The organism is Lentzea sp. NPDC020367 (genome assembly GCF_044387305.1).
Taxonomy (GTDB): domain Bacteria; phylum Actinomycetota; class Actinomycetes; order Mycobacteriales; family Pseudonocardiaceae; genus Lentzea.
Map to the genome: position 1 here is coordinate 32,600 of NZ_JBIRVV010000022.1, position 57,671 is coordinate 90,270.

Genomic DNA, 57,671 nt, shown 5'->3' on the forward strand with positions numbered 1-57,671 from the left:
GATTGATTTTGAGGGTGGTCCGTTTTATGTGAACGGGGTGTTGCGGCGGTGGGAGGGTGGTGAGGTGCCGCGGCGTGCGGGCGTGAGCTCGTTCGGGTTCGGGGGCACCAATGCTCACGTGGTGGTGGAAGAGCCACCACCGTCAGCCCCGAAAGCACGTTCTGAACACGCGGACGAACTGCTCATGATCTCCGCGCGCACACCGGCGGCCCTGGCGAAAGTCCGCGAGCGGCTGGCCGATCATCTCGAGCGGCATCTCGATCTCGACCTCGCTGATGTGGCGCACACCCTGCGTTCCGGTCGCAAGCACTTCGCCTACCGGCAGGCACTGGTGTGTCCTGATGTGGCCGCCGTCGCACGAACGCTGCGATCTGGGACGGCGAAGCCTGACCGGGCCATCGACAGCCCTTCGGTGGGTTTTCTGTTCCCCGGCCAGGGATCGCAGCGTGCCGGCATGGCGGTGGGGTGGTACGACCGGATACCCGCTTTCCGGAAGGCAGTCGATGAATGCGTGGGCCTGCTGGAGCCGAGACTCGGCCGTGATGTCGGGCGGTGCCTGCTCTCCACGGATGCCCGCGTGGCAGAGGAGTTGCAGCGGACCGACTTGGCTCAACCGGCGTTGTTCGTCGTCGAGTACGCCCTGGCGTGTGCATTGGCCGAGTGGGGGATCCGGCCCGAAGCGATGATCGGGCACAGCGTCGGTGAGTACGTCGCGGCCTGTCTGGCAGGCGTGCTCTCGCTGGCCGACGCACTTCATCTGGTCAGTCAGCGCGGCAGCCTGATGCAGGGCACCGCACATGGAGCGATGCTGTCGGTGGACGCGCCGCACGAGGTGCTGCGCCGCTTCGAGTCCGCGGACGTCGCGATCGCTGCCGTGAACACGACGGCATCAGGTGTTCTGTCCGGACCCGACGCGTCCATCGAGCGTGTGGAGTCCGCGCTCGACGCGGAGGGTGTATCCCACCGTCGGTTGAAGACCGCGCACGCGTTCCACTCACCGGCGATGGACGAGGTTCTGGACCGGTTCCGCGAGGTGGTGCGGACGGTCGAGCTGAACGAGCCGCAAACGCCGTACGTCTCGACGCTCACTGGAACCTGGGTCCGGGGAGAGGACGTGTGCGACCCGGAATACTGGGTCCGGCAGCTCCGCGAGACCGTGAACTTCGACGCCGGACTGCGCACGCTGCTCGACAAACCTCACCGGGTGCTGCTCGAGGTGGGACCGGGACAGAGCCTCACAACCCTGGCCAGGCACCACGACACGCGGGCCGACCAACCGGTGATCGCGACAGGCACGCGGCCCGGTGACGAACGAGGAACGTTCGCGGGGTTGCTCGACGCCGTCGGCCGGCTGTGGGCAGCGGGGGTCCGGGTCGACTGGCGGACCGTCGTGCCACCTGGCTCGCACCGGCGGTTGCCTTTGCCCACCTACCCCTTCGAGCGCGAGCGGTACTGGATCGAGGCCGCGCCCGACTCGCCGAAGGCCGTCCGTGGTGTGCGCCAGTACGTGCCGGGCTGGCGACGCTCGGTCCCGCTGGAGCTTGGGGCCTGGCCGCAAAGCTCAGAGCGATCACGGGCATGGCTGGTGTTCGCGGACGAAAACGGTATCGCGGCGAGGGTCGCGAGTCGGCTGCGTGGTCGGGGTGACGTGGTCACGATCGTCGTGGCCGGTGACGGCTTCCACGCGGACAGCGGTGACCGCCACGTGGTGCGTCCTGGCGACCGCGGCGACTACCGGCGGTTGCTCGACCACCTCGCCGCCGTCGGTCGGTGGCCCACCGACGTGCTCCACCTCTGGAGTCTTCACCACCAGGAGCCGGGGGGACCCGACGAACGACTGGACAGTGCACTCACGACGGGGCTGCACAGTGTTCTGGCGCTCGGAAGTGCGCTTGTGGATCGTGGAGACCTGTCGGAGTTGTCTGTGGTGTTCGCGGTGTCCGGCACGCAGTCCGTGACCGGTGACGAGTCGATTCGGCCTGAGCGAGCCACCGTGCTCGGACCCTGCAAGGTGATCCCGCAAGAGATCCCCGAGGTGTCCTGCCGTGTGGTCGACGTCGACTTGCCCCGTGATGAAGGCGGCCTGGACCGACTGGCAGCGCGGTTGGAGGAGGAAGCACGAACCGCACGCCCGGAACCGCTGGTGGCGTACCGAGGGACGACCCGTTGGGTGCAGACGTTCGAGCCGGTGGACATCGACGACGTGCCGAGTGGCCTGCGCGACCGCGGCGTCTACCTGATCACTGGTGGATTCGGCCGGATCGGTCTCGCCATCGGACGGCACCTGGCCGCCACTGCCCATGCACGGCTGGTGATCGTTGGTCGCACCGTCGTGCCGGACCGAGCCGAGTGGCCTGCTTGGCTCGCCGGTCACGCGGCCGATGACCAGGTGTCTGTGCGAATTCGTTCCGTCGAGGAGCTCGAGCGCTCGGGCGCCGAGGTGCTCGTGCTCGCCGCGGACGTCACGGATGCGGAGGCGATCCGTTCCGTTGTGGACACCGCACATCGGGTGTTCGGCGCGCTGGACGGGGTCATCCACGCGGCGGGTGGAACCGACGCCGCTGTGCTGTGCCCGATCGCGGACCTGGACGTGGAACGCTGCGAGGAGATCCTCAGCCCGAGGGTCGTCGCGCCGATGGCGTTCGCGGCGGCGCTGGCGGAGTATCCGCCTGCGGACTTCGTCGTTTTGCAGTCGTCGCTCGCCACGGTGCTCGGCGGTCCAGGCCTCGCCGCCTACGCCGCAGCGAACTCCTTCTTGGACGCTTGGGCGCTTGAGCAGAACGGGCGTGAACGTCCACAGTGGACGAGCATCGGCTGGGACGTGTGGCGCACTGGTGGCGCCGGCGAACACGTGCTCGATGGCCTGCGCGGGGCGGAGATCTTCGCGGCCGTCGCGGGGCTTCGCGGTGCACCGCAGCTCCTCGTCTCGGACGGCGACATTGAGATCAAGGCGCGGGAATCCCTGAGCCGCGTGCGAAAGAAAGAGGACGCTCCTCTGCACACACGGCCTGAGCTCGCACAGGCCTGCGTCCTGCCGGATTCGGAGCTCGAGCACACGGTGGCACGGGTGTGGCAGGAGCTCCTGCGCATCGAACCGGTCGGTGTGCACGACAACTTCTTCGAGCTGGGCGGGGACTCGATCCTCGCGACGCAACTCGTGGTGCGGTTGCGTTCCGCGATCGGTCGTGAGCTTCCGCTGCAGGCCTTGTTCGAGTCGCCGACGGTGCACAGCCTCGTCGCGGCACTGGAGGAAGCGGACAGGTCCGCGGAGCAGCCGGGCGCACCCGTGCTCGTGGCGTTGTCGCGGGAAGCCCGCCGAGCCAGGAAGTCCGATCTGACCGACGTCACACCCAGGCGCGCGTCGTCGGGGAGGAAAGGCTGACATGTACGACATCCGTTTGATCAACATGCCGTTCGCGAATCTGCACATTCCGTCGCTGGGGTTGACGCAGCTTCGCTCCGTCGTGCGCCAGCAGCACGCAGGTCGCGCGGATGTCCACGTCCACTATCTGAACCACGACTTCGCGCACTTCTTCACCATGAAGATGTACCGGGACATCAGCGCGCTCGGCGAGCATCAGAACTCCGGCATCGGAGACTGGCTCTTCCGGCAGGCAGCGTTTCCGGAAGAACCGGACAACTTCGACGAGTTCTTCCAGCGCTACTACCCGGCCAGCACCAAGGAGATCACCGAGTTCCGCGTCTACGTCGCGGAGAAGCGCGCCGGCCTTGTCGCGTTCCTCGATGAGCTCGTCGACAAGTACGACCTGGCAAGCGCGGACATGGTGGGCCTCACGTCGATGTTCGCGCAGAGCGTCGCCTGCTTCGCGCTCGCCCAGCGGATCAAGGAACGCAACCCCGCAACGGTGATCGTGATCGGTGGTGCGAACTGCGAGACGCCGATGGGCGAGCAGATGGTCAGGGGCGTGCCGCAGGTCGACTTCGTCTTCTCCGGCCCTGCCCTGCGCAGTTTCCCTGAACTGGTGGGCTGCCTGCTCGACGGAGACGACGTCCGGGTACATCGGATCAACGGCGTGTTCTCCCGCCGCAACGTCGACAAGGTGATGCGCGCGAAGGCCGCAGTTGGTGCCAGCAAGGTTCACCAGCTGATGCCGCCCGGCGCGATACTCCCGATGGGGCAGGAGCTGAACGTCAACGCGAACGTTGAGCTGGACTACGACTCGTTCCTGCAGGACGTCGAGTTGAACTTCCCGGACGGCGGAGTCGAGGCCGTTCTGCCCTTCGAGACCTCACGCGGGTGCTGGTGGGGCGAACGCGCCCACTGCACGTTCTGCGGCCTCAACAGCCTGTCGATGAACTTCCGCAGCATGGCGTCGGAGAACGCGCTCTCGCTGTTGCGATCGCTCTTCGAACGCTACGGCGACAAGTACAAGCAGTACATCTGCGTGGACAACATCATGCCCCGTGAGTACGTGACCGAAGTCTTCGCGAACCTTGAAGCTCCGGAGGGCGCCACGATCTTCTACGAGGTCAAGGCGGACTTCGAGGACCACGAGATCGCCGCGCTCGCGAAGGCCGGCGTCACCTTGGTGCAGCCGGGAATCGAGAGCCTGGCGACCTCGACGCTGAAGCTCATGAAGAAGGGCGTCAGCTCCTTCCGCAACGTGAGGTTCCTGCAGAGTTGCCTGCGGCACGACGTGTACCCGACGTGGAACCTCCTCGTCGGTTTCCCCAACGAGGACCCGGCGGTCTACCCGAAGTACGTCAAGGACCTGCCGCTGCTGACCCACCTCCCACCGCCCACCGGCGTCTACCCGGTCCGCTTCGACAGGTACAGCCCCTACTTCAACGAGGCGGATCAGTACGGCCTCGACCTGGAACCGCTGGACTTCTACAACTTCACGTATCCGTTCGAGGCAGATTCACTGCGCGACCTGGCCTACTACTTCGTGGACCGCAACTACGAGGCCGAGTACTTCTCCAACATGGTCGGCTGGCTCGACAAGGTCCGCCGGCTGGTGCTCGGCTGGCAGATGCGCTGGCACGGCAAGCACCACACCGTGCGCCCGCAGTTGCACCTGACCGAGGACGAGAACGGCTTGCTGGTGTTCGACTCGAGGTCCGGCACCGCGGCCGAGCGTCGGATCTCCGAAGCCGATCGGGATCTGCTGCTCGAACTGCTCGAACCGAAACGGCCGGATCGCCTGAAGTCGAGCGGCTCAGCCGATCCCGCCGAGCAGCTGGCGCGCTTCCGCCGGTACGGGTGGATCTTCCAGGACGGACCGCGCGTCTTGAGCGTCGTGATGCCCGAGCCTCCGCCCACGCCGAAGCACATCACGTCACCGGTGGCCGACTTCAACTTCGACGTGGACGTGAACGACCTCACGGTTGTGGTCGACCCGATGGTGGGTGTCGGCGAACTGGAGGAGGACGGCCGCCCCGCACTGGTCGCCGTCTCGAGGAGCGAGCGCAGGGTCAGCCGCACGAAACTCATGAGCAAGGCGGGGGAGACCAGCCGATGACAATCACGGACAACGTGACCGACGTCGACGGCGACGTCTGGGTCTTCCCGACCTCGTTCGCCCAGCGTCGTGTCTGGTTCGTCGAGCAACTGGTGGACGGCGCGCCGATCCACAATCTGCCAGTGCTGCTTCGTCTTGACGGGGCATTGGACGCCGACGCGGTGCAAGGGGCCCTCAACGACGTTGTGTGCAGGCACGAGGCGTTGCGGACGTCGTTCGTGGCGGTTGACGGTGAACCAGCGCAGGCGATCTCGGACGAGATGGCACTCGCCCTGCACCGGGTCGATCTCCGCGCTCTGCCGTCTGCCGAGCGGGAGTCGGCTGCGCTGCGACATGCCGAGGCCGAACGTGACAAGCCCTTCGACCTGACCGACCCGCCGTTGATCAGGGCGACGTTGTACACGATGGACGACACGGGCTGGATCCTGTCGCTCGTCCTGCATCACATCATCACCGACGGCTGGTCGATGGGTGTGCTGGTGCAGGAGGTGGCCGCTGCCTATCGCCAACGCGTCGAGGGCGGCGCGGCACTGTTGCGCCCACTGGACATCCAGTACGCCGACTTCGCGCACTGGCAGCGCCAGCGGATGCGGGACGATCACCTGGAGGAGCAGCTGACGTACTGGCGCGGCCGTCTCGGGGGAGACCTGCCAGTGCTCGAGCTCCCGGCCGACCGGCCACGTCCGTCGGTGCGGTCCACGGCTGGCACTCGCCACCACTTCACTCTGCCCGCAGAGCTGACGCAGCGGCTGAAGGAGTTGAGCGCTCGTTCGGGAGCGACGTTGTTCATGACGCTGCTCACCGCGTTCAAAGCGCTGCTGCACCACAGCACGGGGCAGACCGATCTGGTCATCGGCACCGCGGTGGCGAACAGGAGCCGTGTTGAGCTCGAACCTCTTATCGGGTACTTCGTCAACACCCTGGTGTTGCGCACGTTCGCGGGCGGTAACCCCCCGCTGCGCACCCTGCTCGACCGGGTGCGGGAAACGACAGTTGGGGCTTTCGCGCACCAGGAGCTGCCGTTCGAGCTGCTGGTCGAGGACCTCCGTCCCAACCGGAGCCTGAGTCACACACCGCTGTTCCAGATCATGTTCGAGTTCGGCAATGCCCCAATGCCCGCGATGGAGCTTCCCGGTCTCTCACTGCTGCCCATGCGCCAAGACCGAGCCGTGGCGGAGTTCGACCTGTCGCTCTCGGTGGAGGAGAAGGACGGCGAACTGCGGGGTGTGCTGGAGTACTGCGTGGATCTGTTCGACGCGGCCACGATGGAACGGTTCGGCGAGTGCTATGCCGAGTTCCTGACCGCGTTCGCCGACGATCCCGAACAGCCGCTTGGCAATCTCAGCCTCGTCGCCGATCAGGACGAGCGGCTGATCGCCGCAGCGACTGGAGCGGCACACGAAGTGACGGCGGGGGGTCTGCTGACCGACACCCTCAGAAGGGGAACCGAGGAGTTCGTTGACCGCGTCGCGGTGGTGTGCGGGGAGGAACACCTGACCCACGGTGCGCTGGCATCCGCCGCGGATTCCCTGGCCGCGGTCCTGAGGGACCGGGGAGTGGGACCGGAGACGCTGGTGGCCGTCTACTTGGAACGGTCGGTGGCGCAGGTCGTGGCACTTCGTGCGGTGCTGGAGTCCGGCGCCGCGTTCGTGCCCTTGGACACCGGTGAGCCGGCGGAGCGAATCGCGAGGATCCTGACGGACTCCCAACCTGCGGTGGTGCTGACCGAGAAGCGGTTGTTGCTGGCAGTGCCGGACGGACCCTGGGCGGTGCTGTGCCTGGACGAGGATCCGCCATTGGCAGAGGCTGGCATCGAGGGGCCGAAACCACGGCCCGCGAACGCCGCGTACGGCATCTACACCTCCGGGTCGACCGGTGCGCCGAAATGCGCGGTGGTGAGTCACGGTTCCGCCGCGGGATACGTCGAAGCAGTTCGCGAGCGACTCCGCCTGCGACACACGGACCGGTTCCTGCAGTTCGCCCCGCTCGGCTTCGACGTGATGCTCGAAGAGATCCTCCCGACGTTGGCGAGCGGCGGAGCGGTGGTGCTGCCGCGCAGCGAGATGTTCTTGTCCTACCAGGAGCTCACCAGCGCGGTGACGGCCGCCGGCGTAACGGCGATGGAACTCCCCACCGCGTACTGGCACGAATGGGTGCGGGACCTCGTGGAGTCCGGGACGCAGCTGCCGAGCACGTTGCGGCTCGTCATCATCGGCGGAGAACGAGTTCTCCCGCAGCGGCTGGTGCAGTGGCAGGAGTTCGGCATCCCGCTGGTGCACGTCTTCGGGCTCACCGAGACCACGGTCACGTCGACGATGTTCGACGCCGACTACGCGGTGGAGAAGGGCCTGACCGAGAACCTTCCGCTCGGCGCACCGTTGCCCAACAACAGCCTGCTCGTGTTGAACGCTTATCTCGCACCGGTTCCACCGGGCACTCCGGGCGAACTGTACGTGGCAGGCCCGGCGGTCGGGCGCGGATACCTCAACCTCTCCGCGTTGACGGCGGCGCGGTTCGTCGCAGATCCCTTCAGCTCGGTCCCGGGATCGCGGATGTACCGCACGGGCGACCGTGTTCGTCTCGGCCGTGACGGAAACCTCCACTTCCTCGGCCGGGTCGATGAACAGGTCAAGATCCGCGGCTTCCGGGTGGAACCGGGCGAGATCGAGAACGCGCTGCGGCAGCACGAGGGGGTGACCGACGCGGCCGTCACGGTCTGCTCGGCGGCAGGAGCTGCCGCCACACTGGTCGCACACGTGGTGGGGGTGCGGGAGAATCCGCCGGCCGCTGCCGAGATCCGGGGCTTCCTGCGAGGCCTCCTTCCCGAGCACATGGTGCCCAGCGTCGTCGACCTCGTCGCCGAATTGCCATTGACGCAGAACGGGAAGATCGATGACGCCGCACTCCACCGCCGAGCCGTCCGCCTCATGACGCGGAGCGCGGCCGGTACCTCCGAGGCGCCGCGCAGCGCGATCGAGGAACAGATCGCTGAGATCTGGCAGGAACTTCTGGGTGTGGATCACGTACCGCGCGACCAGAATTTCTTCGATCTCGGTGGGCACTCGCTGATGGCCGCGCGGCTGCAAAGCCGCCTGCGCCGGGTGCTGGACAAAGAGGTCTCCATGATCGAGCTGTTCAAGCGTCCCACGGTCGCCACACAGGCCGCGATGTTCGACGAACCGGAGGCTCAGCCGTCTGGTGACGAACCCGCTCGTGCGGTGGGCAGGCGGCAGTCTGCGGGACGGCAGAACGACAGCAGACAACGCAGGCAGGCAGCGCGTGCGGCGAGGGAGAGCGACCGTGGCTGAAGCAGAGACCGAAGACTCGCAGCACGCCGGAATCGCCATCATCGGCATGGCGGGCAGGTTCCCCGGCGCACGTGACGTCGAGGAGTTCTGGCAGAACCTCTGCGACGGAGTGGAGTCGATCTCGTTCTTCGACCGGAAAGAGCTGGCGAAGTCCTCCGTGGACGCCGGTATCTCGGCATCGCCAGGTTATGTGGCCGCTGCTGGCGTGCTCGAAGACGTCGGCTCGTTCGACGCGGCGTTCTTCGGTTTCTCGCCGAGAGAAGCCGAGCTGCTCGATCCGCAGCACCGGCTGTTCCTCGAGACGGCGTGGCACGCGATGGAGTCGGCAGGGCACGCACCAGGCCCGGATGCGGGCGTCGTCGGCGTGTACGCGGGTACCGAGATGAGCAGCTATCTGCTGCAGAACCTATTGGCGAACGTGGACGACGGATCAGGCGTGGTCGGCCACTACGACGTGATGATCGGCAACACCAAGGACTTCATGCCGCTGAGGGTCTCCTATCACCTCAACCTGCACGGGCCGAGCGTCTGTGTGCAGACGGCCTGTTCCACCTCCCTCGTAGCGGTGCACACCGCGTGCCAGGCTCTTCTCAGCGGTGATTGCGACATGGCGCTCGCGGGCGGTGCGACAGTGCTTGTGCCGCAGCAGCGCGGATATGTGTCGGCGGAGGGCGGCATCCTGTCACCGGACGGCCATTGCCGGCCATTCGACGCGGCTGCGCGGGGAACGGTGCCGGGCAACGGCGTGGGCGTGGTTGTGCTCAAGAGACTCAAGGACGCGCTGGCGGACGGAGACACCGTTCGCGCGGTGATCAGAGGCTCCGCTGTCAACAACGACGGGTCGCGCAAGCCGGGCTTCACCGCGCCGAGCGTCGACGCCCAGGCCGCCGTGATCGCAGAAGCCCTCGCGGTGGCGGGTGTGGATGCGGGTTCGGTGGGTTATGTGGAGGCGCATGGGACGGGGACTCGGTTGGGTGATCCGATCGAGGTTGCGGCGTTGACTCGTGCGTTTCGGGAGAGTGCGGGTGGTGTGGGTTTTTGTGCTCTGGGTTCGGTGAAGTCGAATGTGGGGCATTTGGATGCGGCTGCTGGTGTGGCTGGGTTGATGAAGGCTGTGTTGGTGGTGGAGCGGGGGTTGGTGCCGCCGAGTCTGCATTTTTCTGAGCCGAATCCGGAGATTGATTTTGAGGGTGGTCCGTTTTATGTGAACGGGGTGTTGCGGCGGTGGGAGGGTGGTGAGGTGCCGCGGCGTGCGGGCGTGAGCTCGTTCGGCATCGGGGGCACCAACGCCCACGTGGTGATCGAAGAACCACCGGCGCTCGCTCGCTCCGTTCGTTCCGCCGCACCGCAGCTCTTGCAGCTTTCGGCCAAGACCGCCGCCGCACTGGCAGAGGCGACCGGTGCCCTCGCCGATCATCTGGAGCGGCATCCCGACCTCGTACTCGCAGACGTGGCTCACACGCTCCGCGTGGGGCGCAGGCACTTCGCCCACAAGTCTGCAGTAGTGGCAGTGAACGCCGAAGAAACTGTCGCGGCACTGCGAGCGGCATCGCCGCGTAGAGATCCGGTGAGGCAGACCCGTCCGGTGATCGGCTTCCTCTTTCCAGGACAGGGCAGCCAGTACGTCGGGATGGCTCAAGACCTGTACCGCGAGCACTCCGCGTTCGCGGTAGCCCTGGACAAGTGTGCCGAGATCGTCACGCAGTGCGCGGGCGTGGACCTGCTCGCCGCTCTTCACCCTGAGGCTCCGGACGATGACGCAGCGCCTCGCCTGCGCCGGACGGAGCTCACCCAGCCTGCTCTGTTCGCGGTCGAGTACGCGTTGGCGAGGCTTTGGTCGTCCTGGGGAGTGCGTCCTGACGCGATGCTGGGGCACAGCGTGGGGGAGTACGTGGCGGCCTGCCTGGCCGGTGTTTTCAGCCTCGAGGACGCACTGCGGCTCGTCACCGCCAGAGGCCGCCTGATGCAGGCCCTCCCAGAAGGCTCCATGCTGTCGGTCGCATTGCCCGAGGCCCGGCTGCGTCACCTGCTCGGCAGCGAGATCGGCCTCGCGGCGGTCAACGGACCGAGCCAGTGCGTGTTGTCGGGGCCCAGCGAGGCCATCGCCGAACTGCGACGCATTCTCGACGGCAACGGTGTCGCCGTCCGCGAGTTGGTGACCTCGCACGCCTTCCATTCGGCCGCGATGGATCCGGTGCTGGCGGAGTTCGAGTCGTTGGTGGCCAGGATCGGCCTCGCCGAGCCCGAGAGGCCGTACATCTCGAACGTCACCGGGACCTGGGTTACGCCGGCGGAAGCGACTTCACCGCAGTACTGGACGCGTCATCTCCGCGAGACCGTGCGGTTCGACGACGGCTTGCAGACGTTGTGGTCGAAGTGCGACATCGCCCTGGAGGTCGGCCCTGGCGACACCCTCGCCGCACTGGCCCGCTCCAACCCAGCGAAACCCGCCGCGGCACAGGTGCTCACCAGCCTTCGGCGCGAGCGGGAAGCCGGGCACAACAGCCGCCACCTGCTCGCCTCCGCGGGCAGCCTGTGGACCAACGGCTTGCCGGTGAACGTGGCCGTGCCGGGTACGACAGCGGAGACGCGAAGGGTGCCGCTGCCCACCTATCCGTTCCAGCGCCAGGAGTACTGGGTCGACCGCGTGTCGTCAGCGAGGAACGCAGGCGGTGCACTCTCGACCGATGGTCCCGAGGGGTGGTTCTCGTGTCCAGTGTGGAGTCAGGCACCTCGGCTGCGGCCGGCACACCGCGAACCCGCGAGTTGGCTGCTGCTCGCCGACGATTTCGGTGTGGCGGACGGACTGGCCGATCTGCTGGTCGCGGACGGCCACCACGTGACCGTCGCCGGTCCGGCTCGGCAGCACACGGTGGAGCCGACGACGGGCGATGGACTGTCCGCGTTGCTGGCCGGCTTGGCGGCACGTGGCCGGACTCCCTCGGAGATCGTCCACCTCTGGACTGTGCGCGGCCAGGGCGGATCTGACGCGAACACCGAGTTGGCACTTGGCTTCCACAGTCTGGTCGAGCTGGCACGTGCGTGGAACGAGCACGGGCAGGAAGACCCCCTGCGGATCACCGTTGTGTCGACCGACATGCACGCGGTGACGGGCGAGGAGGCGACCGTGCCCGCGCGGGCGACGGTGCTCGGACCGTGCCGGGTGGTGCCTCTGGAGTATCCCGCTGTCCGCTGCGCGACCGTCGACGTCGGCTCTGCGCCCCGGAAGGGCGAGGTAGGGTCGGTCGTCGCGATGTTGCACGCGGAGCTCACCGCTGAGCACAGTGACGAAACCGTGGCATACCGCGGGAAACGGCGGTGGGTTCGGCAGCTCGATCAACGTCCCGTACCGGCACCAGCGGCACCGCCGTTCCGACAGGGTGGCATCTACCTCATCACTGGTGGCCTCGGCGGCATGGGTCTCGCCATCGCGGAGTACCTCGTGCACGAGTGCGCGGCGAAACTGGTCCTGGTCGGCAGGCGCGGGCTGCCTGAGGCAGGCGGTACGAAGGAAGACCAGGACGTGCGCCGGCGGGTCGAAACTCTGGGACGGGACGTCCTCGTGTTCGCGGCCGACGTAACGGATCGCGTTCGTATGAGTGAAGTCGTCGAGGTGGCGAGGACCAGGTTCGGCCCTATCAACGGTGTCGTCCACGCGGCCGGTGTCCCAGGCAGCGGACTGATCCAGTACGCGGACCGGACGAGGACGGAGGAGGTGCTCGCCCCCAAGGTGAAGGGGACATCCGTGCTGTGGAGTCTCCTGGCCTCCGAAGACCTCGACTTCTTCGCGCTGATGTCCTCGCACAGCTCGCTGGTAGGCGATGTCGGCCAAGCCGACTACTCCGCCGCGAACGCCTACCTCGACGCGTGGTCCCAGGCCGGACTTGCCGAGAACGTCGTGTCGATCAACTGGGACACCTGGCGTGAAGCCGGTATGGCGGTGCGGCAAGTGACCGGAGTCGACGGGGATCTGGTGCGGGAGCTGCTGGAGCAGCAGGAGATTGGCCTCTCCTCGCGTGATGGTGTCGATGCGTTCGCTCGTGCGCTTGCCAGTGGCGAACCCCAGGTGGTCGTTGCCACGGCGGGACTGGGAGGCCAGAAGGCAACATCGCTCCTCGCGGAACGCGCCGCAACTGCGCATCCGCGGCCGGACTTGAGCAGTTCGTACGTGGCCCCGAGCACCCCGATTCAGAAGGGGATCGCGGGGCTCTGGCAGGACCTGCTCGGCATTGACCAGGTTGGTGTGCGGGACGACTTCTTCGAGCTCGGCGGTCACTCGCTGCTAGCTACCCAGCTGGTTTCCCGGGTGCGTGACGAGCTCGATGTGATGGTGCCACTGCACGTCTTTCTCGAGTCGCGGACCGTCGAGGAGCTGGCGGAGTACGTCGAGACGGTTCTGTGGGCGGGTACCGCGGAAAGCGCCGTCGCCGGCGAGGAGAGGGAGGAAGGCGAACTGTGACGGCGATCCAGGTGCTGGCCGAACTGCGACGGCTCGGTGTGCTGCTGTGGGTGGACGAAGGACGGCTTCGGTACAGCGCTCCCAAGGGAGTGATGTCGGAAGCAGTGATGGCGCGGCTGCGTGAGCACCGGACGGAGATCGTGGAGGTGCTGGGGGGAGCGGGCCGCGGTGGGGTCAGGCAGCAGATCCAACCCGTGGACCGCGGCGCGGGGCCACTGCCGCTGTCCTTCGCACAGGAACGGATGTGGTTCCTGAACGAGCTCGATCGTGATCTCGAACGGGACAACAACCCGTACGTCGAGACTGCGGCGTACGAGATCTTCGGGCCGCTGGATCTCGTCGTGCTCGAGCGAGCGGTCAACGAGATCGTCCGGCGGCACGAGGTTTTGCGCACGACCTTCCCCACCCTGGACGGTAAGCCCCATCAGCGAATTCGTCCCGGCCTGTTCGTTCCCCTGCCTCTTGAGCATTGCGCCGGACAGAAGTCCGGGACGCGGGTGGAGCGCGTCCGGGCGGTCGTGGCGCAGGAGAAGCGCAGGCCCCTTGATCTGGCCACCGGGCCGTTGCTGTGGATGAGGCTGCTGCGCTTCGGCACCACTGAGCACGTCCTGGTGCTGACCATGCACCACATCGTCGGAGACGCGTGGTCGCGCGAGGTGTTCACCCGAGAGCTGGTTCTGCTCTACGAGGCCTTCGCGGAGGGCAAGCCGTCGCCGCTGCCTGACCTGTCCGTCCAGTACGCGGACTTCGCGAGTTGGCAACGCAAGCATCTGACCGGTGACGTGCTGGACCGGCAGCTGGAGTACTGGAAGCAGACCCTGTTCGGCGCTGCGGTGCTGGAGTTCCCCCGCGATCACCCTCAGGGCGCGACTCCAGTCCACACGAGTGCGGAAGTGTTCTTCCGCATCGACGAAAACCTGACAGCGAGGGTGCGGGAGCTGAGCCGCCGGGAGGGAGTGACGGTCTTCACGACCTTGCTCACGGCGTTCACCGTCCTGCTGCACCGTTACACCGGTCAGCACGACATCGTGGTGGGCACCGAGGTCGCCAACAGGAACACGCCGGACGTCGAGCCCCTCATCGGCATGTTCGTCAACCAGATCGTGCTGCGCACGCAACTGCCCGCGAACCCGACGTTCCGTGACGTGCTCCGGCTCGTGTGGCAGGAGACTACCGAAGCGCAGCTGAACCAGGACCTGCCGTTCGAGAAGCTCGTCGAGGAGCTGCGGCCGGAACGCAACCTCGGTCACCAGCCGCTGTTCCAGGTCAACTTCAGTCTCGACAACGTGCGCGGGGACCTGCCCACGATCGTCGACCTGCGAATTCGCCGCATGAACCTCGAGTACGAAGTCGTGTTCGACCTGTCGCTGTTCCTCACCGAGGGAAGCGACGTCATCGACGGTCCACTCGTCTACAACAGCGCGTTGTTCGCGCAGGACCGGATGACCCGCCTGCTGGACCAGTTCCGCGCGGTGCTCGAGGAGGTCACGGCGCAACCGGACGGTCACCTGTCCAGCCTGCGGGTGTTGCCGGCAGGCGAACTCACGCAGGTGCTCGACGAGTGGAACGACACAGGTGCGGCTGATGAGGCCGATGAGCCGGTGCACGTGCTGTTCGAGCACCGTGCGGATCTCGTCCCCGATCGCACCGCGGTGGTCTTCAACGGCACGCACGTGAGCTATCGGTGCCTCGACGAGCTCGCGAACCACCTCGCGCACAGGTTGCGCACCCAAGGCGTCGTGAGTGAGTCGCTGGTCGGCATCCTGCTGAAACCGTCGATCGAGCGAGTGATCAGTGCGCTCGCCATCGTCAAGGCGGGCGGGTCGATCGTGTTCGTCGATCCGACCTACCCCGCAGACCGGATCGACCTCATGCTCAGTTCCGCGAACCTGAGTGCGCTGCTGACTACAGAGGATCTGCGCGGTCTCGTCCCCCGCAGCGTCGACGACGTCATCGTTCTGGACGCGGACGGCGGCGGCGCGGCAGAACGGCGCATCGACCGCCCGGATGTTCCGGTGTGGACGGATCAGGTCCTCTACGCGATCTACACGTCCGGATCCACGGGCGTGCCGAAGCGGATCGGCGTCACGCACCGGATGTTCCGGAACATGATGGTGTGGCAGGAGGATGAGCGAGGCCTGCGGGGTGAGTCGCGCACGTTGCAGTTCAGCACGTTCGGTTTCTGCGTGTCGTTCCAGGAGATCTTCACGACGCTCGCCGAGGGCGGCACGCTGGTGATGGCGCCGAGCGAGGTCCGTACCAACGCGGAGCAGCTAATCACGTTGCTGCACAGGGAATCCGTGCAACGGCTATTCCTTCCCTTCGGTGCGCTCAAGCTCTTCGCGCAGGTTGCGGTGCACAACGACGACTTCCCCACGGGATTGAAGGCGATCGCGACGGCGGGCGAACCGCTGCAGATCACCGAGCACCTCCGCGACCTGTTCGACCGCCTTCCGGATTGCCCGCTGCACAACCAGTACGGAGCGTCCGAGACGCACATCGTGACCGCTCACACGCTGGCGGGAGCTGCGGCGTCATGGCCGGCCAACGCGCCGATCGGCAGGCCCAACCGCAACAACAAGGTGTATCTGCTGGATCGCTACCTGCGGCCGGTCCCGATCGGCGCGACAGGCGAGCTGTACGTTGGCGGCGCCGCTGTTCCTCGCGGCTACCTGGACGAGCCGGTGATGACCGCGGGCAAGATGGTCGCCGATCCCTTCGTGCCCGGTGCCCGGATGTACCGCACGGGTGACCTGGCGCGCTGGGGGTCCGACGGGACGATCAAGCACCTCGGCAGGCGCGACCATCAGATCAAGGTTCAGGGGTTCCGGGTCGAGCTCGGCGAGATCGCGTCCGTGCTGCGACGGCATCCGCTGGTGCGTGACGTCGCGGTGAATCCGGTCGACGACGGTGCCGGCGACCGGCGAATCGTCGCCTACATCGTGCCCGCGGAGGAGCACGACGCGACCGTCGACCTCCTGTGGGCTCATTGCCGGAAGCACCTGCCTCGGCACGCCGTTCCTTCCGGGTACGTGCTGCTGGGGGAGTTGCCGCTCAACGCGAACGGCAAGCTCGACTTCCCTGCGCTGCCTGAGCCGGGGCCTGCACGGCGGTTCTCCGAGCGCGAGTACCTGGCACCGCGCAACGAGCTCGAACAGGAGATCGCCGATGTGTGGACCGAGGTGCTCGGGGTGGCTCGGATCGGTGTGCACGACAACTTCTTCGACCTGGGCGGGCACTCGATGGCCGCGACGCAGGTCGTGTTCCGCGTCAGTGAGCGGTTCCGCGTCGACGTGCCGCTGCGGGCGATGTTCGACGAACCGACCGTCGAGTCACTGGCGCGGCGTGTGGTGCAGGAACAGGCGGTGTCGTTCGACCAGGACGAGGTCGCCCGCGAGCTCGCAGCTCTGGAAGGAAGCCAGTGAGCGACATCGCGAACAGGATCGGTGAGCTGACGCCCGCGCAACTCGCAGCTCTGCACGCACGACTGCGAGATCGGGCGTCCACCCGGCCGGAGCAGGACGCGATTCCCCGTCTTGAGGAACGCTCGGCACCGCTGTCCTTCGCGCAGGAACGTCTGTGGTTCATGGACCGCATGTCGCCGGGCAACGTCGCGTACAACTTGACCGAGGCGATCCAGCTCACGGGGGAGCTGGACGCCGGGGCGCTTGAGCAGGCCTTCGCCGCTGTCGTCGAGTCGCAGCAGGCGCTGCGCACCGTGTTCCGCGAGCAGGACGGTCGTGGCGTGCAGATCGTCGAACCGACCACCTCGTGGTCGATGCGCTTTCTCGATCTCGCGGACCGGCCCGAGTCCGAGCACGGCGAGGCCGTGCGGTCACTCGTCGCGAACGAAGAGGAGCATCCGTTCGACCTGGAGCACGGGCCGCTGCTTCGCACTCTCGTGGTCAAGCTCGGTGAGCGAGCGCACGTACTCATCCTCACCTTGCACCACATCATCGCCGACGGATGGTCGTTCGGCGTCCTGATCGAAGGTCTGTCCACCGCCTACAACGGTCTCGTCGCCGGAGAAGCCGTGCCGCTGCCGGATCCCGCGATCCAGTACGCGGACTTCGCGGCGTGGCAGCGCGACCGGTTGACCGGCCCCCGCCTGGACGCGCTTCGAGAGCACTGGCGCGACCGCCTCGCCGGTGTGCCGAACACCCTGGAACTGCGGGGCGCGCGTCCACGACCGGCCAGGCAGTCGTTTCGCGGCGATCACCAAGACTTCGTGGTGCCCAACGAGGTCGCAGACGAACTGCGGAAGCTGTCACGAGCGTCCAACACGACGATGTTCATGACACTCACCGCTGTGTTCGCCGTTCTGCTGGCCCACCACAGCGACCAGCGCGACTTCGCCATCGGCACCGACATCGCGAACCGGACACGGCGAGAGACGAACGGACTCGTCGGACTGTTCGTCAATCAGCTCGTGCTGCGAGCCGACCTGTCAGGCGATCCGTCGTTCGCCGACGTGCTGGCGCAGGTCAGGCGGACCACCTTGGACGCGTTCGACCATCAGGACCTGCCGTTCCAGGCTCTCGTCGCCGATCTGGCACCTCGTCGAAGCCTCGATCGCAACCCGCTCTTCCAGGTGCTTCTCGTGCTGCAGGAGCCGGTGCTCGACAGGACGCGGTTGCAAGGCATCGCGGTAAGGCCCGTGACTCTCGCGGCGGGAACGCGGTCGACGGCGTTCGATCTGAGCGTGCACCTGACCGAGACGAGGCAGGGGCTCGAAGGAGCGCTGAGGTACAGCACCGATCTGTTCCCGGAACAGATGATCCGTGAGCTCGCCGCCGACTTCACCTTCCTGCTCGGCGAGGTTGCGCTGCGCCAGGGCGCGACCCTCGGCGCGTTGAGCGCGGCACTTCACTCCGCGCGAGCCGCGAGGTTGAGCGAACGGACCGTGGAGGCGCGCGCGGCTGCAGGCCGGATCCTGCGATCGGTGAAGCGCAAGGCGATGGGCGACAGCGAAGGAGAAAGGTCATGACACAGCAGCCCCTACGTGGCCGCAGGCTCGGTGAGCTCCCGGCGCTGAAGCGCAGGACGATCGACGTCCGCGACGAGGACCTAGTTGCCTTCGGCTCGATGTGGGCAGGAGCGGCGCCTGTCGTGGCGCGCCCGGCTCGTACCTCGGTCGATCTGGCGGCGTGGGCGAGGGAACACTTGACCGAGGTCGAGGAAAATCTCGGGCGGGCCGGCGGAATCCTGTTCCGCGGGTTCGGGATCGAGCAGGCTGCCGAGTTCGAGGAGGCCGTCCAGGCGCTGGCCGGTGCCCCGTTGGCCTATCAGGACCGTTCGTCGCCGCGCAGTCAGGTTGCCGGACACGTGTACACGTCGACGGATCATCCGGCCGATCAGTCGATCTTCTTGCACAACGAACAGTCGTACAGCAGCGACTGGCCGGAACGCATCGCATTCTGTTGCGCACTGCCCGCCGAGTCCGGCGGCCGCACGCCGGTTGCGGACACGCGCGTGGTGCACGGCCTGCTGGACGGGGAGATCACGGACAAGTTCGCCCGGCTCGGAGTTCGATATGTGCGGAACTTTGGTGACGGCCTCGGATTGAGCTGGTCCACGGCGTTCCAGACCAACGACAAGGCGGTGGTCGAGGACGCGTGCAGGGCACGAGGGATGAGCTGGGAATGGCGCTCGGGTGGCAGGCTGCGCACCTGGCACGCCCGGCCAGCGATGCTGCGGCATCCGCGTACTGGTGACGTGGTGTGGTTCAACCACGCCACTTTCTTCCACGTGTCCACTTTGGATTCCGAGACCGCAGGAGTGTTGCTCGGGCAGTTCGCCCAGGAGGACCTGCCGTACAACACCTATTACGGCGACGGTTCGCCCATCGAACCCGAGGTACTGAGCGCATTGCGCGACGCCTACCAGACGGCCACGGTGGAGTTCGACTGGGAGCAGGGTGACCTGCTCTTGCTCGACAACATGCTGATGGCGCACGCGAGGACGCCGTACACGGGACCACGCAAGATCCTCGTCGCGATGGCCGCTCCGATCGGCTGGTCCGATGTGGACTCGCAGGTGAAGGACAGGCGTCGATGACGATCCAGCACTCAGATGCCGAAGCCGGTGCTGACGTGGGTTTCGCGTTGTCACCACAGCAGCACGCGGTTTTGTCCGCCGACAGGATCCCCGTCGCACGGTGCGCGGTCAGGATTCTGGGCGAACTGGACCGAGTGGCGCTGCGCGCCGCCCTGAACCAGGTGGTGGACCGCCACGAGGTCCTCCGGACCGTCTATCGGCGGCCGACAGGGCTGCGTGGCCATCTCCAGCACGTGCTCGCGGACGCGGTGTACTCCTGGAGCGAGCAGGATCTCCGCACGTCGTCACGACCGCTCGGCCTCAACGGTGTTGTGCACGAGCGGTCCGGCGGTGACCTGAACCTCGGGAACGGTCCGGTCTTGGACGTGTGTCTCGTGCGGGTTGCGGACGACGAGCACGTGCTGCTGGTGGTGCTGCCTGCCGCCGGTACCGACGCGATCGGCTTGGACAACATTGTCGCCGATCTGGCAGCGTGCTACGAAGCAGAGCGGACAGGCGATGAGCCGCCGGAAGTCGTGCTGCAGTACGCCGATCTCGCCGCTGTCTTCGAAGACCTGCTGCAGTCGCCGGAAGCTGGTCCAGGCCGGGAACACTGGCGGCGGGTCATCGGCTCTGCCGAGGCCGGGTGGGATCGGGCGGTGGCGGCCGGCTCGCCTGGCCGGGTGAGCGTGCCGCTGGCGGAAAGCACTCCCACCGCTCTGGGCGTCGTCGGGGAGCAGCACGGTGTCGAACTGCCGGACCTGTTCCTGGCGGCTTGGTCGGCCTACCTCGCCCGGACGACCGGAGCCCGAGATCAGGTAGTCGGTGTCGTCAGCGACGGGCGGACGTTCGAGGAGCTGGCCGATGCGGTCGGCCTGTGTGCTCGGACGGTACCTGTCGCCTGCGGCGTCACCGCTTCGGAACCGTTCGGCGAGCTTGTCACGCGCGTGGCGGAGGGCATGGCCGTAGCGCGTGACTGGCAGGACTGTTGCGTCCCCGTGTTTGGAGCGGCCCGGATCTCCTACGAGTTCAGGACGTTGCGTGACGTACATGCCGCAGCAGGTGTCACGTTCCGAATCGAAGACCTCGAACTCGACGTCGCCGGAGCTGCGCTCGGCCTGGTGGTGACGCGGCACGGCGACAAGGTCGTGGCCGAACTGCGATACGACGGCCAACGCTGCGGGGAGCTTGAGGCGACACGTCACGCGGCAGATGTCGCCGCCTTGCTGGACGCGTTGCCGTTCATGACGAACGCACCGGTGGGCGCGTTGCCGGTGATCGACCCCGCCGAGCGCGAGAAGGTGCTGGCGGCGTCAGCCTCGGTAGCACCAGTGCGGGTCGAACCGGTGGCAGTGCACCAGCTCTTCGAACAACGAGTCGAGCTGGCGCCGGATCGAGTGGCCGTGGTCGCGGGCGGTGATCACCTGACCTACGCCGCGCTGAACGCGAACGCCAATCGCCTGGCTCGCGCACTTCGGCGGGCGGGTGTGCGGACCGAGACACCGGTCGCCGTGCCCGCAGGCCGTGCGCTGGACACGATCGTGGCACTGCTGGCGGTGAGCAAGGCGGGCGGGTGTGCGGTGCCGATCGACACCAGGTACCCGAAGGAGCGGATCACCTACCTGCTGCGGGACTCCGGAGCCAGGTTCGGAGTCGGAGGTCCTGAATGGTCGGACCGTTGGCAGGTGGCGTGCGTCGATCCCGCGACCTGTCGTGCGGAGGCGGATGGTGACCTCGACCTCGGCGTACGGCCGGACAACCTCTTCTCGGTGCTCTACACCTCCGGTACCACCGGGCAGCCGAAGGGTGTCCTGGTACCGCACCGCGGCATCGTCAACCGCCTGCTCGCCGGCACACAGTGGTACCCGCTCGACAGCGGCGACAGGGTGTTCCACACGGCATCCTTCAGTTTCGACTTCTCGCTTTGGGAGTTGTTCGCGCCCATTGCGGCCGGGGCGACCGTGGTGCTGGCGGAGAGCGCCGAGCAGGAGGCAGCGGGCCTGCTGGTCCAAGGTGTGCGCAGGGAAGCCGCGACCGCTGTCCACGGCGTGCCTTCGATGCTCCGCCTCGTCGCAGAGGAGGCGGAACTGCACGAGTGCACCAGTCTGCGCCGCGTGTTCGCGGGCGGCGAGGCTCTGTCTGCGGAGCTTGCCGGTCGGTTGGGTGACATCACCTCGGCGCGGGTGTTCAACCAGTACGGCCCGACCGAAACCTCTGTCGACGTGACCGTCTGGCCGTTCGAGCCGCATCGGCTGAACGCTCGGTGGGCGCCGATCGGCACACCGTTCGCCAACGCGCAGACGTACGTGCTGGACATGGCATTGCACCCGGTGCCGACCGGTGTCACCGGTGAGCTGTACGTCGGCGGGGAGTGCGTCACCCGTGGTTACTTAGGGCGTTCTGGGGCCACAGCCGAGCGCTTCATCGCTGACCCGTTCGGCTCGCCGGGCGGCAGACTCTACCGGACTGGAGACCTGTGCCGCCTGTCACCGGACGGGCTGCTCGAGTTCGTCGGGCGAGCCGACCTCCAGCTGAAGATCAGGGGCTTCCGCGTCGAGCCCGGTGAGATCGAGAACGTGCTCGGTGAGCATCCGGACGTGATCGAGGCAGCGGTAGATGTGCACGAGATGCCCGCGAGCACACCGAAACTCGTTGCCTACGTGGTGTCCCGCAGCGCCGTCGTGGTAGCAGGACTACGTGACTTCCTGAGCGAACGACTACCCGTTCACCTGGTGCCCGGTGCGTTCGTTCCGATGCGCGCTCTGCCACGCACCCCAAGCGGCAAACTGGATCGCAAGGCACTTCCGCCGCCGGGAACGGAGCGGCCGGAACTGAGCGCGGAGTACGTGGCACCGCGCACTCCGACCGAACGGGATCTGGCCGGCATCTGGGGCGAGCTTCTCGGCGTCGAGCTGGTCGGCCGCGACGACGACTTCCTGGCCCTTGGCGGTCACTCCCTGCTCGCCACCCAGCTGGTGTCGCGAATCAAGCAGCGGTTCGACGTGAACGTCTCGTTGGTCGCGTTCTTCGAGAACCCGACGATCGCCGCCCTGGCCGCGCTGGTTGAGCGACCGGGGCCGAAGCCGGCCGCGCGTCGACCGTTGACCCGTAGCACCGATCGGGGCTTGCTGGTCCCGATCGTGCCAGGGGGATCCGGCGCTCCGGTGTACCTCGTGCACCCCGTCTCGGGCGGCGTGGCGTGCTACGTCGATCTTGCCAACCACCTCGGACACGACCGACCGGTGTACGCGCTGCGGGCACGCGGGCTCGACGAAGGCTCCAACCCTGATCGAGACATCTCGGTGATGGCGGCCCGGTATCTCGACGCCATCCGCCTGGTCCAGCCGAGCAACACGCCTCATGTGCTCGCGGGATGGTCGTTCGGCGGGCTGGTGGCTTTCGAGATGGCTCGCCGGCTCACCGCGGCAGGGGAGAAGGTCGGTGTTCTCGCGCTGATCGACACACCTGCACCCGATGAGGACACCGACGAACTCGACGAAGTGGCGGTGTTGCTGTCGTTCGCGGGTGACTACGCGGAGCTCAGGCAGCGCGAGCTGAAGCTCAGCCGTGCGGAGCTGACCGAGGTCGACCCGTACCGGCGGCCCTCGCACCTCCTAGGAGTCATGCAGGACCAGGGCCTGCTCACGTCGCCGAGCCAAGCGGCGCAGGCCGAGCGGCAACTGGAGGTCTTTCAGGCCAACCTGGACGCCTGGCGCAGTTATGAGCCGCAGCCCTACGAAGGCTCGCTGCAGCTGTACAACGCGAAAGACGGCTCGTCGGGCACGGGGCGAGCGGCATGGCAGCGGATCGTCAACGGCACCGTGGATGCGCAGCTTCTGGACGGCGACCACTACACCCTCGTGCGCGAGCCGCTTGTGCGGGAACTCGCGAAGCACCTCAGTTCCGAGATCATCGCGGTCGGCTGATCGGGCCGCTGTCCACTTGAGACGAACATTGGAGTGAAGTCACATGGATGCACTGGTCCAACAACTCTGCACGGCGGAACACGACATCACGGCTAGCAGGATCGGGTCTGTCGACGAACTGCGCGGCAGCCTCGGCCGCGGCTACTTGCTGCTTGAGTTCGAAGGCACAAGGGGAGGCACCGAGCTGGGCGTGCGGCTCGACGACGAGGCGGTGAACCACGCCGCGAACGACCTCGATCGGGAGGCGGCCGTCGTGCGCCTCACGGGCGGATTGCGGTTGAACCAGGTGGACGTGCGGTGCGTTGCGGAGTTGAACGTTGAGACCATGCGGGGGACGGGCCGTCTGACGGTGGTCGAACCGTGACGAGGACCTGATGACCGCTGACGTCTAAGAAGTCGATTCAGACGGTGATTCTGCGCGGCGCAGGAGCTCACGTTCCCCTGTGCGTGTGTCAGGTGTTCAAGTGCGGGTTTTGACACAAGTTCAAACCTCGTGTGAGAGTCGATCGGTCGCAACGTTTGCGGGATTTCAGAAGAATGCGACCGCCTGGGGGTGAAAATGAAGTTCGAATCTTCCCTGCTCGAAGACTGGATGCGGGACTACTACTTCGACGTCGACTTCGACATCGGTAGCAGTGGTGTGCAGGACTTCTCGTTCCGTGAACTGCGTTCCTTGCTCGGAATTTCTGTTGGAGAACTGGACGACATTGTTCTCCGTGACAGCAGTTCCTTCGGAGGGGATGAACTCCGCGCGGCGGTCGCTGATCGGTGGGGGAACGGCAACAGCGACTGGGTGATGGTGACGCACGGCGCGAGTGAAGCCATCTACCTCGTGATGAGCAGCTTGCTCGAGCCCGGTGACGAGCTGATCGCCGTCGAGCCGGTCTACCACTCGCACACCTCGATCGCGCGGTCCCTGGGTAGCCGCGTCGTGCCGTGGAAGCTGCGGGAAAACGAAGGTTTCGCGATCGACCTGGCTGAGCTGCGGCAGTTGATCAGCAGCCGGACCAAGGCGATCGTCGTGAACTTCCCGCACAATCCGACCGGGACGACGATCACGGAGGCGCAGCGCGGCGAACTGATCGACCTGGCTGACGAAGCCGGCGCCTATCTCGTGTGGGACGCGGCGTTCGCTGATCTTGTCTACGACGCCGACCCGTTGCGTGATCCCACCCACGATTACGCCCGCGCCATTTCCATCGGCACCCTTTCGAAGGGGTACGGGTTGCCGGGACTGAGGTTCGGCTGGTGCACAGCGCATCCGGACGTACTTGCCGCGATGGTGCATCTCCGTGACCGGATGACGCTCCACCTCTCCCCGCTCATCGAGTTTCTCGGCAGGCAGGTCGCCAGGCACGCGGACAAGCTTGTGGGAATGCGGCTGACGCAAGCTCGGGAGAATCGCGAGCTGCTGATTCGATGGGCCGCAGAGCACGCGGATCTCGTCGATTTCGCCGCACCTCGTGGCGGTGTGACTGCTTTTCCGCGGATCAAGGGTTGCGCGGACACCGTGACGCTGTGTCGCGAGCTGGCGCATGACCACCGCGTACTTCTGGTGCCTGGTGAGGCGTTCGAACGCCCCGGCAGGGTCCGCCTCGGATTCGGCGGATCGGGTAAAACGCTGGCTCAAGGGCTGGACGTGGTGGGCGGCGTACTGCGGAACAAGTCGGCCGGTTGAGAAAGAGGAGTGGAAGATGTTTCGAGTGGATCTGGCCGCCGACGACGTGGCGGCCGTCCGCACGTTCGTGCGCGAGCTGGCCGGCAGGTACGGCTCCGTGGAAGACCCCGAGTTCCTCGCACAGGCCACCACCTTCGCGCATGAGCTTCCTCGCACGCTGCGCACCGGGTTGAACAGGTTTCGTCTGGAAGAGCCGGATGGTGTGTGCGTGGTCGGCGGGTACCAGGTGGACCAGTCGCGCATCGGCCCCACGCCCGCTCACTGGAAGGACTGCAAGGACAACCCCGCGACCTTGGAGGAAGAGATCTTCTTCTTCCTGTGCGGTTGTCTGCTCGGGGACCCGATCGGGTGGGCCACGCAGCAGAACGGCTACCTCATGCACGACATCTTTCCAATCAAAGGACATGAGAACGAGCAGCTGGGGTCCGGCAGCGAACAGCTCCTCACCTGGCACACGGAAGACGCCTTCCACCCGTTGCGGACGGACTACGTCGGTCTGATGTGCCTGCGCAATCCGGACGGCGTCGAGACCACCTACGCGGTGATCGACGACGTGAAGCTCGACGACGAAACGAGCCGGCTGCTGCGTGAGCCCCGCTATCCCATTCGACCGGACCACTCACACCTGCCGCGGAACAAGTCCGCCGACGCACGCACGATTCCCGGTACCGAGGAACTTCTCCAGCGCAGCTATGAGTGGATCACCAGGCTGGATGAGCAACCCGAGCGCATCGAGGTCCTTTTCGGACACCCCGACTCACCCTACGTCCGGCTCGATCCGTACTTCATGGACACCTCCGTGCTCGACGAGGACGCGTCGGCCGCACTCCAGACGATCATCGACGAGATCGACGTCGTGATGACAGGTTGCAGCCTGCGACCGGGAGACGTGCTCTTCATCGACAACTACAAGACCGTGCACGGGCGCAAGCCGTTCAAGGCGCGGTTCGACGGAACGGACCGATGGCTCAAGCGGATCAACGTCGCGCGTGACCCGCGCAAATCGCGTGCCGCCAGGGCCGCCGCGTCAGCGCGCGTCATCTTCTGAGCCGTTGCGCCACAACTCCCGATCGACGAGTTGGATTGGAATCTCGCATGTCTTCTGCCGAGAACCTGGTGTGCCCAGGGGCCGTTGCGCAACGCGGGCTTCGGTACCTCCTGGAGGAGACGATGCGACGGGGCTCAGCTCACATCGGCCGGCTCGTCCGGGACGTCGCCGACCCGCTGCAGGCCACATGCGGCGGTGGCCACAATTGTGCCGAGGATGCCGACAAGGATGATCACACGGGGATCGAACACCGCACCCAGCGCGGCGCCTGCCAGGGAACCCACGGTGCTCGCCGTCCACACCGCCGTGCGAATGGTGGCGTTCATACGGCCGAGCATCGGACGCGGACACACCGCCAGTCGGGCGCTGGTCTGCGCGACGTTGAAAAGAATGGCCCCGAACATCATGAAGAAGTCAGCCGCCGCGACCAGCAGAACGGCCCAGCCTGGCTGTGCGGCGACCATGAGCAGTCCGGGAACGCTGGAGACCGGCATCGCCCACCGCAGGAACACCACCCGGCCGTAACGGCGGAACAGCCTTGGAGCGGTCAGGCCGCCGAGTACACCGCCGACCGCGGAGAGGCCGATCACCAGGCCGACGACCAGGGAACTGGCGTGCAGGGTGCGGACCAGGAACACGATGTGCGCTGCCTGCCAGACTGCGCCGAAGAGCATGGACGCCGCCGAGGCGAGTGTGATGGAGCGCAGCAGCGGAGTACGCGTGACGTAGCGGATGCCTTCACCGATGAGCGTGGTGATCCGCTCCCTGGCGGGAGGCGCCGCCGGTTCGGACACCGTGATCCGGAGCAGTGCGATCGATCCAGCAGCGATCACGAAGCTCAGTCCGTCGAAGATCAATGCGTCCGCAGGGCCGACAACACCGATCAGGAAACCGGCTGCGGCGGGGCCCACGACCTGTGCGACGGTCTGCACGACGCTGAGCCGTCCGGACACCGCGACAATGTGGCTTCCGGACACAACCTCCGGCACGACGCTGAGGAACGCGACTCCCGCTACGACCGCGCAAAGGCCGAGAACCAGCGTCGAGACGTACAGGTACGGCAGGGCAAGCGCGCCGATGTGGTGGGCGAACACCAGTGCGCCGATCAGCACGGCGCTCAGCAGGTTGACCGTCAGCAGGATGCGCCGCTTGGGGACGCGGTCGACCAGCGGGCCGGCCGGGAGGCCCATCAGGACGAACGCGGCGCTGCCACATGCCTGGAGCAACCCGATTTGGGAAGGTCCGGCGCCGAGCACCTGGACGGCCAGCAGCGGCACGGCCACGATCGTGATCTGCGATCCGAGCAGGCTCACCGCCTGTCCCAGCCAAAGCACGCCGAAGTTGCGTCGCGCGGCGTCCGAAGTTGCGTCGGGAGAATTTCCGGAGGAGTTCGCAATCGTGGATCGCGTCTTATCGGTCACCGTTCGGATGCTAGGCCCGTCGGCTTGATTAGGTCAACTCGGACTAGGCAATTTGGGGCTATTTTGTAGCGTTCGCGATGGTCGCTTGCGGTGATTCACGATAGAGGTGAATCGCCAGGAAGAGCACGCCCAAAATCACGCGAAGTAGACGCTGTCCGGTTGTTCCTGGCAGCTGAACGCGCCCAAACCAATCGATCGCCTGAAAGGGTTCAGATGGACGAGCAGGAAACGGAGTCGGGGCGAACCCTCTCCGGCGCCGTCTACGACGTGGTCGGTATCGGCTTCGGGCCGGCGAACCTGGCACTTGCCATTGCCATCGACGAGCACAACAGGTCCGTGGAGCCCGCAGGCCAAGTGTCCTACGTGTTCGTCGAGAAGCAGACGAAGTTCGGCTGGCACAAAGGAATGCTCATCGAGGACGCGCAGATGCAGATCTCGTTCCTCAAGGACCTGGTGACTCTCCGCAATCCGGTCAGTGACCTGAGCTTCGTCTCCTTCCTGGCCGACAACGACCGCCTGGTGGACTTCACGAACCATCAGCGGCTGTTTCCCAGCCGGCTGGAGTTTCACCGGTATCTGGAGTGGGCCTCTGCCAGGATCGCGGGCGACGTCCGCTACGGCAGCCTGGTCACCGATGTTCGGCCGGTTGTCGAAGACGGTGACGTGGTCGCCCTCGACGTGGTCGCGACAACCGAAGATGGTTCGGGGACCGACGCTGTTTTCCGCGGCCGGAACGTCGTGGTGGCCACCGGCCTCACGCCTTCGATGCCTGCGGCCATGAGTGAATCAGATCGCATCTGGCACAACGGTCAGTTGATGGACAGGCTCAGCAGCGAAACTGTGCGATCCGCGTCGAAATTCATGGTCGTCGGAGCGGGGCAGAGCGCCGCGGAGACCGTGGAGTGCCTGCACCGCCGTTTTCCCGAGGCCGAGGTCCACTCGGTGTTCTCGCGGTTCGGGTTCAGTCCCGCCGACGACAGTCCGTTCGCGAACGGCATCTTCGATCCCGCGACGGTCCCGGTGTTCTTCAACGCGCCGGCCGAGATCAAGGAGATGCTGCTCGACTACCACCGCAACACCAACTACTCGGTTGTCGACACAGACCTCATTCGCAGCTTGTACGCCTCGCACTACCAGGAGAAGGTCAGCGGTCAGCGTCGGTTGCACCTGCTCAACATGTCCAAGGTGACTGCCGTGCTGCCTGGCTACGACAGCGTGCAGGTCGAAGTGCAGTACCTGCCCTCCGGTGATGTCACCTCGGTCGACGTGGACGTGCTCGTGTATGCAACCGGATATCGGCCAGCTGATCCACTTCGTGTTCTCGGCCAAGCTGCGGAGTTGTGCAAATGCGACAGTGAGAATCGCCTCCGAACCGAGCTGAACTACCGGGTCGCCACGGCGGCGAATGTGCGGTGCGGGATCTACGTCCAGGGCCCGACGGAACACAGTCATGGGCTTGCCTCTTCGTTGCTGTCGAACGTGGCCGTCCGGGCGGGCGACATTCTGAGCTCACTGCTCGCGGAACGTGTGTCGTCCGAGTCGCTTGAGGCTTTCTCGAGCCACGGCTAGTCGAAAGGAGGTCTGCCTGATGTTCGTGCCAGGTCAATATCGCGATCCGGACGGATCGTGGTCGTACGAGTTGGTTCGCGGTCATCCGCTGGCGTTGCTCGTCGCCAACGGTCCCGCTCACGGCAGCCCTTTCGCCTCTCATCTACCGATCATCCTAGATCCGGCGGCAGAGTCATCGCACCGGCTTGCGGGCGCCACGCTGTTCGGACACATGAATCGCGCGAACCCGCACTGGGCGTCGCTTCCGGCCGAAAGCCGGGTCCTAGTGGTCTTCACGGGCCCCCACGCCTACGTCTCGCCGACTGTTCACGGCGTCACGCCGGCCGCGCCCACCTGGAACTTCGCTTCTGTGCACGTGCATGGAATCCTCAGGAAGCTCGACTCCGCCGAACAGACGATGGAAGTAGTGACGGCGACCGTGCGAACGCTTGAAGGTGCATTCGGTGCGGGCTGGGACATGACGAGTTCGCTGGACTACTTTCACACGCTTCTGCCCGCGGTGGGTGCGTTCCGCATCGATGTCCTGCACGCCGAGGGCATGTTCAAGCTTAGTCAGGATTCGGACCCTGAGGTCAGAGAGAGCGTCTGCGGGTCTTTTTCCCGGCGCCAGTCGAGTCGTCACCTTGAATTAGCTGAACTCATGGCCCAGTTCACCCAGTGTGCATCTCGGTCGGACGCATCGACATTATTGGAAAACTCGTGATGCTGGAGTAGCTCAACAGAACTGTGGTCCGCACGAGTTCCGTGCAAACCGCATTGCTGCAGATTCACGGGTGAACTACTGACAAGTTCCAGCCAGTTCGAATCGCGAGAGCCAGGCCCTCCGGCACGATGGGATGCGCATGTCTGTTTCACCGGACCAGGAAGTCGAGAAGGTGAGTGCCGCGGCGGCGCCCTCCGGCATGCCTGCGGGGCTGGTACTGCCCGCCTCTTTCACCCAGCAGCGGCTGTGGTTTCTCGACCGGCTGACACCGGAGAGCGCCTTCTACAACATGCCCTACATCTTGTGGTTGCAGGGCGAGTTGGACATCGGGCATCTGCGCCGTGCGTTGAGGGAGATCGTCCGGCGGCACGAGGTGCTGCGCACGACGTTCATCGCTCCTGACGACGTTCCGCTGCAGGTCGTGTCCGAGCACCTGGTCACCGACATCCCGGTGTGCCAGGCGGTTGGTGATTCCATCGACGGTCGCAGGCAGTTCGCTCGCGAGTGGGCCGAGGCCGAAGTTCGCAAACCGTTCGACCTCTCGGGCGGACCGCTCTTCCGGGCAGCCGTTGTCCAGGTGTCGAAAGAGGAACACCTGCTGTGCCTGACCTTCCATCACATCGTGTTCGATGGATGGTCGGCTCGGCTCTTCTTCGTAGAACTGTCCAAGCTGTACCGGTCGTTCGCGAACGGTGTTCCGACCTCGCTGCCCGAGCTCGCGCTCCAGTTCGGCGACTACGCCAGGTGGCAACAGGAACTACTGCACGACGGACTGCTCGCCGGGCAACAGCAGTACTGGCGCGAAAAGCTGGCCGGAAGTCCGCCAATGCTCGCTCTGCCGACGGACCGGCCGCGATCAGCTACCCGCTCACTGGAAGGCGCCACACACGAGTTCCAGCTGCCCACGGATCTGGTCGCGCGACTTCGAGCCCTGGGAAACGGAGAGCACGCGACGTTCTTCATGGTCGCGATGGCCGCGTTCCAGGTGGTCATGTCCCGCCACAGCGGCCAGCTCGACGTGTGTGTCGGAGTGCCGATCGCCGGCCGGACGCAGTCCGAAGTGGAATCGCTGATCGGGTTCTTCGTCAACACTCTCGTGCTGCGCGGCGACCTGTCCGGCCGACCGACGTTCCGCGAACTGCTCCGCCGGACGAGGGACACCACGCTCGAGGCGTACGAGAACCAGGACGTGCCCTTCGAACAGCTGGTGGAGGAGCTGCGTCCGGACCGTTCGCTGAGCCACTCGCCACTGTTCCAAGTCATGCTCGGGGTGCAGAACACACCGCAGCGGGACATCGCCCTTCACGGAATGAAGGTCGTCGCCGAACCGGTGGCGACGGCGACGTCGCGCTTCGACCTCTTCCTCAACCTGATCGAGGGAGACCCCGACGGTTCGGTGCGGGGCTTCGTCGAGTACAGCACCAGCCTGTTCGATCACGGCACGGTGGAACGGTTGACAGGGCATCTGGTACGCGTGCTGGAGATCGTGGCAGCTGATGCGGACCACGCCATCGACCGGATCGACCTGCTCACCGATGCCGAGCGCCATCTGGTGATCGACGGGTGGAACGACACCGGCTGCGAGGTCCCTGCCGTGACCACGGCGGAGATGTTCGAGGCTCAGGTGGCCAGGACCCCACGCCGGCCCGCGGTCGAGTGTGGACACGTCGAGGTGGCCTACGACGACCTCAACCGACGCGCCAACCAGCTCGCGCGTGCGCTCGTCGACCGAGGTGCCGGCCCCGAACAGGTGGTCGCGATGCTGCTGCCGCGTTCGGAGTTGATGGCGGTGGCGTTGACGGCGGTGCTCAAGGCGGGCGCCGTGTATCTGCCGATCGACGCGGCATATCCGGCTGAGCGCATCGCGTTGATGATCGAGGATGCCGATCCGGCTTGCGTTCTGGTCACCGAGGATCTGGTGGGAGAGCTGCCTGAGCGCGTTCGAGGCGACGGACTGGTGGTTCTCGACCGTGTCGAGGTCGCCACCGAGGTGGCGGCGCGCCCCGCGTCGAACCTCACCGACGCCGACAGGAACTCGCCGCTGCACCCCCTCAATCCGGCGTACCTGGTCTACACGTCGGGTTCGACCGGACGCCCCAAGGGCGTGCTGATGTCGACAGCCGGGCTGGTGAACCTGCTCACCTGGCACGTCCACCAGTTGCCCGGTGGGGTAGGTACCCGGACCGCGCAGTTCCTGGCAATCGGGTTCGACTTCACCGTGCAGGAGATGCTGACCACCCTCGTCGCGGGCAAGACCCTTGTGATCCCGGACGAACGCACACGCCGCAATGGCGACGAACTCGCAGCCTGGATCGACGACAAGCAGGTCAACGAGCTGTTCGCTCCCTCGTTGGCCATCGAGGCGCTGTTCGAAGCCGCGAGCGAGGCGGGCAGCGACCTCATGTCGTTGACCGACGTCCTGCAGGGCGGCGAGGCGTTCTCACCGAGCGCACAGGTACGTGAGGCGTATCGGAAGTTGCCAGGGCGGCGTGCTCACAACATCTACGGGCCCGCGGAGACCGGAGCGACGACCGCGCACACTTTGCCTCCCGACGTGTCGCTGTGGCCCGCGATGGTGCCCATCGGCGGACCAGCACCCAACTCGCGCGCGTACGTCCTGGACGGACTGCTGGCGCCGGTCCCGATCGGAGTGCTCGGGGAGCTGTACACCGCAGGAGCACAAGTCTCACGCGGCTACGCCAACCGTCCGGAACTCACCGCGGAGCGGTATGTCGCGGACCCGTTCGGTCCGCCCGGTTCCCGGATGTACCGCACCGGCGACCTGGTCCGTTGGCTTCCCGACGGAACTCTGCTGTACAGCGGCCGCGCGGACCACCAGGTGAAGATCCGCGGATTCCGCATCGAACTGGGGGAAGTCGAGGCGGTGCTCGCCAGGCACCCCGACGTCGCCCAGGTCGGCGTCATCGCACGAGAGGATCATCCCGGAGACCGCCGCCTGGTCGCCTACCTCGTGGCGGCCAACCGGACGATCGACCTGGACGCCATCGTCTTGCAGGTCACCGCTGAGTTGCCCGAGCACATGGTGCCCTCGGCGTTCACCGTCCTCCCCAGCTTGCCGCTGACTCCCAACGGAAAACTCGACCGCCGCGCGCTCCCGGCACCGGTGTACCGCACCGCCGGCGATGGAAGGCCACCGCGAACGCCACGCGAGGAGATCCTGTGCGGTGTTTTCGCCGCGGTGCTCGGCCGCGAGGCGGTGACCATCGACGACGACTTCTTCCTCCTCGGCGGGCACTCCCTGCTGGCGACCAGACTGGTCAGCCGCATCCGGGCCGCGATCGGCGTCGAGATGCCGATTCGCGCACTGTTCGAGGCTCCGACGGTGGCCAGGCTCTCCGAGCTCCTCGACACCACCCAACGCCGACGCCCCGCTATCAGCCGTGCGGCACGGCCGGAGAAGCCCGCCGTCTCGTTTGCCCAGCGACGCATGTGGTTGCTTCACCAGATGGGCGACGCGGGTGCGGCTTATCACATTCCGCTCACGCTCCACCTGACCGGCCCGCTCGACGTGGAGGCACTGGCGGACGCCATCGTCGATGTCGTCGAGCGCCACGAGGTCCTGCGCACCAGGATCGGCCACGCGGACGGCACCTTGTGGCAAGCGATCTCCGAATCTGGATCTGACCGGCCACGCCTGACGACCACCACGGTCACCGCCGACGAGCTTGCCGCCGCGGTGGACACCAACGCGCGGCAGGCGTTCGACCTCACCCACGACCTTCCACTACGAGCGAGGCTGTTCGCACTCGGCGAGAACGACCACGTGCTATCGCTGGTCCTGCATCACATCGCTGCGGACGGCTGGTCACTCGGGCCGCTCGCACAGGACCTGATCGCGGCGTACGCGGCACGCAGCGCCGGACATCCACCTGTGTGGAAACCACTGGCGGTGCAGTACGCGGACTACGCGGCCTGGCAACAGCGCCTGCTCGGCGACGGCTCGCCCACCGCACTGGGCAGCGCCCAGATCCGTTTCTGGACCGGGCAACTCGATGGAGCGCCACCGGAACTCACCCTGCCCACCGATCGGCCCCGGCCGCCGGTGGCCACCCATCGCGGCGGATCCGTGCCACTGGTGGTGGAGCCCGAACTCCACAGTGCGCTCATGACCCTGGGCAGGGAGGCCGGGGCAACGATGTTCATGGTGCTGCAGGCAGCCCTAACCGCGGTGCTCACTCGGCTCGGCGCAGGCACCGACATTCCGATCGGGACACCGGTCGCCGGTCGGACCGACGAGGCACTGGAAGACCTGGTGGGCTTCTTCGTCAACACGCTGGTGCTGCGAGTCGACACCTCGGGACGGCCGAGTTTTCGCGAGCTGCTCGACCGTGTCCGCAGTGTCGACCTGGCCGCGTTCGAACATCAGGACCTGCCCTTCGAGCAGTTGGTGGAACTGCTGAAGCCCGAACGCTCGCTGGCCAGGCACCCCTTGTTCCAGGTGTTCCTCGCGGTGCAGAACTCGCCGCAGCCGGCCATCGAGCTACCCGGCCTGCGCATCACCACAGGACCGGTCGGTGAACCCGCCGCGAAGTTCGACCTCGCGATCAACATGACCGAGCGGCACACCCCGAAAGGACTGCCGGGCGGGATTCACGGCGATCTCGTCTTCGCTCTCGACCTGTTCGACGAGGACACCGCCAGGGCGGTAGCCGACCGCTTCGTGCGTCTGTTGACCTGGGCCGCGGCCAACCCGGACGCTTCCATTCACACGGCGGGGCTGCAGACGCCGGACGAACTGCACAAGGTGTTGCGCGAGTGGAACGACACCGCCGGCGCGGACCCGCGAACCGCCAGCACCATCACCGAACGATTCGCCCTCGAGGTGGCCAGGGTTCCCGGTTCGGTCGCCCTGCGCGCCGACGGCCGATCCGTCACCTACCGCGAGCTGGACGACCAGGCGAACCGGCTCGCTCACCGGCTGATCCGCGCCGGAGTCGGTCCGGAGAGTTCGGTGCTCATCGCGCTGGAACGATCGCAACACCTTGTGGTGTCCACACTGGCGGTGCTTAAGGCAGGCGGAACCTACGTTCCAGTGCACAGGAGGTATTCGCCCGCCTGGACGGCTCTGGTCGCCGGCGAGACCAACGCCGCCATCATGCTGACCGACCGGGTCACCCCGCCGCCATCCATCCCAGGCGTACGCGTGCTTCTGGTCGACGACGAGGCCGAAGCCGCGGATCCTCTCACCGACCCTGGTGTCCTCATCCATTCCGACCAGCTGGCGTACGTCATGTACACGTCCGGCTCGACCGGCGTACCCAAGGGCATCGGCATCACCCATCGGGACGTGCTCGAGCTCGCCTTCGACCGCTGCTGGCACAACGGCGGTCAGGAACGGGTACTGCTGCACTCGCCACACGCGTTCGATCCGTCGACGTTCGAGCTGTGGGCACCGCTGCTCACCGGCAACACGATCGTGATCGCGCCACCTGGTGAACCCGACGTCGATGAGTACGAGCGGATACTCGTCACCGAGCGGGTGACCGGCGTGCTCTTTGTGGCAGGCCTGTTCCGGCTGATGGCCGAAATGCGACCGAGTGCCTTCGCGGCGGTGCGCGAGGTGTGGACCGGTGGCGATCTGGTGTCGCCTGCCGCCGTTCGCAGCGTGCTGGCGCACAACCCCGATATCACGGTGACCAGCACATACGGGCCGACCGAGATCACGTTGTCCTGCACCAGCCATTCCATGCGGTCGTCCGCACCACCCGACGGCGCAATACCTATCGGCCGGCCGATGAACGACCGGCAGCTCTACGTTCTCGACTCGGCGCTGCAACCCGTGCCCGAAGGGGTCCCCGGTGAGCTGTACGCCGCCGGCGCGGGCCTCGCCAGGGGATACGTCACGAAACCGGGGCTCACCGCCGAGAGTTTCATCGCCGATCCGTTCGGCCCGGCAGGATCCCGGATGTACCGCACGGGTGATCTCGGCCGCTGGCACAACGGAGTGCTGGAGTTCCTCGGGCGTGCCGACGATCAGGTCAAGATCCGCGGTTTCCGAGTGGAACCAGGTGAGGTCGAGGCCGCGCTGGGGCGGCACCCCGCAGTCGCCGAGTGCGCCGTCACGACCCGTACATCGCAGGCGGGCGACAAGCAGCTGGTCGGGTACGTGGTCGGCCGCCACTCGGACACAGGCATCGATACCGCCGAGCTCCGGCGGTTCCTCGCAGGCCTCGTCCCCGAGTACATGGTCCCGTCGCATGTCGTCGCGTTGCAGGCTTTGCCGTTGACCGTCAATGGGAAAGTCGACTGGAAGGCACTCCCGGACCCCCAGCTCGACCGCGACGCGCAGCACAGCGAACCACAGTCGGAGAAGGAAAAGCTGCTCTGCGAGCTGGCCGCGGGCGTCCTCGGCCTGCCCGTTTTCGAGCGGCATGACAACTTTTTCGAGATGGGCGGACATTCACTGCTCGCTACCCGCCTGGTGAGTCGGATCCGCACCGCACTAGGTGTCGACATGTCCATGCGGATGTTGTTCGAGACGCCCACCGTCGCCGAATTGGCCCACCACCTGGATCACGAGACCGGTTTCCGGCCACCTCTGGTGGCCTCACCCCGACCCGCGTTGGCACCGCTCTCGTTCGCCCAGCGCCGGTTGTGGTTCCTCAACCGGCTCGACCCAGGCACGGCTGCCTACAACGTTCCACTGGCGGTCACGCTCCGCGGCCGGCTTGACGTAGCCGCACTGCGGGCGGCACTCGCCGATGTCGTTGCCCGCCACGAAAGCCTGCGGACCGTGTTTCCCGACGCGAACGGCGAGCCGTGTCAACAGGTGCTCGCCACCGGCTCCGCGACCCTTGAACTGTCCGTTGTGGACCTACCGGATCGAGAGGCACTCGGCGCGGCGCTCACTGCCTTCGCAGCGGACGGATTCGACCTGGCAACCGAGATCCCACTGCGCGCCCGGCTGTTCACGGTCGGCCCCGCCGAACACGCACTCACGCTGGTGCTGCACCACATCGCCTGCGACGGGTGGTCGGCCGCACCGCTGACACGCCACATTTCAGAAGCCTATGCGGCGCGGCTCACCGGATCCGAGCTCAACTGGGCACCACTTCAGGTGCAGTACGCCGACTACGCGTTGTGGCAACGCGCTGTCCTGGGCGATGAGACCGACACGTCCAGCACGATCCGCAGGCAACTCGACCACTGGCAGGACACACTGCGGGACCTTCCCGACGAACTCGCGATGCCGACCGACCGGCCCCGGCGCCAGGACACCGCCAGGCGAGCCGGCGCAGCCGAGATCGCCATCACGCCGAAACTGCACCGCGGACTGCTCGCGCTTGCTGGGCGATCCGACGCGTCTCTGTTCATGGTGCTGCAGGCCGGGCTCGTCGCGCTCCTGAACCGGCTGGGCGCGGGCACCGACATCCCGATCGGTACTGCCATCGCCGGCCGGACCGACGAGGCGCTCGACGAGCTCGTGGGTTTCTTCGTCAACACCCTGGTCCTGCGCACCGACGTATCTGGGGCGCCGACGTTCCAGGAACTCCTCGCCAGGTCCCGGCAAACCTGCCTGACCGCCTACGAGCATCAAGATCTGCCGTTCGAACGACTGGTGGAAGTGATCAATCCGGCCCGATCGCTGGCACGGCATCCGTTGTTCCAGGTGATGCTCGTGCTGCAGAACAACCAGCAGGCGGACATTTCCATGCCGGGCCTACTTGTTGAGCAGACCCCTGTCGAGACCGGCAACTCTCAGTTCGACCTCCTGCTCACGATGACTGAACAGCACGGCCCCACCGGTACCGCAGACGGCATTCTCGGACGTGTTCACTACCGGGCGGACCTGTACGACGCCTTGACCGTGCACCATCTCGTCGACCGCTTCGTGCGGCTGCTCGCCGCCGTCGTCGACCAACCTGAGCGGCCGATCCACGGCATCGACCTGCTCACCCAGAAGGAGCGGCACCACGTCCTGACCGAGTTCAACGACATCGCACCAGCGGCGGTTCTGCGGACCTGGCCCGCGCTGTTCGAGGAACAGGTCGGTCTGCAGGCCGACGCCCTGGCGATCCGGTGCGACGGCAATGAACTGTCCTATCGGGAACTCCACGAACGTGTGAACCGCCTGGCCCGCGTGCTGATCCGGCACGGCGCCGGCCCGGAGACCTTCGTGGCGCTGGCCCTTCCGCGTTCCGCCGACCTCGTTGTCGCGATGCTGGCCGTGCTCACAGCGGGTGCCGCGTACATGCCACTCGATCTCGAGCACCCGGCGGAGCGGCTGGGGCTCCTGATCGACGACGTGCGACCTGGGGTTCTGCTCACCGTCGCCGATGCGCAAACGCGCCTGCCGGACCTGCCCGGACACACCCAGGTGCTGGTCCTGGACACGCCAGGAACCGAGCGAGCTGTCGCTCGCGCCGAATCGTCGTCGCTGGTCGACTCCGAGCGGCACTCGCCGCTGCGACTCGAACACCCCGCCTACGTGCTCCACACATCCGGTTCGACCGGCCGTCCCAAGGGCGTGGTGGTCACCCACAGCAGCTTTTCGAACGTCATCGCCGGTCAGCTGGCGCAACTCGGTGTCGGTTCTGGAAGTCGCATCGCGCAGCTGTCCTCCCTCACCTTCGACGTCCTGGTGTGGGAGCTGTGCATGGGACTGCTGTCGGGGGCCACGCTCATCGTCGCTACCGAGCAGCAACGCATGCCGGGAGAGCCGACCGCCGAGTTGCTAAAGCGCGAAGCGGTTACCCACGCCACCATGACGCCCTCCGTCCTGGCAGCGCTGTCACCGGCTCAGGTGCCGGACGACCTGACCGTTGTAGTGGCGGGCGAGGAGATGCCTCCGGCTCTGGTCGAGCGTTGGGCGGCGCGGCACCGCGTCGTCAACCTCTACGGGCAGACCGAGTCGTTCGTGGCGACCATGGGCCCGTGCAAGCCATCTGGCGATGAACGCCCGGTCCCGATCGGCCGTCCGTTCCCCAGCTACCGCGTCTACGTCCTGGACAGTGCACTCCGCCCGGTCCCACCCGGTGTGATCGGCGAGCTCTACATCGCAGGGCCTGGTCTTGCGAGGGGATACCTAGGGAAGCCGGGCCTCACCGCCGAGCGCTTCGTTGCCAACCCGTTCGGCCTACCGGGGAGCGGCATGTACCGCACGGGAGACCTGGGGCGGTACCGCGACGGCGCACTGGAATTCGCCGGCCGGGCGGACGGCCAGGTCAAGATACGCGGTGTTCGCATCGAACCATCGGAGGTCGAGTCGGCGCTGCTGCTCGTACCCGGGATCGCCCAGGCCGTCGTCGTGCGGCGACGCGACCGGCTCGGTGGCGACAGCCTGTTCGCCTACGTCGTCGCGGTCGCGGAAGCCCCGTCGCCTGGCCGAATCCGCGAGCATCTGCGCACCCGGTTGCCATCGGCGCTGATTCCGTCCGCCGTAATGGTGCTGGATCAACTTCCGCGTAACAGCAGTGGAAAACTCGATCGGTCGGCACTGCCCGATCCGGATCCCCACGTGGGCACCAGCCGCGAACCGTCGACGCTGCGCGAGCAGACGATGTGCGCCCTCTTCGCCGAGACCCTGGGTGTTCCCCAGGTGGGAGTCGACGACAACTTCTTCGAGCTGGGCGGACACTCGTTGGCAGCCGCCCGACTGACCAGCCGGATCCGTTCGGCCCTGGGCATCGAGATACCGGTGCGGCGTTTCATGGAACACCCCACCGTCGCCGCGTTGCTCAGCGACATCGAGGACGGATCGAACGACAACGCCTACGACGTGCTGTGGAGTCCCCGTGCGCACGGCGGACGCACACCTTTGTTCTGCGTGCATCCGATCAGCGGACTGGGCTGGGCCTATTCCGGTCTGCTGAGCCATCTGGACGCCGACCAGCCCGTCCACACGTTGCAGGCTCGCGGGCTGGGCCGCAACGAGCCTTTGCCAGGATCGATCGAGGAGATGGCAGCGGACTACGTCGAGCAGATCCGCAAGGTGCAGCCTGCGGGTCCGTACCAGCTGATGGGGTGGTCGTTCGGAGGGCAGGTCGCCCACACCATCGCTTCCCAGTTGGAACGGCAGGGCGAACGTGTTGCCCTGCTGGCTCTCCTGGACGCGTACCCCGGGGCTGCGGTGCCCGACGAGGAGTTCGACGAAGGAGACCTCCGACGGCTGCTGTCGCACGCCTTGACGAGCGATGTCGGCGTCGCCCTGTCTCCCGACGCGTTGACCGATGACCAGACAGCCGACCTGCTGGCGAGCTTGGCGAACAGCGTTCGACTGGCGCAGCGATACACACCGGCCGAGTTCGGCGGCGATGTGCTGATCTTCACCGCGACCCGTGGACGGGTCAGTGACCCGGCGGACTGGCGGCCGTTCGTCGGCGGACGCATCGATGTGCATCCGATCGACGCCGGGCACTGGGACCTCGCCCGCCCGGAGCCGTTGGCGGAGATCGCCCGGCACCTCGACGCGGCCTTGATGTCCGGCTGAAGCCTCCGCAAGCAACCAATGGAAGGAACCACCATGACCAACCCGTTCGAAGACTCCGAAGGCCGCTATGTCGTTCTGATCAACGACGAAGGCCAGCATTCGTTGTGGCCCACGTTCGTCGACGTCCCCGCGGGGTGGACGGTGGCGCATCCCGAAGACACCAGGGATGCCTGCCTTCAGTTCGTCAGCGACAACTGGACCGACATGCGTCCCCGCAGCCTGGCCGAGCAGATGGACGGCGCACAGGCGTGACACGGAGTCCGGAACCGAATCCGGGCCCGTCGCTGCATCGGTGTGCAGCGCCCAGCTCACGCCCGCATCTCGGGTCGGTCCACCATCAAGGAGGCGAAGAGCCATGACAGCAGCCGATTCTTCCGCGTTCGATCACCTCTCCATCGACCACGTCAAATTCTTCGTTGCAGACCTCGCCGAGGCCGGCGAGCAGCTGCGTCATTGCTATGGCCTGCACACGCTGGCGAAGAGCGCGGATCCCACCGCGGCGGGGGATTCCTCTGTGCTGCTCGGTACCGGGGAGGTGCGGTACCTGCTCACGAAGGCGTTGATCGACGATCACCCGGCGACCGGGTACGTCGGCCTGCACGGTGACGGTGTGGCCGACATCGCCCTGCGCACATCCGATGTGCAGGCCGCGTTCACAACGGCGGTCGCGGCCGGGGCGCGCCCGGTCGCTCCGCCGGTGACGAGGGAAGGCGTCGTGACTGCGACGATCATGGGGTTCGGCGACGTGGCGCACACGTTCGTGCAGCGCCTCGACGGTGTCCCCGCAGACCACCTGCCTGGTGTCACACCCATCGCAGAAAGCCGCCAGGAGCACACTTCCCGACTTCGTGAGATCGACCATTTCGCGGTGTGCCTGGAGGCCGGACAGCTCCGGCCGACGGTGCGGTTCTACCTCGACGTCCTCGGATTCCGGTCGATCTTCACCGAGCACATCGTGGTCGGCACGCAGGCCATGAACTCCGAGGTCGTCCAGAGCACATCCGGCAAAGTGACGCTGACCCTGATCGAACCCGACCTCGACCGGGAGCCCGGACAGATCGACGAGTTCCTCAAGAACCATGCCGGCCCTGGCGTCCAGCACATCGCACTGTCGACCGACGACATCGTCACGACCGTGGGCACGTTGCGCACCAGGGGAGTGGAATTCCTCAGTACGCCGGGAAGCTACTACGATCTTCTGGACGGCCGGTTGACTCTTGACCGCCACTCCGTGACCGAACTCCGCGAACTGGATCTGCTAGTCGACGAGGATCACGACGGTCAGTTGTTCCAGATCTTCGCGCGGTCCACCCACCCCCGTGGCACCTACTTCACCGAAGTGATCGAACGCTGTGGCGCGAAGACGTTCGGCAGCGGCAACATCAAGGCTCTCTACGAGGCGGTCGAGCAGGAGCGTCTCTAGTGGACGGTTCCTCGCCGGTCAGCCTCGCGGACGTGGAGCGGGAGTGCCGATCCACGCTCCCCGCCGAGATCTGGGACTTCATCGCGGGCGGTAGTGGAAACGAGACAGCAATGCGGGCTAATCGCGCAGCGCTCGACTCGGTGTCGGTGGTGCCGCGGGTACTGGCCGGCGGAAGGCGGGCGGACACGTCGAGCAAGCTGTTGCGCACCGACGTGGCCGCACCGCTCGCAGTGGCGCCGATGGCCTACCACCGCCTGGTCCATCCCGGAGGGGAAGTCGAGACGGCCGCGGCTGCGAAGGAGTGCGGAATCCCCTTGGTAGTGAGCACGTTGAGCAGCTGTCACATCGAGGACATCGCGGAAACCGGTGCGGCCTTGTGGTTTCAGGTCTACTGGCTGGCGGACGAACGCCTCGTGCGTGAACTCGTCCGAAGAGCCGAGGACGCGGGCTGTCAGGCGCTGGTCGTAACGGCGGACGTCCCGGTGCTGGGCCGCCGGTTGCGGGACATCCGCAATCAGTTCGTCCTGCCGACGGACGTGCGCGCCGTACAGCTGGCGGATACCACGGGTGACAGCCTGGCGCATGCCCCAGGGATCGGGTCGGCCGTCGCGACGCACACCGCGTCGGCCTTCCTGGCGGGCCTGAGCTGGGAGCACGTCCGGCGCCTGCGCGAGTGGAGCAGTCTTCCCCTGGTGGTGAAGGGAGTTCTCGATCCGCGAGACGCCGTCATGGCGGTGCGGTGCGGTGCGGACGCCGTGGTGGTCTCGAACCACGGCGGACGGCAACTCGACGCGGCACCAGGTGCCTGCACCCAGCTCGACGCCGTGGTCCGGGCCGTAGAGGGAGCATGCGAAGTGATGTTCGACAGCGGCATCCGCAGCGGCACCGACGTGTTGCGTGCGTTGGTTTTGGGTGCTCACGGCGTACTGGTGGGTAGGCCGGCGTTGTGGGGTCTCGGGGTGCGAGGACGAGTCGGAGTCGCCGAGGTCATGTCATTGCTGCGCGATGAGTTGGCGGATGCTCTCACGTTGGCAGGTTGTGCCGACATCTCCCAAACCCGAGATCTCGCGATCGGCAAGGCCCCATGAGCACGCGCACCTCGACTGCGAGGGCAGAACACCAGGAACTACGGATCTCTGAGCTGCACGGCTCCCTGGACGACCCGGCATTGCGGTCCATGGACTTCCTCAACGAAGTCGCGGAGAGCTACCCAACCGCGATTTCGTTGGCTGCAGGACGACCTTCGGAGCAATTCTTCGACGTCGACTCAGTGGGCGAACACCTGCAGACCTTCCAGCAGTATCTCGCCGATGTCCGAGGTTTCGACCACGCGCGGATCACTCGAACGTTGTTCCAGTACGGAGCAGCGTCCGGGGTGATCAATGACGTGGTCGCGAAGCATCTCTCAATTGACGAAGGGATCGAGGTCGAGCCAGCCGACCTGGTGGTGACCGTCGGATGCCAAGAGGCGATCTTTCTGGTGGCCCGTGCGCTGCGCACGGACGACCGGGATGTGTTGCTGGCTGTCGCGCCGACATATGTCGGATTGACCGGCGCCGCCAGGTTGGTGGACATGCCGGTGATACCGGTGGCGGGAGGTCCGCGAGGCGTTGATCTCGACGACCTTGTGTCGACCGTGCGCAGGTGCCGACGGGAAGGGAATCGGCCACGTGCGTGTTATGTCATGCCGGACTTCGCCAACCCCGCGGCAGCCAGCATGGATCTGGACACCCGTACCGACTTGCTGAGGATGGCGGAAGATGAGGACATTCTCCTGCTGGAGGACAATCCGTACGGCCATTTCCATGGCGGGGGTGCGCGACTTCCTGTCCTGAAGGCGATGGATGGGGAACGAAGAGTGATCTACTTCGGGTCCTTCGCCAAAACGGTGATGCCAGGAGCTAGGGTCGGTTACGTCGTCGCCGACCAAACGGTGGTCAACAGCCAAGGAAAGCACGCCCCGTTGGCCCGACACCTGGCAAGTGTGAAAAGCATGCTCACGGTGAACACCTCGCCCGTGGCTCAGGGTGTGGTCGCAGGAAAGCTTGTCTCTCATGGCTTCAGCCTCGCCGCAGCCAATGAGCGAGAACGATCCTTCTATCAGGACAACTTGAGATTGGTGCTGTCTCGTCTTGATGAAAGGCTGTCTGAGCACAATCCCCAGGTGTCGTGGAATACGCCTTCAGGTGGCTTCTTCGTGGTGTTGACTGTTCCGTTTGTGGCCGATGACGCCGAGCTCGTGCGCTGTGCCGAGGAGTTCGGGGTGCTATGGACCCCCATGTCGCATTTCTATGACTCTCGAGGCGGTGAGCGTCAGTTGCGGATATCCTGTAGTGGCGTGAGCGTGCCTGACTTGACGGACGGGCTGGACCGGTTGTGCCGCTATGTCAGTACGCGAGTGAATAGTTAGTGTTGTCGCCACTCACTTCACGGGCCGGATCCGGGATCGCAGCTGACCGTCGGGTCTGGTCAGACCGCTGCACCTGGCCAGCTTCTCTGAGCATGGAGATCGGGTCGACCTTGATGGTGCTGTCGGCTGAGGTCGGCGAAGGCTGTCTCCGGATCTCAGGTGCAGGTTGTGGAAGCATCGTCTGGGGGCTGACCACCTAGCGGGCGTAGCCACCATGACGGTGGTCAATAGCGCCGGCACCAGGCAGGCAGCCATGATCGCGGCCATTGAGAAGACTGTTGTCGCTCCCAGTACGCCCACCTGAAGTGACACGGAGGTCCCGATGAGGAACTGGGTGCAGTCGAGCAGGGCGGAGGTGGCGCCGGGTGCCTCTCGGTCGAGGTTGCGTGCGGAAGCGGTCACCGCGGGAAGAACACGCTGAACGCGAAGATGCTGATGAACAAGCACATCGCGGTCAGCAGGGCTCCGACGTCGGTCAGTAGTGCCGCCATGGCGAGTACGACTGCCGAGGCTATGGCCGTGCTCGACCACAGCAGTGATCGCAGGCTGATGCGGTTGACGAAGTAACCACAGACGAGTGAGCCGAGGAGACAACCGGCAGCGTTGATCCCGAGCACGAGGCTCGTAGTGGTGGCGGAGAACCCGAAGGCGGTGAAGACGAAGGACGTGCCCGTGAGGTAGGCGAAGATCGCGGCGTTCGCCGAGGCTCGGGCGAGCACCAGCCTGGCCGGCCGCCATCGGCGCAGGAAGCGGCCATCACCGCGAAGCCCGGATCCGATGCCGGCCCGGTAACCGGCGCTCGGCCAGCACGCCACGGCGCCACCGCCAGCACGGCGCGTGCATGGGACCCGCGGAGCTGATCGCGCCGAGCAGGGCGAACGCTCGCACGGATTCCCGGTCGTCATAGCAGTCGGTGACCACCGTTCTGGTCCACGACGAGCCCGGCCGCGCCCGTCGCTCCCTGCATCAACCTGGCGGCGTTGAGCACCTCGGCGGTCGGGGCGACGGTCACCACGAGGGACTCCACGGCGAACCCGAGTGCGCCGCCGAGCAGCACCTTGTGCCGCGCCACGCGGTCGGACAGCGGGCCGAGGACGAAATGGCCGACCACCACGCCGACCAGTAACCCATGAGCGACAGTTGCAGTTTCCGCAGCGTTGCTCGCAACGAGCGGGTCATCTCGGGCAGTCCCGGCAAGTACGTGTCGGTCGCCAACGGCGCCGATCCCGTGAGCCCGGCAAGGACCACCAGCATCCGCACACCACCGGGAGACAGCTTTCCTGCCGTCTGCCCCGCCGACCGCACCCCGGTCACAACCGTGGGAGCCGCGCCCGCTGCGGCCGTGCTGTTGCCGGGCGAGCCCGGCACCGTCCGATGAGGACTGTCGTGGTGTTTCGCGACGTGCTGCAGCAGTCTTGCCGCGATCCGCAGGACATGTTGCTCGGCCGAGGTCAGTGGGCCTGCGCGAGCCGTCGGTTTCCGTCGCGCACGTGCTTCTTCGGCGCGGCGTGGCCGTTCTTCGTGATTACGATCCGTTGGGTGCGGCGATCACGCTCGTCAGGCTGCCGCGCCACTAGGTCCTTGTGATCGAGCGCGTGGAGCACCCTGGTCAGCGACTGCGGCTGCAGTCCCTCAATCGCGGCCATGGGATGAGGGGCGCGGCTATTCGGTGCAACCGGACAAGATTCTACCTTAACGTGAGAGTATAGTCGGTTCCTTGGAGATGATCATGAGCAACATCTTCCAGGTCCCGCTAACCTCAGCGGAATGCTTGATCCACGAGACCGGCCACGACTGCGTATGCGCGCACTGTTGGAAGGCTTGCACGAGCGCGGCGTCGATTGGGTGATGAGTGGTTCCACTGTTCTTGCCGTCTACGGCGTAGAACTGGAACCCAACGACCTCGACGTCGTGGCGTCACCGGATCCAGTCAACCTTCGGCGCGTCGCGGACCTCCTGCTGGAACTGGACGCCGTACCTGCTCATGACCCGAGTTGGCGCAATGGACTCACGCTGGCGCAATGCCGAGCCTGGTGCCCGGAACCGCTGACTCTCGAGCAGCTGGATCATCTGTTCGTCACCCGGCTGGGCATGGTCGACATCCCGCCGAAGCTCACCGGCACCTACGCCCAACTGAGAGAAGGCGCGACGAGACTGGAGCTGGCTGGAGTGCCGGTGTGGGTGTGCGATCCACACGAGGTGCTCGACCGCGTGCCTGACCCGCCTCGGCCGAAAGACCTCGCCCGTGCCGATGCGTACGCAGCCTTGCGGGCACGGCTGACACACGACCGAACACCGCTCGGCCAGGCCCGGTTTGTTTGACGCCCGCTCAGTTCGAGGGCAGGTGCGAGCGAAGCATCGCGGCGAAGTCCTCGGTGATGCCCAGTTGCGTGCGCAGCGCTTGACCGCGTTCGCCGCCACAGTTCAGCCGCCCCGTATAGCGGAAGGCCTGGTCGGTGCTGATCACAATGCGGGACATCGAGCTTCGGAACGTCAGCGGTAGCTAAGTCACACCGAGCTCTGCCATCGGAGACGCGAGTGGCGGTTCCGAAGATCGCGGCCGCAAAGCCGTTCTACGAACTTGGCCCGGCGAAACTGCCTGTTTCGCCTGAGGAAGCGGCGGTGCCGAAGAAGGCTGCGTTGTTCGCGAGGATCGTTGTTACGGACGAGATGCCCACGATTGACCTGCTCGTGTGCGGAACCGTGGCGGTAAATCGCCGGGAGTCAGGTTGGGTAGGGGCGCGGGATACGACGATCGTCACGATGGTCCACGACCTCCAGATCGTCGAGGGAGATCTTCCGGAGACCAGTCACGATTTTTCGGTCGACGTGATCGTGACCGCGACTCAGGTCATAGAGTGTGGTCCGCCTCGGTGGCCGGCGGGGATCCTGTGGTCGGAGCTGGATCCAGCGAAAATCGCTGCCGTCCCCGCTCTCGCATCGCGGGCAGCTCGGCGCGACGTGAACTGACCTACTTCAGTTTCAAGCAGGCGAACCCTGTCCTGTTCAGACTTATTACCTTGCGAGCGTCCGTGCTAGGTCGCGAGCCCGTGATCACCGCTGTGACGTCTGGTGAACACTTCGATGTGCACCAACCTGGCCTTCACGCCATCGCGAGTCGGGAGGCCGCCTAGTTAGGTGTTCTCGGCCACATCACGTCCGTCCCGTATCGATCTCTAACTCCTCCGTCACGGTAGGGTTTATCGGTGGTGGTGAGTCCACCCACCCCGCAGGCCCGGACGACGTCGTCCCGCCAACAGCCGCCACTGGACCGGACAGGAGGATGCCGCGTGTACTCGCGCCAGCCCCGTTCCGTGTCCTGTCCACCGTAACGCGGCACCACACCCTTGCCCTGATCACGCTGTCGTCCCCTCGCCAGCGACGGCTGCGACGACGTGCGCCGGGTCGCCCACATGATCCCGCGCACACGAGCCGGTTCCGTTCCGTCCCGCACGCCCGCCTCCGGCGCGGGCCGTGCCCGAGCACGCCGAAGGCTGATCCTTGAGCACATCCGTACCGCCCTCGCCCCTCTCGCGTCTGCGGTCCTTGCCGCGTCCGGCGTGGCTGCGCAGCCCGAAGGTGCTGCGCACCGAAGTCCTCGCCGGCCTTGTCGTGGCGCTGGCGCTGATCCCGGAGGCGATCTCGTTCTCCATCATCGCCGGTGTCGATCCCAGTGTCGGCCTGTTCGCCTCGTTCACGATGGCCGTGGTCATCTCGATCGTCGGCGGACGACCCGCGATGATCTCCGCCGCGACCGGGGCCATCGCCCTGGTCGTCGCCCCGCTGGCCCGCGAACACGGCTTGGCCTACCTGGTCGCAGCGGTCATCCTGGGTGGGCTGATCCAGATCGTGCTCGGCGGGCTCGGGGTGGCGAAACTGATGCGGTTCGTGCCCCGCTCGGTGATGGTCGGCTTCGTCAACGCCCTGGCCATCCTCATCTTCATGGCCCAGGTCCCCGAACTCGTCGACGTGCCGTGGGTCGTCTACCCGCTGGTCGCCGGCGCGCTGGTGCTCATGATCGCGCTGCCGAAGCTGACCACCGTCGTTCCCGCTCCGCTGGTGTCGATCATCGCGCTGACCGCGTTGACCATCGGTGCCGGGATCGCGGTGCCGACCGTGGGAGGCAAGGGTGCACTGCCCTCCGCGCTGCCGGTGCCTGGCCTGCCCGCCGTGCCGTTCACCCTCGACATCCTCAAGATCATCGCCCCGTACGCGCTCGCGCTGGCCCTGGTCGGGCTGATGGAGTCGCTGATGACCGCGAAACTGGTCGACGACCTCACCGACACCCACTCCAACAAGACCCGCGAGTCCATCGGCCAGGGCATCGCCAACGTCGTCACTGGCTTCTTCGGCGGCATGGGCGGCTGCGCCATGATCGGCCAGACCATGATCAACGTGAAGAACGGTGCCCGTACCCGCCTGTCCACGTTCCTGGCCGGGGTGTTCCTCATGGTCCTGTGCATCTCATTCGGGCCGATCGTCTCCGACATCCCGATGGCGGCCCTTGTCGCGGTGATGGTCCTGGTCGCGTTCGGCACCTTCGACTGGCATTCCGTCGCCCCCGCCACCCTCAAGCGGATGCCCGCCGGCGAGATCACCGTCATGGTCGTCACCGTCGCCGCCGTGGTGGTCACCGACAACCTCGCCATCGGCGTCGTGCTGGGCACTATCACCGCGATGGTCATCTTCGCCCGCCGCGTCGCCCACCTCGCCACCGTGGAACCCGTCCGCGACCCCGACGGAACCAAGGTCGTCTACACCGTCACCGGTGAGCTGTTCTTCGCCTCCAGCAACGACTTGGTCTACCAGTTCGACTACGCCGACGACCCCGACACCGTGATCATCGACCTGGCCGCTGCCCACATCTGGGACGCCTCGTCGGTCGCCGCGCTCGACGCCATCGCCACCAAGTACGCCGCACGCAACAAGACCGTACAGATCATCGGCCTCAACCAGCACAGCGCCAAGATCCACGGCTCGCTCACCGGCGAACTCACCGGCAGCCACTGACCCACACCACCAGCCCACGCGACCGCGACCGGCGGGAACAGGGATCGGGATGGGCAGCGCCTTCGGTGCCCATCCCGCCGCTGCACGATCGCACTGAGCGGGCGGCCTGCCGGTCGGCGCGCAGGCACATCACCGTCGTCCTGCCCGGTAATTCGAGCGGGATCGTCGCAGTTGATAGCGCAGGAGTGTGCCCCGACCGCCATCGTCTGCCGCCCGCGGGGCCTGTCGGTGTGGACGATCGCGCGTCGCGTGGTGCCGGCGCCGTCGCCTGGCTGGTGTGGCAAGGACTGCGGGAAGACCGGGGTCTGTTGTGGATCGCCGGTGGTGTGTTGGCGCTCGGGGCGTACGGCTTCGTCGCGACGTTCCAGCCCGACCCGAATTTCGGACGGATCCTCGCCGCGTACGGCGGAGTGTTCGTCGCCGGATCATTGGCCTGGGGCATGGTGCTGGACGGGTTCCGGCCGGATCGATGGGACTACATGGGTGCGGGCATCTGCCTGATCGGCGTTGCCGTGATCATGTACGCGCCCAGGGGCTGACGTCGGCTCATCGGGCGGTGCTGCGCCGCACAGCGTCGATCACCTTCTGAGTTGTTGGTACGTCCAGCCGGCATGCGCGCATGTCCGGTGCGCCTTCGTGGCCGTTCATCACGTCGATCCCATCGACCAGGACCGTGGGCGATGGGAAGTCGCCGATCCTTTCCACTACCGGAACGGTGAGATCGAGTTCTCGCAGCGCCTCGGTCACCATGGCCCTGGCTACCGCCGCGTTCGGGCAGTCGGCCGCGAGTAACAGTTCGACGTACGGCTCGGACCGGCTGGCTAGTCCGGTCAGTCGTGTCAGGGCGCCGAAACCGTCCGCGGTGCCCGGCCAGTGCGCCCGGACCGCGTCGAGTCCGGCGCGGCGCACGACACCGCGCAGCACGGCGATGACGATGATCGCGTCGTCGGCGTATCCGAGGACGGGGATGAAGTCGGGGATCAGGTCGATCGGGACGGCTAGGTAGACCAGCAGCAGCCAGAGCCGGACGAGGACACCGCGGGGCAGCGTCTTGTCCGCAGCCAGGCGGCGGATCAGCCCCAGCACGTCGGGAAGTACTCGAAGTGCCTCCCGCAGCAGGCCGCCTCGGGGTCTGGCGATGAGCAGGACGATCACCAGCGCCAGCCAGGTGAGCAGCAGGCCCGCGGTGATGGCGATCGCCACGTCCGCGACGGCGGAGCCGGTCACGAGGTCACCACGAGGTTCGCGGTCGGCTGGGGTACGTCGATGCGCACGGGGCTGAGCGTGTCACATGGGAAAGCCGGCGATGCAGCCGGAGATGGTCTTGAAGGTCTCTGGTTCGCCGTGGCCCTGGACGGTTAAGGCTCGGGGCTTGTACGTGTGGATCACCGCCTGTGCTGACAAGAGTGAGCAGTAGGGTTGTGTGATGACTGCTGGCGGTGCGGCGACGAACTCCGGTATCGACTTCCAGCACCGGGTTGGCGCGCTGGCGATGCTCTCGGTTCTCGCCGGGGTCGATCTGGTGTTCGATGATCTTGCAGGCGCTGACATCGCGGAGCTCTGCTTCGAGACGAACGACGGCATCGATGATCTTGTGATCAAGACTGGGCGGCGCAGCTATCTCGTGCAGGCGAAGCGAAGCCTGTCGATGTCGTCGGGGAGCAGTTCCGAGTACTCGTCGGTGATCCAGCAGTTCGTACGGCAGTACTTGGAACACCCCGACGTGGACGATCGATACGTGCTTGCAACGTCCTATGCGGCGTCCAAACCGATCCGGCAGGACCTTCGAAAGTTGACTGAGTCCGTGCGTCTGAACCCTGCGGCGTACGGCGGAAATCCGATGTCCGCAAGCGAGCGCACGGTTCTGGACACCACTCGGGCCCTGATCAAGCATCACTATCAGGAGTTGAGCGGTGAGAGCGCGGGTGACGAAGTTGTCAACCGCCTTCTCGGGCGCGTTGTGGTCACTGTTGTGGATGTCGAGGCAGGCGGCGCCCACGAACGAGCGGCAATAGCCGTCGTCGCGAGCCGATCCGGTCTCGCGCCCGTGATCGTGTGGCAGAGCCTCGTGACGACCTGTCTGTCGTTCGCCAAGAACAGGCAGTCGGTCACGGTGGAACGGCTCGTCGAGATGATGGGCCGCTACTTCGGAGGCGACGCCATCTCGGAACCGACCGACGGTGACCAGCTGCAGATCGTGTTCGCGGGCCCCAGTATGCAGTCAGGGCGTGAGATCGTGCTCGCGGAACTCGAGGGCAGCCTGCTCGTCGCGGAGATGATTCGCTTCAACGGTGACGGCTCGAAGCGCGTGCGGTTTGCCGACGGCCAGGTCTACATCGGGGGCGAACCGTGCCCGTTGTTCCGGCGCGCCTCGTCGACGAAGGGCATTCTGAGGCTCATCGAGGCAAACCCGGAACTGACCGAAGGTCGCAAGGTCGTCGTGACCGAGATCAACTCGGACGAGGACTTCGACGTTGCGCCGATCGCCCTTGCCCACACCGAGTTGTGCCAGCAGCTCTGGCAGCAGAACCCGGCGCCTCTCTCATGTCTGGTGTGCTCCCGTCCCGTCTCCGACGACAGCGCCCATCTCGTTGAGCTCGACGAGGACGACGTCGAGTCGGTCGTGGGCCTCGTTCACCGCGAGTGTTTGCGCCCAGCGCATCGGGTGGTGGGCGAACTCCAAAGCGAGTTGTTCAAGACCTATCCGCACCTCAAGGACTTCGACTACAACACGTGGTTCCGGGTTCGCCCGACAGGCCAGGGTGTCTTCAACGGCGCCGGCAAGGTGACGAGCGGACCGGCCCGGGTCTCTTGGAAGCCGGACAGGGATCGGTACGCCACGGGAACGTGGGGCGTCGCGTACGAACTCGAAGACGATCGGCGGTCTTACGTGAGCAACCGTGGCCGAGTGCAGCGCTTCTCGGAAGCGGGGGCACTCAAAGCCGCCGAAACCATGAACGACCACCTCGCTGCCGCAGCGGATCGCGGCGACCCGTTCTGCGTAGCGGACGACGACGCGTTCGGCCCGTACTCACGACTGATCCGGATTCCCGCCAGCCGTCAGCCAGTCCGGGCAACGGAGGCGTCCGCAGTCGAGCTGGACCGCGCGACCATGATCGCGCACCAGACGACCGACAACTACTACGCACCGCTCGTCGTGCTCGTCGATCGCGACAACGACGAGCGGTTCACCCTGTTCGGGGCCTTCGTGCTGCTGACCGATCCGCTGGCCATGAACGATGCCGTCGCGAACTGGACCGCGACGGGACTCGACGTACCAGCGCTGGCCACCGTGCTCATTGAGTCGGACGACCAGTTCGACGCGTTCGCCTCGGGAGCACTCCTGGACGGAATCGGTGTTGTGGTCGACCCGAGGTTCGACATGAAGCAGACGCTCGTGAGCGGCGTGATCATCGATCATTTCGACAGCGCGATCGCGGCGGCTCAGCAGTCGAACGCCTAACCCAACAACCCGGCGACGGAGGTGGTGGCCGTCATTCGATGCAGCTTCTCGGCTGGCGTGCCGGCGTTCGAGTGGATCCTGGCTATCGTTTGCGCAGGAAGTGGAACGGCACCAGTTGGTCCACCAGGTAGAGCTTGTCCCGGCGGCCGTCGGCATAACCGAGCTCGTAGTTGACGACGCCGAGCCAGTCGCCCTCGACGCTCGGGAAACGTCCGTGAAGGACACCCTTCGCGGTGCCCGTCAGGTCGAGGCCGGTGGCAATGACATGCCTCGTGGAGCCGGGCACGCGGGCGAACAGCTGGTCCAGCTGGAGTGAGACGGCGGTGACGACGGGCCTCCGGCCGTGTACGTCGTCGCCTTCCCAGGTGGTGAACGGGCTGTTAAGCATTTTCACCGCCACTGGAGTTCAGTGCTTCATGCCGTTGCTGGACGAGTGCGAAGTAGAACTCCTCGGACAGCTCTGCGCACAGGGGAGCGGGCTCTGTGGAGGAGAGCCGCCACGAGTGGTCGGTGTTGTCGTTCGCGCAAGCGAGGCAGCGGATCAGGGCTTCGCCGTCCCGCACGACCGCGTGGAACTCTGAGTGACCGAGCGTGTGCCGGCCCAGCTTGCACCTCGCGGGCAAGAGCGCGACCAGCTGGCCAATTGAGTCGTGCCTGTACGTGAGCTTGCCGTCCATTTGGGACGGTTTGAGAAGCTGCCGATCCATGACTCGGGAACCTATCACTGTCTTCGCACATATGTTCGATCGGACGCGTTGTGGCAGCTGGACCGGGCAGATCGCCTGCTGCGGCTGCCGAGGTGGAGTGAGTCTCCGTCGGCGTGTCCTGACGAGACCAGGCATGGACCGGCCAGTCAGCCCGATACTCGGTGCGTGTCCTTCTGGATTGCGGGTCGCGTGTGTCGACCGCAGTTCGGTCGCAGGAACAGGCAGGATGCCTCCGTGACAATGAAGTGTGAGGCCCCAGTCAGTCGCGGGCAGCGCCGATGAGCGCCCCCTGGCATGCCGCTGTCAGGACTGTGCACGGTCTCACTGAGCGTGGCGCACCAGATTGGGACCGCTGTCAGCGCAGTGGGTGCAACGGTCGGAGCATTCGTGGCGAGCGCCTTCGAAACCTGCCGGAAGTGTGTTACTCGCACGCCAGCGACGAGCATCGCGGATTCGCGCGGAACGCCATGAAGTCCGACGAACACGTGGATCTTCGCGGCACCACGTTGACTAGCAACGATTTGCGCCAGGTACTGCGGGAGTGCCCTGCCAAACGGTTCGACTTCCGCGGCTGCGTGTTCAAGCCGTCAGGCGATGCCGATGACCTTGGGGTTTCCTGGAAGAGCCGCAGGCGTCCGCCGAAGTACGGATCACTCGAAGTGCCAGTGGTTTTCGACTTCAGCGAAGCGACCTTCGAGGACACCGCAGACTTCTCGGGTGTTCGGTTCACAGGACCCGTGTTCTTCAACAATACGAAGTTTCGAGCCGCCGTCTCCTTTGACCGCGCGCACTTCAGCGGTGATGTCTGGTTCCTGGACACCCAGTTCGCTATCGGACTGTTCACAGACGCAACCTTCGAGGGGCGTCACACCGGCTGGTTCAATGTCGAAGCGGGCCAGCTCTCCTTCGCTGGTGCGACATTCACGGAGCGCGCCTACCTGGAGCAGGTCAAGGCTGAGTACGTGGACTTCTCGAACGCCTCGTTCGAGCGTCGCGCGGTGATGCTGCTGGCTGCGCATTGTTCGCTTGATGGTGCGAAGTTTGATGAAGGCCTCGAACTTCGGGTGTTCGACGAGCGCTTGCTCATCAGCATGCGCCGCACGCACTTGGGCTCTCCGTCCACTGTGGCCAGCGTTGTCAGCGTGGCCCATCGGCTGTCGCAGAACGGTGCTGCTCCAATGTCGCCGGAGGCGGAGCTTTTGTCGTTGCAGGACACCGATGTCACCCACCTCGGCCTTGCGAACATCGTTCTGTCGCAATGCCTTTTCGCTGGAGCTCAGAACCTCGACAAGCTCAGGATCGAGGGGGAGACGTGGCTGCCGACCGGCGGTCAGCCTGCAGGCGAACCTCGGGGACTGCGCTCTCGACGCAGCAGTCGTCGAGTGATCCTGGCGGAGGAGAAGCTGAAAGACGCGCTCGACCGCAAAGGCTCTGGCGTTGATGTTGAAGACTGGCTCGACTGGTACGGCCGTGATCGAGCGAGGCTGTCGGCCGCCGGAGCGGTGAACTGGAGGGTGCACGACAGCGTCTCCTGGGAGCGTCTCGCCGTCATCTACCGAGCGCTGCGCAAGGCACGAGAGGACGCCAAGGACGAGCCCGGCGCCGGAGACTTCTACTACGGCGAGATGAACGCACGCCGGCATGCCAACACGACGCCGCAGTTCGAGCGCTGGCTGCTCACGGTCTACTGGTTGGTGTCCGGATACGGCCAGCGAGCTGGGCGCGCCTTTACTGTGCTGGCAGTCCTCCTCGTCACCCTCACCGCCCTGCTCTTGACCTTTGGGCTACCCGCTAGCGCTCCAGCCCAACAGCTCAGCGGCCTCGTCCAGCCGGTATCCGGATCTACCAACTCCGCCCAGATCACTCTTGAGGCTCGCAACCCCTCCGTGCAGCTTCCTCCGCTCCGCGACCGCTGGACGTTGCTCAGACTTGAGCGCGCCACAAGGCTGGCCACAGGCTCCGTGGTCTTTCGCGACACCGACCAGCAACTTACTGAGGCCGGCCGCTGGACGGTGAACCTCGGACGCGCGCTAGGCCCTCTGCTGCTGGCTTTGGCCTTGCTGGCGATTCGCGCACGCGTCAAACGGTGAGCGACCGAGCGCTTCGCGCTGCTGGCAGGGGTGGTCACGGCGATCATGGAGATGTGGGCCTTTCCAGGTCTGCGGGAGCGTCGTTGCCTTGGGAGGGAGAGCACCACGTTCCAGGTTCGATGGCGCTGAACCGCTGCTGCGGCGACAAGCGAGACGAACAGCCTCGTCCGCTCTCGGACCGAGTTCCGCTCCAGTGGCGACGATTCCGAGCAGGAGCGCCACGGGCCTCGAAAGTCCGCATGTCGCCGCCGTGCCGACCCGGCAACCGCTTGAGCAGGCGGGTGCCGTAGGCCTGATTGCTGCTACAGAAGATCCCTGAACGCCGAAGTAGAGATGCTCAAGTGTCCACTTGGTAACACGGGGTCGCTGGATCGCGAAGCATGAAGACCCGTCCCTCGACGTGCTGGTGCGGGACGGCATGCGGCGCCGCGAGTGAGGATTCAGGATGTCCAGAGGATGGTGGGCGCTGGTAGCCGGCGTGGCGCTTCTTCTCGCGTCGGTGTTCGTGAGCTCAGTACTGGGGCTTGCCACCAACTTCGCCAGCGAACTGCCGAAGCTGCCCGGTCAGCTGGATTTGATCAGAGCTCACCCGCTGTGGTTCATGGCGGGGTCCGTAGCCCTGTTGGCGCTTCTTGGAGTGATCACGTTCGTTCTCAACACGGCTGGACCACGTCAGGCCTCACGAGACGATGTCGATGGCCTCCACGACCACCTCGCCAAGCTGGAAGTGCAAGCCGACGCTGAAGCAGGGATGGAACGACTACCGCCCTACGCCCGTGAACTGCTTCTGCGCGCCGAACCAGCGACACGCGACCGTACCTGGCAGTTGATCATGCCCTTCACTGACCTTGCCGTGAATCCCCGTGTGCTGGCACAGGAGTGGGCCGCGGCGCCGCCACCTGCCCTTGCTGACCTGCCTGTCACAGCTCGGCTTGTGGTAGCTGAGCTGTGCTGCGCCTACGGCCAGCCCGAGTCCGCGATCCTCCAGTTCCAGGCGGCGGTGAGGCACGGTGTGACGCCTCGGGCCTACTGGCTGTTTCGCATTGCGAAACTGCATGGGGAACTCGCTTCTGACGAGTCGCGGGAGTACCGGGATGCCTTCGCCGAGGTTGAGCGGTTCGACGCGGCATATCCGCTCGCACGGGCCGTCCGCGCCAGCGAGGACCAGGAATGGAAACAGATCGCGCAAGAGCTGGCAGAGTGGCAGCCCTCCTGTAGTTGGGAACGTGACGTCGCTGCCCTCTACCGAGCGATCGCTCTGCGGTTCCTGGGGCAACTCGACGAGGCGATCGCGTTCTTGGAGCAGAGGCTCAGCCAGGACACCATCGGGACCTCCGGCCAGCTTCTTCTGTCCAGGTTCCTGCGCTTTCGAGCGGTGGAAGGAACCGGCGACAGTCGGCTCCTCGATGCCCAGCACGCGGTGGAGGTCGCGGTTCGCGTGCGCAATCTGCGCCGGATTTGGCGTGGTGACAGCACAGAGGCGGTCGCAGTGGCCGCGGAAGCGGCCATGACCGCCGACGATCCTGCTTTGGTGTGGACGTTGACTCGTCCGGCGCCAGATGGACACGCAACGGACGCCGAAGCATCTGACCCCAGCGTGCTTCCTCTGGCGGCAGCGGGGGCGGCGATGACAGGAAGGACCGCGCAAGCTCGCGAACTCGTCTCTCTTGCCGACGGATACGCCCGTCGACGCGTCGAAGCGGAGATCGCTTCAGCTGCCCAGCAGGATTCGGCCGCCGGCGCCTGGCGGTCCGCACTCGAAGCAGCGTCCGACGATGAGCAGAAGATCCATGCTCTCCGGGGTCTGGCCATAGCAGGGGATACCGACAACGAGGCGCTCGACGAACTGCGGTCACGGTGGCCGGAGGCTGTGGCCGATGTCGAGGTGATCTTGGAGATCCACACGGTCTCAGGAGCGAGCAGAGAAGAACGGCTTCGGGAACTGGAGGCTGTAAGTCCTCTTGCGACGGTCGAACGCGCAGAACTTCTCCGTCACAGCGACCCCGAGGCGGCAGCGGAGCTCTTGCTGGTCGCGGCGGAGCGATGGCAGCACCCACGTTTGCACCTGTTGGCCGTGGATTGCTACCAGGAAGCCGGTCTGCTGCCTCAAGCCGAGCAGGCGGCGCACGCCCTCCTCAGCCTGTACGCGGCTTCGTGGCCCGGCAGGACGATCGTGATGCAGCGGCTCTACGATATTCAGGTCTTGCGGCTGGACTGGGCGGGAGCGTCGCGGACAGCGCGTGCCTTGCTCATCGCTGATCCGAACGACGAAGACGTCAGATGGAGCCTGGCCTGGGCACTGCACCGCGGCGGGGATCCAGATGAGGCGTGGCGGACCCTCAACAGGGTCGGGACGCGTCCGGTACCCACCACGCCGGGCCGCGCCTATTTCCTGCTTGACCTCGTTCGCCGGTTCGCATCAGCTGACGAAGTCGCGAGAACGGCTCTCGCCATGCTGCAGCTGTTCCCCGACGATCAGGAAGTCCA

Annotated in this window: 33 protein-coding genes and 1 pseudogene (1 of these 34 cut by a window edge); 26 read left to right on the top strand and 8 right to left on the bottom strand. The window is 66.0% G+C overall.

Annotation, left to right across the window (positions count from 1 at the left end; translation table 11 throughout):
- The first annotated feature begins 1 nt into the window (after position 1).
- The 11 genes from ACH413_RS43895 (at position 2) to gntD (ending at position 25,938) form a co-directional block, all read left to right on the top strand.
- On the top strand, positions 2-3,382 hold the full coding sequence (locus ACH413_RS43895; protein ID WP_396425964.1) for an SDR family NAD(P)-dependent oxidoreductase: 3,381 nt from the start codon (positions 2-4) through the stop codon (positions 3,380-3,382).
- A 1-nt stretch (position 3,383) separates the two neighbouring features.
- Positions 3,384-5,483: a RiPP maturation radical SAM C-methyltransferase gene (locus tag ACH413_RS43900; protein WP_360047607.1), complete on the top strand. Its 2,100-nt coding sequence runs from the start codon at positions 3,384-3,386 to the stop codon at positions 5,481-5,483.
- Positions 5,480-8,791: an amino acid adenylation domain-containing protein gene (locus ACH413_RS43905; protein WP_360047609.1), complete on the top strand. Its 3,312-nt coding sequence runs from the start codon at positions 5,480-5,482 to the stop codon at positions 8,789-8,791. The genes ACH413_RS43900 and ACH413_RS43905 overlap by 4 nt, the downstream gene beginning before the upstream one ends.
- On the top strand, positions 8,784-13,250 hold the full coding sequence (locus ACH413_RS43910) for an SDR family NAD(P)-dependent oxidoreductase (RefSeq protein ID WP_360047611.1): 4,467 nt from the start codon (positions 8,784-8,786) through the stop codon (positions 13,248-13,250). The genes ACH413_RS43905 and ACH413_RS43910 overlap by 8 nt, the downstream gene beginning before the upstream one ends.
- Positions 13,247-16,675, top strand: a complete 3,429-nt coding sequence (locus tag ACH413_RS43915) for an amino acid adenylation domain-containing protein (RefSeq protein WP_360047613.1) — start codon at positions 13,247-13,249, stop codon at positions 16,673-16,675. The genes ACH413_RS43910 and ACH413_RS43915 overlap by 4 nt, the downstream gene beginning before the upstream one ends.
- On the top strand, positions 16,672-18,237 hold the full coding sequence (locus ACH413_RS43920; RefSeq protein WP_360047615.1) for a condensation domain-containing protein: 1,566 nt from the start codon (positions 16,672-16,674) through the stop codon (positions 18,235-18,237). Before ACH413_RS43915 ends, ACH413_RS43920 begins: the two co-directional genes overlap by 4 nt.
- Positions 18,234-19,307: a TauD/TfdA family dioxygenase gene (locus tag ACH413_RS43925; protein WP_360047616.1), complete on the top strand. Its 1,074-nt coding sequence runs from the start codon at positions 18,234-18,236 to the stop codon at positions 19,305-19,307. Before ACH413_RS43920 ends, ACH413_RS43925 begins: the two co-directional genes overlap by 4 nt.
- Entirely contained in the window at positions 19,304-23,212 is a 3,909-nt protein-coding gene (locus ACH413_RS43930; RefSeq protein ID WP_360047618.1) for an amino acid adenylation domain-containing protein, read from the top strand. Before ACH413_RS43925 ends, ACH413_RS43930 begins: the two co-directional genes overlap by 4 nt.
- A 43-nt stretch (positions 23,213-23,255) precedes the next feature.
- A complete protein-coding gene (locus ACH413_RS43935) occupies positions 23,256-23,576 on the top strand; it encodes a hypothetical protein (protein ID WP_360047619.1) in 321 nt (106 codons plus the stop codon).
- Between the two features lie 195 nt (positions 23,577-23,771).
- Positions 23,772-24,890, top strand: a complete 1,119-nt coding sequence (gene vioD, locus ACH413_RS43940; protein ID WP_360047620.1) for a capreomycidine synthase — start codon at positions 23,772-23,774, stop codon at positions 24,888-24,890.
- A gap of 16 nt (positions 24,891-24,906) precedes the next feature.
- A complete protein-coding gene (gene gntD / locus ACH413_RS43945) occupies positions 24,907-25,938 on the top strand; it encodes a guanitoxin biosynthesis L-enduracididine beta-hydroxylase GntD (RefSeq protein WP_360047621.1) in 1,032 nt (343 codons plus the stop codon).
- A gap of 134 nt (positions 25,939-26,072) precedes the next feature.
- Here the strand turns inward: gntD and ACH413_RS43950 are convergent, their stop codons facing one another.
- A complete protein-coding gene (locus ACH413_RS43950) occupies positions 26,073-27,359 on the bottom strand; it encodes an MFS transporter (protein ID WP_360047622.1) in 1,287 nt (428 codons plus the stop codon).
- 213 nt (positions 27,360-27,572) lie between these two features.
- On the opposite strand from ACH413_RS43950, the gene ACH413_RS43955 reads away from it, so the two are divergent.
- From ACH413_RS43955 to ACH413_RS43985, 7 genes are all read left to right on the top strand, one after another.
- Entirely contained in the window at positions 27,573-28,928 is a 1,356-nt protein-coding gene (locus ACH413_RS43955) for a SidA/IucD/PvdA family monooxygenase (RefSeq protein ID WP_360047624.1), read from the top strand.
- A 19-nt stretch (positions 28,929-28,947) separates the two neighbouring features.
- Complete coding sequence (locus ACH413_RS43960; protein WP_360047625.1) at positions 28,948-29,631, top strand: FMN-binding negative transcriptional regulator; 684 nt, start codon at positions 28,948-28,950, stop codon at positions 29,629-29,631.
- A gap of 139 nt (positions 29,632-29,770) precedes the next feature.
- Positions 29,771-40,081: an amino acid adenylation domain-containing protein gene (locus ACH413_RS43965; protein ID WP_360047627.1), complete on the top strand. Its 10,311-nt coding sequence runs from the start codon at positions 29,771-29,773 to the stop codon at positions 40,079-40,081.
- Positions 40,082-40,114: 33 nt separating this feature from the next.
- The gene (locus ACH413_RS43970) at positions 40,115-40,333 is read left to right on the top strand and encodes an MbtH family protein (RefSeq protein WP_360047629.1); all 219 of its coding nucleotides are present in this window, start codon (positions 40,115-40,117) and stop codon (positions 40,331-40,333) included.
- A 103-nt stretch (positions 40,334-40,436) separates the two neighbouring features.
- The gene (hppD, locus tag ACH413_RS43975) at positions 40,437-41,504 is read left to right on the top strand and encodes a 4-hydroxyphenylpyruvate dioxygenase (protein WP_360047631.1); all 1,068 of its coding nucleotides are present in this window, start codon (positions 40,437-40,439) and stop codon (positions 41,502-41,504) included.
- Positions 41,504-42,592, top strand: a complete 1,089-nt coding sequence (locus ACH413_RS43980) for an alpha-hydroxy acid oxidase (protein WP_360047633.1) — start codon at positions 41,504-41,506, stop codon at positions 42,590-42,592. Before hppD ends, ACH413_RS43980 begins: the two co-directional genes overlap by 1 nt.
- Positions 42,589-43,914, top strand: a complete 1,326-nt coding sequence (locus tag ACH413_RS43985; RefSeq protein ID WP_360047635.1) for a PLP-dependent aminotransferase family protein — start codon at positions 42,589-42,591, stop codon at positions 43,912-43,914. The genes ACH413_RS43980 and ACH413_RS43985 overlap by 4 nt, the downstream gene beginning before the upstream one ends.
- Before the next feature lie 398 nt (positions 43,915-44,312).
- Here the strand turns inward: ACH413_RS43985 and ACH413_RS43990 are convergent, their stop codons facing one another.
- Positions 44,313-44,729 carry a hypothetical protein gene (locus ACH413_RS43990; RefSeq protein ID WP_360047637.1) on the bottom strand — a complete coding sequence of 139 codons (417 nt, stop codon included), beginning with the start codon at positions 44,727-44,729 and terminating at the stop codon, positions 44,313-44,315.
- Positions 44,730-44,815: 86 nt separating this feature from the next.
- Positions 44,816-45,028: a hypothetical protein gene (locus ACH413_RS43995; RefSeq protein WP_360047639.1), complete on the bottom strand. Its 213-nt coding sequence runs from the start codon at positions 45,026-45,028 to the stop codon at positions 44,816-44,818.
- A gap of 15 nt (positions 45,029-45,043) precedes the next feature.
- On the opposite strand from ACH413_RS43995, the gene ACH413_RS44000 reads away from it, so the two are divergent.
- The gene (locus ACH413_RS44000; RefSeq protein WP_360047640.1) at positions 45,044-45,292 is read left to right on the top strand and encodes a hypothetical protein; all 249 of its coding nucleotides are present in this window, start codon (positions 45,044-45,046) and stop codon (positions 45,290-45,292) included.
- A gap of 73 nt (positions 45,293-45,365) precedes the next feature.
- On the opposite strand, the gene ACH413_RS44005 is transcribed toward ACH413_RS44000, so the two are convergent.
- Positions 45,366-45,560, bottom strand: coding sequence for a MarR family transcriptional regulator (locus ACH413_RS44005; protein WP_360047642.1), 195 nt, complete (start codon positions 45,558-45,560; stop codon positions 45,366-45,368).
- A 154-nt stretch (positions 45,561-45,714) separates the two neighbouring features.
- On the opposite strand from ACH413_RS44005, the gene ACH413_RS44010 reads away from it, so the two are divergent.
- Entirely contained in the window at positions 45,715-46,236 is a 522-nt protein-coding gene (locus ACH413_RS44010; protein WP_360047643.1) for a hypothetical protein, read from the top strand.
- A 7-nt stretch (positions 46,237-46,243) separates the two neighbouring features.
- Here ACH413_RS44010 and ACH413_RS44015 read toward each other — a convergent pair whose 3' ends face one another.
- Positions 46,244-46,381 (bottom strand): hypothetical protein, encoded by a 138-nt coding sequence (locus ACH413_RS44015; RefSeq protein ID WP_360047645.1) that lies wholly within the window; start codon positions 46,379-46,381, stop codon positions 46,244-46,246.
- A 71-nt stretch (positions 46,382-46,452) separates the two neighbouring features.
- Here ACH413_RS44015 and ACH413_RS44020 point away from each other — a divergent pair, with 71 nt between their 5' ends.
- The 3 genes from ACH413_RS44020 (at position 46,453) to ACH413_RS44030 (ending at position 49,463) form a co-directional block, all read left to right on the top strand.
- Complete coding sequence (locus ACH413_RS44020; protein ID WP_360047647.1) at positions 46,453-46,884, top strand: hypothetical protein; 432 nt, start codon at positions 46,453-46,455, stop codon at positions 46,882-46,884.
- Positions 46,885-47,415: 531 nt separating this feature from the next.
- Positions 47,416-48,924, top strand: coding sequence for a SulP family inorganic anion transporter (locus ACH413_RS44025; RefSeq protein WP_360047649.1), 1,509 nt, complete (start codon positions 47,416-47,418; stop codon positions 48,922-48,924).
- Between the two features lie 230 nt (positions 48,925-49,154).
- A complete protein-coding gene (locus ACH413_RS44030; RefSeq protein ID WP_360047651.1) occupies positions 49,155-49,463 on the top strand; it encodes a YnfA family protein in 309 nt (102 codons plus the stop codon).
- A gap of 283 nt (positions 49,464-49,746) precedes the next feature.
- On the opposite strand, the pseudogene ACH413_RS44035 reads toward ACH413_RS44030, so the two are convergent.
- Positions 49,747-50,151: pseudogene (locus tag ACH413_RS44035) on the bottom strand (YkvA family protein); the annotation flags it as partial.
- A 199-nt stretch (positions 50,152-50,350) separates the two neighbouring features.
- Between ACH413_RS44035 and ACH413_RS44040 the strand changes: the two are divergent.
- Positions 50,351-52,387: a hypothetical protein gene (locus ACH413_RS44040; protein ID WP_360047653.1), complete on the top strand. Its 2,037-nt coding sequence runs from the start codon at positions 50,351-50,353 to the stop codon at positions 52,385-52,387.
- 82 nt (positions 52,388-52,469) lie between these two features.
- Here ACH413_RS44040 and ACH413_RS44045 read toward each other — a convergent pair whose 3' ends face one another.
- Positions 52,470-52,775: a hypothetical protein gene (locus ACH413_RS44045; protein ID WP_360047655.1), complete on the bottom strand. Its 306-nt coding sequence runs from the start codon at positions 52,773-52,775 to the stop codon at positions 52,470-52,472.
- The gene (locus ACH413_RS44050) at positions 52,768-53,094 is read right to left on the bottom strand and encodes a hypothetical protein (protein WP_360047657.1); all 327 of its coding nucleotides are present in this window, start codon (positions 53,092-53,094) and stop codon (positions 52,768-52,770) included. Before ACH413_RS44050 ends, ACH413_RS44045 begins: the two co-directional genes overlap by 8 nt.
- A 467-nt stretch (positions 53,095-53,561) precedes the next feature.
- On the opposite strand from ACH413_RS44050, the gene ACH413_RS44055 reads away from it, so the two are divergent.
- Together ACH413_RS44055 and ACH413_RS44060 are read left to right on the top strand one after the other, a co-directional pair.
- A complete protein-coding gene (locus ACH413_RS44055; protein ID WP_360047659.1) occupies positions 53,562-55,184 on the top strand; it encodes a pentapeptide repeat-containing protein in 1,623 nt (540 codons plus the stop codon).
- Positions 55,185-55,629: 445 nt separating this feature from the next.
- Positions 55,630-57,671, top strand: the 5' portion of a protein-coding gene (locus tag ACH413_RS44060; protein WP_360047660.1) for a hypothetical protein. Its footprint extends 1,405 nt past the window's final position; only the first 2,042 of its 3,447 coding nucleotides appear in the window; the start codon lies at positions 55,630-55,632; its stop codon lies off the right edge, out of view.

Coding starts and splice junctions, on each gene's coding strand:
- ACH413_RS43930 (WP_360047618.1), top strand. CDS start 19,304: ATGACGATCCAGCACTCAGATGCCGAAGCCGGTGCTGACGTGGGTTTC.
- ACH413_RS43960 (WP_360047625.1), top strand. CDS start 28,948: ATGTTCGTGCCAGGTCAATATCGCGATCCGGACGGATCGTGGTCGTAC.
- gntD (WP_360047621.1), top strand. CDS start 24,907: ATGTTTCGAGTGGATCTGGCCGCCGACGACGTGGCGGCCGTCCGCACG.
- ACH413_RS44005 (WP_360047642.1), bottom strand. CDS start 45,560: ATGGCCGCGATTGAGGGACTGCAGCCGCAGTCGCTGACCAGGGTGCTC.
- ACH413_RS44010 (WP_360047643.1), top strand. CDS start 45,715: ATGCGCGCACTGTTGGAAGGCTTGCACGAGCGCGGCGTCGATTGGGTG.
- ACH413_RS43965 (WP_360047627.1), top strand. CDS start 29,771: ATGTCTGTTTCACCGGACCAGGAAGTCGAGAAGGTGAGTGCCGCGGCG.
- hppD (WP_360047631.1), top strand. CDS start 40,437: ATGACAGCAGCCGATTCTTCCGCGTTCGATCACCTCTCCATCGACCAC.
- ACH413_RS44040 (WP_360047653.1), top strand. CDS start 50,351: ATGACTGCTGGCGGTGCGGCGACGAACTCCGGTATCGACTTCCAGCAC.
- ACH413_RS43900 (WP_360047607.1), top strand. CDS start 3,384: ATGTACGACATCCGTTTGATCAACATGCCGTTCGCGAATCTGCACATT.
- ACH413_RS43925 (WP_360047616.1), top strand. CDS start 18,234: ATGACACAGCAGCCCCTACGTGGCCGCAGGCTCGGTGAGCTCCCGGCG.
- vioD (WP_360047620.1), top strand. CDS start 23,772: ATGAAGTTCGAATCTTCCCTGCTCGAAGACTGGATGCGGGACTACTAC.
- ACH413_RS43905 (WP_360047609.1), top strand. CDS start 5,480: ATGACAATCACGGACAACGTGACCGACGTCGACGGCGACGTCTGGGTC.
- ACH413_RS43985 (WP_360047635.1), top strand. CDS start 42,589: ATGAGCACGCGCACCTCGACTGCGAGGGCAGAACACCAGGAACTACGG.
- ACH413_RS44045 (WP_360047655.1), bottom strand. CDS start 52,775: ATGCTTAACAGCCCGTTCACCACCTGGGAAGGCGACGACGTACACGGC.
- ACH413_RS43970 (WP_360047629.1), top strand. CDS start 40,115: ATGACCAACCCGTTCGAAGACTCCGAAGGCCGCTATGTCGTTCTGATC.
- ACH413_RS44050 (WP_360047657.1), bottom strand. CDS start 53,094: ATGGATCGGCAGCTTCTCAAACCGTCCCAAATGGACGGCAAGCTCACG.
- ACH413_RS44055 (WP_360047659.1), top strand. CDS start 53,562: ATGAAGTCCGACGAACACGTGGATCTTCGCGGCACCACGTTGACTAGC.
- ACH413_RS43935 (WP_360047619.1), top strand. CDS start 23,256: ATGGATGCACTGGTCCAACAACTCTGCACGGCGGAACACGACATCACG.
- ACH413_RS43955 (WP_360047624.1), top strand. CDS start 27,573: ATGGACGAGCAGGAAACGGAGTCGGGGCGAACCCTCTCCGGCGCCGTC.
- ACH413_RS44000 (WP_360047640.1), top strand. CDS start 45,044: ATGAGCGACAGTTGCAGTTTCCGCAGCGTTGCTCGCAACGAGCGGGTC.